This window comes from Cellulomonas sp. 73-92 (genome assembly GCF_001898175.1).
Lineage (GTDB): Bacteria > Actinomycetota > Actinomycetes > Actinomycetales > Cellulomonadaceae > Cellulomonas.
Genome location: NZ_MKTH01000024.1, coordinates 55,319 through 105,492 on the forward strand (window position 1 = coordinate 55,319; position 50,174 = coordinate 105,492).

At 72.1% G+C, this 50,174-nt stretch carries 75 protein-coding genes, 2 tRNA genes and 1 riboswitch; of the genes, 60 read left to right on the top strand and 17 right to left on the bottom strand.

Going from position 1 to position 50,174, the window contains the following annotated elements:
- The first annotated feature begins 209 nt into the window (after positions 1-209).
- Positions 210-404 (top strand): helix-turn-helix domain-containing protein, encoded by a 195-nt coding sequence (locus tag BGO37_RS15535; RefSeq protein WP_291756347.1) that lies wholly within the window; start codon positions 210-212, stop codon positions 402-404.
- A 296-nt stretch (positions 405-700) separates the two neighbouring features.
- Here BGO37_RS15535 and BGO37_RS15540 read toward each other — a convergent pair whose 3' ends face one another.
- Entirely contained in the window at positions 701-1,000 is a 300-nt protein-coding gene (locus tag BGO37_RS15540) for a hypothetical protein (protein ID WP_291756349.1), read from the bottom strand.
- Positions 1,001-1,144: 144 nt separating this feature from the next.
- Between BGO37_RS15540 and BGO37_RS15545 the strand changes: the two genes are divergently transcribed.
- The 40 genes from BGO37_RS15545 (at position 1,145) to BGO37_RS15740 (ending at position 28,083) form a co-directional block, all read left to right on the top strand.
- On the top strand, positions 1,145-1,417 hold the full coding sequence (locus tag BGO37_RS15545) for a hypothetical protein (RefSeq protein WP_291756351.1): 273 nt from the start codon (positions 1,145-1,147) through the stop codon (positions 1,415-1,417).
- Between the two features lie 87 nt (positions 1,418-1,504).
- Positions 1,505-1,708, top strand: coding sequence for a hypothetical protein (locus BGO37_RS15550; RefSeq protein WP_291756353.1), 204 nt, complete (start codon positions 1,505-1,507; stop codon positions 1,706-1,708).
- On the top strand, positions 1,705-2,097 hold the full coding sequence (locus BGO37_RS15555; RefSeq protein ID WP_291756355.1) for a hypothetical protein: 393 nt from the start codon (positions 1,705-1,707) through the stop codon (positions 2,095-2,097). Before BGO37_RS15550 ends, BGO37_RS15555 begins: the two co-directional genes overlap by 4 nt.
- On the top strand, positions 2,094-2,360 hold the full coding sequence (locus BGO37_RS15560) for a hypothetical protein (RefSeq protein ID WP_291756357.1): 267 nt from the start codon (positions 2,094-2,096) through the stop codon (positions 2,358-2,360). Before BGO37_RS15555 ends, BGO37_RS15560 begins: the two co-directional genes overlap by 4 nt.
- 34 nt (positions 2,361-2,394) lie before the next feature.
- Positions 2,395-2,871, top strand: coding sequence for a hypothetical protein (locus BGO37_RS15565; RefSeq protein WP_291756358.1), 477 nt, complete (start codon positions 2,395-2,397; stop codon positions 2,869-2,871).
- Entirely contained in the window at positions 2,871-4,439 is a 1,569-nt protein-coding gene (locus tag BGO37_RS15570) for a ParB/RepB/Spo0J family partition protein (protein WP_291756361.1), read from the top strand. The genes BGO37_RS15565 and BGO37_RS15570 overlap by 1 nt, the downstream gene beginning before the upstream one ends.
- Positions 4,440-4,444: 5 nt before the next feature.
- Positions 4,445-5,602 carry a hypothetical protein gene (locus BGO37_RS15575; protein WP_291756363.1) on the top strand — a complete coding sequence of 386 codons (1,158 nt, stop codon included), beginning with the start codon at positions 4,445-4,447 and terminating at the stop codon, positions 5,600-5,602.
- Positions 5,599-6,021, top strand: coding sequence for a hypothetical protein (locus BGO37_RS15580; RefSeq protein WP_291756366.1), 423 nt, complete (start codon positions 5,599-5,601; stop codon positions 6,019-6,021). The genes BGO37_RS15575 and BGO37_RS15580 overlap by 4 nt, the downstream gene beginning before the upstream one ends.
- The gene (locus BGO37_RS15585) at positions 6,018-6,461 is read left to right on the top strand and encodes a hypothetical protein (protein WP_291756368.1); all 444 of its coding nucleotides are present in this window, start codon (positions 6,018-6,020) and stop codon (positions 6,459-6,461) included. The genes BGO37_RS15580 and BGO37_RS15585 overlap by 4 nt, the downstream gene beginning before the upstream one ends.
- The gene (locus BGO37_RS15590; protein ID WP_291756371.1) at positions 6,458-6,703 is read left to right on the top strand and encodes a hypothetical protein; all 246 of its coding nucleotides are present in this window, start codon (positions 6,458-6,460) and stop codon (positions 6,701-6,703) included. The genes BGO37_RS15585 and BGO37_RS15590 overlap by 4 nt, the downstream gene beginning before the upstream one ends.
- A complete protein-coding gene (locus BGO37_RS15595) occupies positions 6,703-7,167 on the top strand; it encodes a hypothetical protein (RefSeq protein ID WP_291756373.1) in 465 nt (154 codons plus the stop codon). Before BGO37_RS15590 ends, BGO37_RS15595 begins: the two co-directional genes overlap by 1 nt.
- Positions 7,160-7,561, top strand: coding sequence for a hypothetical protein (locus BGO37_RS15600; RefSeq protein WP_291756374.1), 402 nt, complete (start codon positions 7,160-7,162; stop codon positions 7,559-7,561). Before BGO37_RS15595 ends, BGO37_RS15600 begins: the two co-directional genes overlap by 8 nt.
- Complete coding sequence (locus BGO37_RS15605; RefSeq protein ID WP_291756376.1) at positions 7,558-7,785, top strand: hypothetical protein; 228 nt, start codon at positions 7,558-7,560, stop codon at positions 7,783-7,785. The genes BGO37_RS15600 and BGO37_RS15605 overlap by 4 nt, the downstream gene beginning before the upstream one ends.
- On the top strand, positions 7,782-8,213 hold the full coding sequence (locus BGO37_RS15610; RefSeq protein ID WP_291756377.1) for a hypothetical protein: 432 nt from the start codon (positions 7,782-7,784) through the stop codon (positions 8,211-8,213). The genes BGO37_RS15605 and BGO37_RS15610 overlap by 4 nt, the downstream gene beginning before the upstream one ends.
- Positions 8,210-8,530, top strand: coding sequence for a hypothetical protein (locus BGO37_RS15615; protein ID WP_291756380.1), 321 nt, complete (start codon positions 8,210-8,212; stop codon positions 8,528-8,530). Before BGO37_RS15610 ends, BGO37_RS15615 begins: the two co-directional genes overlap by 4 nt.
- A gap of 67 nt (positions 8,531-8,597) precedes the next feature.
- Positions 8,598-9,569 carry a hypothetical protein gene (locus BGO37_RS15620; protein ID WP_291756382.1) on the top strand — a complete coding sequence of 324 codons (972 nt, stop codon included), beginning with the start codon at positions 8,598-8,600 and terminating at the stop codon, positions 9,567-9,569.
- On the top strand, positions 9,566-10,261 hold the full coding sequence (locus BGO37_RS15625; protein WP_291756384.1) for a hypothetical protein: 696 nt from the start codon (positions 9,566-9,568) through the stop codon (positions 10,259-10,261). The genes BGO37_RS15620 and BGO37_RS15625 overlap by 4 nt, the downstream gene beginning before the upstream one ends.
- 731 nt (positions 10,262-10,992) lie before the next feature.
- Complete coding sequence (locus BGO37_RS15630; RefSeq protein WP_291756387.1) at positions 10,993-11,547, top strand: hypothetical protein; 555 nt, start codon at positions 10,993-10,995, stop codon at positions 11,545-11,547.
- 79 nt (positions 11,548-11,626) lie between these two features.
- On the top strand, positions 11,627-13,015 hold the full coding sequence (locus tag BGO37_RS15635; RefSeq protein ID WP_291756389.1) for a hypothetical protein: 1,389 nt from the start codon (positions 11,627-11,629) through the stop codon (positions 13,013-13,015).
- A 9-nt stretch (positions 13,016-13,024) separates the two neighbouring features.
- A complete protein-coding gene (locus BGO37_RS15640; protein WP_291756391.1) occupies positions 13,025-13,210 on the top strand; it encodes a hypothetical protein in 186 nt (61 codons plus the stop codon).
- A complete protein-coding gene (locus BGO37_RS15645) occupies positions 13,207-14,394 on the top strand; it encodes a phage portal protein (protein WP_291756393.1) in 1,188 nt (395 codons plus the stop codon). Before BGO37_RS15640 ends, BGO37_RS15645 begins: the two co-directional genes overlap by 4 nt.
- Entirely contained in the window at positions 14,391-15,071 is a 681-nt protein-coding gene (locus tag BGO37_RS15650) for an HK97 family phage prohead protease (RefSeq protein WP_291756396.1), read from the top strand. Before BGO37_RS15645 ends, BGO37_RS15650 begins: the two co-directional genes overlap by 4 nt.
- Positions 15,068-15,331, top strand: coding sequence for a hypothetical protein (locus BGO37_RS15655; protein ID WP_291756398.1), 264 nt, complete (start codon positions 15,068-15,070; stop codon positions 15,329-15,331). Before BGO37_RS15650 ends, BGO37_RS15655 begins: the two co-directional genes overlap by 4 nt.
- A 151-nt stretch (positions 15,332-15,482) precedes the next feature.
- The gene (locus BGO37_RS15660) at positions 15,483-16,976 is read left to right on the top strand and encodes a phage major capsid protein (protein ID WP_291756401.1); all 1,494 of its coding nucleotides are present in this window, start codon (positions 15,483-15,485) and stop codon (positions 16,974-16,976) included.
- Between the two features lie 87 nt (positions 16,977-17,063).
- Complete coding sequence (locus BGO37_RS15665) at positions 17,064-17,357, top strand: hypothetical protein (RefSeq protein WP_291756403.1); 294 nt, start codon at positions 17,064-17,066, stop codon at positions 17,355-17,357.
- Positions 17,358-17,362: 5 nt separating this feature from the next.
- A complete protein-coding gene (locus BGO37_RS15670; protein ID WP_291756405.1) occupies positions 17,363-17,875 on the top strand; it encodes a hypothetical protein in 513 nt (170 codons plus the stop codon).
- Positions 17,872-18,375 carry a hypothetical protein gene (locus BGO37_RS15675; protein ID WP_291756407.1) on the top strand — a complete coding sequence of 168 codons (504 nt, stop codon included), beginning with the start codon at positions 17,872-17,874 and terminating at the stop codon, positions 18,373-18,375. The genes BGO37_RS15670 and BGO37_RS15675 overlap by 4 nt, the downstream gene beginning before the upstream one ends.
- A gap of 10 nt (positions 18,376-18,385) precedes the next feature.
- On the top strand, positions 18,386-18,583 hold the full coding sequence (locus BGO37_RS15680) for a hypothetical protein (protein WP_291756410.1): 198 nt from the start codon (positions 18,386-18,388) through the stop codon (positions 18,581-18,583).
- 21 nt (positions 18,584-18,604) lie between these two features.
- Positions 18,605-19,639: a phage tail tube protein gene (locus BGO37_RS15685; RefSeq protein WP_291756412.1), complete on the top strand. Its 1,035-nt coding sequence runs from the start codon at positions 18,605-18,607 to the stop codon at positions 19,637-19,639.
- A gap of 2 nt (positions 19,640-19,641) precedes the next feature.
- A complete protein-coding gene (locus BGO37_RS15690) occupies positions 19,642-20,232 on the top strand; it encodes a hypothetical protein (RefSeq protein ID WP_291756413.1) in 591 nt (196 codons plus the stop codon).
- Positions 20,232-20,669: a hypothetical protein gene (locus tag BGO37_RS15695; protein ID WP_291756415.1), complete on the top strand. Its 438-nt coding sequence runs from the start codon at positions 20,232-20,234 to the stop codon at positions 20,667-20,669. The genes BGO37_RS15690 and BGO37_RS15695 overlap by 1 nt, the downstream gene beginning before the upstream one ends.
- 135 nt (positions 20,670-20,804) lie before the next feature.
- On the top strand, positions 20,805-22,331 hold the full coding sequence (locus tag BGO37_RS15700; RefSeq protein ID WP_291756417.1) for a hypothetical protein: 1,527 nt from the start codon (positions 20,805-20,807) through the stop codon (positions 22,329-22,331).
- The gene (locus tag BGO37_RS15705; RefSeq protein WP_291756418.1) at positions 22,328-23,101 is read left to right on the top strand and encodes a hypothetical protein; all 774 of its coding nucleotides are present in this window, start codon (positions 22,328-22,330) and stop codon (positions 23,099-23,101) included. Before BGO37_RS15700 ends, BGO37_RS15705 begins: the two co-directional genes overlap by 4 nt.
- Entirely contained in the window at positions 23,098-24,186 is a 1,089-nt protein-coding gene (locus BGO37_RS15710) for a hypothetical protein (protein ID WP_291756420.1), read from the top strand. Before BGO37_RS15705 ends, BGO37_RS15710 begins: the two co-directional genes overlap by 4 nt.
- Positions 24,183-25,214 (top strand): hypothetical protein, encoded by a 1,032-nt coding sequence (locus tag BGO37_RS15715; protein WP_291756422.1) that lies wholly within the window; start codon positions 24,183-24,185, stop codon positions 25,212-25,214. Before BGO37_RS15710 ends, BGO37_RS15715 begins: the two co-directional genes overlap by 4 nt.
- A gap of 121 nt (positions 25,215-25,335) precedes the next feature.
- Complete coding sequence (locus BGO37_RS15720) at positions 25,336-25,932, top strand: hypothetical protein (RefSeq protein ID WP_291756423.1); 597 nt, start codon at positions 25,336-25,338, stop codon at positions 25,930-25,932.
- A 108-nt stretch (positions 25,933-26,040) separates the two neighbouring features.
- Positions 26,041-26,982: an N-acetylmuramoyl-L-alanine amidase gene (locus BGO37_RS15725; RefSeq protein WP_291756425.1), complete on the top strand. Its 942-nt coding sequence runs from the start codon at positions 26,041-26,043 to the stop codon at positions 26,980-26,982.
- Positions 26,983-26,989: 7 nt separating this feature from the next.
- A complete protein-coding gene (locus BGO37_RS15730; protein ID WP_291756427.1) occupies positions 26,990-27,367 on the top strand; it encodes a hypothetical protein in 378 nt (125 codons plus the stop codon).
- A gap of 4 nt (positions 27,368-27,371) precedes the next feature.
- Entirely contained in the window at positions 27,372-27,656 is a 285-nt protein-coding gene (locus BGO37_RS15735) for a hypothetical protein (RefSeq protein ID WP_291756429.1), read from the top strand.
- 28 nt (positions 27,657-27,684) lie between these two features.
- On the top strand, positions 27,685-28,083 hold the full coding sequence (locus BGO37_RS15740; protein WP_291756432.1) for a hypothetical protein: 399 nt from the start codon (positions 27,685-27,687) through the stop codon (positions 28,081-28,083).
- A 74-nt stretch (positions 28,084-28,157) separates the two neighbouring features.
- On the opposite strand, the gene BGO37_RS15745 is transcribed toward BGO37_RS15740, so the two are convergent.
- The 4 genes from BGO37_RS15745 to BGO37_RS15760 form a co-directional block, all read right to left on the bottom strand.
- Complete coding sequence (locus BGO37_RS15745) at positions 28,158-28,694, bottom strand: hypothetical protein (protein ID WP_291756434.1); 537 nt, start codon at positions 28,692-28,694, stop codon at positions 28,158-28,160.
- Entirely contained in the window at positions 28,691-29,539 is an 849-nt protein-coding gene (locus tag BGO37_RS15750; protein ID WP_291756436.1) for a site-specific integrase, read from the bottom strand. Before BGO37_RS15750 ends, BGO37_RS15745 begins: the two co-directional genes overlap by 4 nt.
- Before the next feature lie 92 nt (positions 29,540-29,631).
- On the bottom strand, positions 29,632-29,904 hold the full coding sequence (locus BGO37_RS15755; protein ID WP_291756438.1) for a hypothetical protein: 273 nt from the start codon (positions 29,902-29,904) through the stop codon (positions 29,632-29,634).
- Positions 29,904-30,110 (bottom strand): hypothetical protein, encoded by a 207-nt coding sequence (locus BGO37_RS15760; protein ID WP_291756440.1) that lies wholly within the window; start codon positions 30,108-30,110, stop codon positions 29,904-29,906. Before BGO37_RS15760 ends, BGO37_RS15755 begins: the two co-directional genes overlap by 1 nt.
- 154 nt (positions 30,111-30,264) lie before the next feature.
- Here BGO37_RS15760 and BGO37_RS15765 point away from each other — a divergent pair, with 154 nt between their 5' ends.
- A complete protein-coding gene (locus BGO37_RS15765; protein ID WP_291756442.1) occupies positions 30,265-30,618 on the top strand; it encodes an antibiotic biosynthesis monooxygenase in 354 nt (117 codons plus the stop codon).
- A gap of 29 nt (positions 30,619-30,647) precedes the next feature.
- Here the strand turns inward: BGO37_RS15765 and BGO37_RS15770 are convergent, their stop codons facing one another.
- From BGO37_RS15770 to BGO37_RS15780, 3 genes are read right to left on the bottom strand one after another with little or no spacing between them, the layout of a single operon-like run.
- On the bottom strand, positions 30,648-31,271 hold the full coding sequence (locus tag BGO37_RS15770) for an FMN-dependent NADH-azoreductase (RefSeq protein ID WP_291756446.1): 624 nt from the start codon (positions 31,269-31,271) through the stop codon (positions 30,648-30,650).
- A 34-nt stretch (positions 31,272-31,305) separates the two neighbouring features.
- The gene (locus BGO37_RS15775; RefSeq protein WP_291756448.1) at positions 31,306-31,776 is read right to left on the bottom strand and encodes a peroxiredoxin; all 471 of its coding nucleotides are present in this window, start codon (positions 31,774-31,776) and stop codon (positions 31,306-31,308) included.
- Positions 31,777-31,798: 22 nt separating this feature from the next.
- Positions 31,799-32,218: a DUF3052 domain-containing protein gene (locus BGO37_RS15780; RefSeq protein ID WP_291756450.1), complete on the bottom strand. Its 420-nt coding sequence runs from the start codon at positions 32,216-32,218 to the stop codon at positions 31,799-31,801.
- 225 nt (positions 32,219-32,443) lie between these two features.
- Between BGO37_RS15780 and aceE the strand changes: the two genes are divergently transcribed.
- Positions 32,444-35,191, top strand: coding sequence for a pyruvate dehydrogenase (acetyl-transferring), homodimeric type (aceE, locus tag BGO37_RS15785; RefSeq protein WP_291756451.1), 2,748 nt, complete (start codon positions 32,444-32,446; stop codon positions 35,189-35,191).
- A gap of 129 nt (positions 35,192-35,320) precedes the next feature.
- Here the strand turns inward: aceE and BGO37_RS15790 are convergent, their stop codons facing one another.
- Positions 35,321-36,007 carry a hypothetical protein gene (locus BGO37_RS15790; protein ID WP_291756453.1) on the bottom strand — a complete coding sequence of 229 codons (687 nt, stop codon included), beginning with the start codon at positions 36,005-36,007 and terminating at the stop codon, positions 35,321-35,323.
- 113 nt (positions 36,008-36,120) lie between these two features.
- Here BGO37_RS15790 and BGO37_RS15795 point away from each other — a divergent pair, with 113 nt between their 5' ends.
- The 5 genes from BGO37_RS15795 (at position 36,121) to BGO37_RS15815 (ending at position 41,066) form a co-directional block, all read left to right on the top strand.
- The gene (locus BGO37_RS15795) at positions 36,121-37,374 is read left to right on the top strand and encodes a CdaR family transcriptional regulator (protein ID WP_291756454.1); all 1,254 of its coding nucleotides are present in this window, start codon (positions 36,121-36,123) and stop codon (positions 37,372-37,374) included.
- 78 nt (positions 37,375-37,452) lie between these two features.
- Positions 37,453-38,397: an ACP S-malonyltransferase gene (locus BGO37_RS15800; RefSeq protein ID WP_291756455.1), complete on the top strand. Its 945-nt coding sequence runs from the start codon at positions 37,453-37,455 to the stop codon at positions 38,395-38,397.
- Entirely contained in the window at positions 38,394-39,401 is a 1,008-nt protein-coding gene (locus tag BGO37_RS15805) for a beta-ketoacyl-ACP synthase III (RefSeq protein WP_291756458.1), read from the top strand. The genes BGO37_RS15800 and BGO37_RS15805 overlap by 4 nt, the downstream gene beginning before the upstream one ends.
- Before the next feature lie 69 nt (positions 39,402-39,470).
- Entirely contained in the window at positions 39,471-39,719 is a 249-nt protein-coding gene (locus BGO37_RS15810) for an acyl carrier protein (RefSeq protein WP_291756461.1), read from the top strand.
- Between the two features lie 102 nt (positions 39,720-39,821).
- Positions 39,822-41,066: a beta-ketoacyl synthase gene (locus BGO37_RS15815; protein ID WP_291756463.1), complete on the top strand. Its 1,245-nt coding sequence runs from the start codon at positions 39,822-39,824 to the stop codon at positions 41,064-41,066.
- Between the two features lie 47 nt (positions 41,067-41,113).
- On the opposite strand, the gene BGO37_RS15820 is transcribed toward BGO37_RS15815, so the two are convergent.
- The 7 genes from BGO37_RS15820 to BGO37_RS15850 all read right to left on the bottom strand — a co-directional run bounded on the left by BGO37_RS15820 (position 41,114) and on the right by BGO37_RS15850 (position 45,789).
- A complete protein-coding gene (locus tag BGO37_RS15820) occupies positions 41,114-41,992 on the bottom strand; it encodes a VOC family protein (protein WP_291756834.1) in 879 nt (292 codons plus the stop codon).
- 53 nt (positions 41,993-42,045) lie between these two features.
- Positions 42,046-42,621 (bottom strand): NADPH-dependent F420 reductase, encoded by a 576-nt coding sequence (locus BGO37_RS15825; protein ID WP_291756464.1) that lies wholly within the window; start codon positions 42,619-42,621, stop codon positions 42,046-42,048.
- A gap of 85 nt (positions 42,622-42,706) precedes the next feature.
- Positions 42,707-43,207: a DUF3145 domain-containing protein gene (locus BGO37_RS15830; protein WP_291756466.1), complete on the bottom strand. Its 501-nt coding sequence runs from the start codon at positions 43,205-43,207 to the stop codon at positions 42,707-42,709.
- Between the two features lie 150 nt (positions 43,208-43,357).
- Positions 43,358-43,849, bottom strand: coding sequence for a peptide deformylase (gene def / locus BGO37_RS15835; protein WP_291756468.1), 492 nt, complete (start codon positions 43,847-43,849; stop codon positions 43,358-43,360).
- Between the two features lie 81 nt (positions 43,850-43,930).
- The gene (locus tag BGO37_RS15840) at positions 43,931-44,146 is read right to left on the bottom strand and encodes a BldC family transcriptional regulator (protein ID WP_291756470.1); all 216 of its coding nucleotides are present in this window, start codon (positions 44,144-44,146) and stop codon (positions 43,931-43,933) included.
- Positions 44,147-44,162: 16 nt separating this feature from the next.
- Positions 44,163-44,237: riboswitch (cyclic di-GMP riboswitch) on the bottom strand.
- 186 nt (positions 44,238-44,423) lie between these two features.
- Positions 44,424-45,602, bottom strand: coding sequence for an IS481 family transposase (locus BGO37_RS15845; RefSeq protein ID WP_291756471.1), 1,179 nt, complete (start codon positions 45,600-45,602; stop codon positions 44,424-44,426).
- 113 nt (positions 45,603-45,715) lie between these two features.
- Positions 45,716-45,789 (bottom strand) — tRNA-Ile (locus BGO37_RS15850).
- A 40-nt stretch (positions 45,790-45,829) separates the two neighbouring features.
- Between BGO37_RS15850 and BGO37_RS15855 the strand changes: the two genes are divergently transcribed.
- Together BGO37_RS15855 and BGO37_RS15860 are read left to right on the top strand one after the other, a co-directional pair.
- A complete protein-coding gene (locus tag BGO37_RS15855; protein ID WP_291756473.1) occupies positions 45,830-46,345 on the top strand; it encodes a hypothetical protein in 516 nt (171 codons plus the stop codon).
- A 69-nt stretch (positions 46,346-46,414) separates the two neighbouring features.
- A tRNA-Asn gene (locus BGO37_RS15860) sits at positions 46,415-46,487 on the top strand.
- Here BGO37_RS15860 and BGO37_RS17875 read toward each other — a convergent pair.
- On the bottom strand, positions 46,449-46,757 hold the full coding sequence (locus BGO37_RS17875; protein ID WP_367188121.1) for a helix-turn-helix domain-containing protein: 309 nt from the start codon (positions 46,755-46,757) through the stop codon (positions 46,449-46,451). The two genes, BGO37_RS15860 and BGO37_RS17875, sit on opposite strands and share 39 nt — an antisense overlap.
- A 104-nt stretch (positions 46,758-46,861) precedes the next feature.
- On the opposite strand from BGO37_RS17875, the gene BGO37_RS15865 reads away from it, so the two are divergent.
- The 10 genes from BGO37_RS15865 to BGO37_RS15910 form a co-directional block, all read left to right on the top strand.
- On the top strand, positions 46,862-47,101 hold the full coding sequence (locus tag BGO37_RS15865) for a helix-turn-helix transcriptional regulator (RefSeq protein ID WP_291756476.1): 240 nt from the start codon (positions 46,862-46,864) through the stop codon (positions 47,099-47,101).
- Positions 47,098-47,304 carry a hypothetical protein gene (locus BGO37_RS15870; RefSeq protein ID WP_291756478.1) on the top strand — a complete coding sequence of 69 codons (207 nt, stop codon included), beginning with the start codon at positions 47,098-47,100 and terminating at the stop codon, positions 47,302-47,304. The genes BGO37_RS15865 and BGO37_RS15870 overlap by 4 nt, the downstream gene beginning before the upstream one ends.
- Complete coding sequence (locus BGO37_RS15875) at positions 47,301-47,564, top strand: hypothetical protein (protein ID WP_291756480.1); 264 nt, start codon at positions 47,301-47,303, stop codon at positions 47,562-47,564. Before BGO37_RS15870 ends, BGO37_RS15875 begins: the two co-directional genes overlap by 4 nt.
- Positions 47,561-47,731: a hypothetical protein gene (locus BGO37_RS15880; protein WP_291756482.1), complete on the top strand. Its 171-nt coding sequence runs from the start codon at positions 47,561-47,563 to the stop codon at positions 47,729-47,731. Before BGO37_RS15875 ends, BGO37_RS15880 begins: the two co-directional genes overlap by 4 nt.
- Positions 47,728-48,177, top strand: coding sequence for an HNH endonuclease (locus tag BGO37_RS15885; protein WP_291756483.1), 450 nt, complete (start codon positions 47,728-47,730; stop codon positions 48,175-48,177). The genes BGO37_RS15880 and BGO37_RS15885 overlap by 4 nt, the downstream gene beginning before the upstream one ends.
- Before the next feature lie 88 nt (positions 48,178-48,265).
- Positions 48,266-48,433, top strand: coding sequence for a hypothetical protein (locus tag BGO37_RS15890; RefSeq protein WP_291756484.1), 168 nt, complete (start codon positions 48,266-48,268; stop codon positions 48,431-48,433).
- A complete protein-coding gene (locus BGO37_RS15895; protein WP_291756485.1) occupies positions 48,430-48,651 on the top strand; it encodes a hypothetical protein in 222 nt (73 codons plus the stop codon). Before BGO37_RS15890 ends, BGO37_RS15895 begins: the two co-directional genes overlap by 4 nt.
- Positions 48,648-48,809 (top strand): hypothetical protein, encoded by a 162-nt coding sequence (locus BGO37_RS15900; protein WP_291756487.1) that lies wholly within the window; start codon positions 48,648-48,650, stop codon positions 48,807-48,809. The genes BGO37_RS15895 and BGO37_RS15900 overlap by 4 nt, the downstream gene beginning before the upstream one ends.
- Positions 48,810-48,961: 152 nt before the next feature.
- A complete protein-coding gene (locus BGO37_RS15905; RefSeq protein ID WP_291756489.1) occupies positions 48,962-49,987 on the top strand; it encodes a hypothetical protein in 1,026 nt (341 codons plus the stop codon).
- A partial coding sequence (locus BGO37_RS15910) for a hypothetical protein (protein WP_291756490.1) occupies positions 49,984-50,174 on the top strand: 191 nt, incomplete at its 3' end. The genes BGO37_RS15905 and BGO37_RS15910, both read left to right, overlap by 4 nt.

Consider the following 50,174-nt stretch of genomic DNA (forward strand, 5'->3'; position numbering starts at 1 on the left):
AACTCCTTCTGGCCCATCTCCACCTGGAGCCGCGCCTTGCGGAAGTGGTCGCCGAGCGACCAGCTGGGAATCACGTAGCCGCTTGCCTGCTGCGTACTCATGGCCACACCATGCCACCCCACGCGAACCCATGCAAGGGATAGCAACACGGCGACACGCCGAATTCGCCCATTGACACCGCTATTCGCAGCATGCTTACCTCTGCACCCATGCGGACCAAGCATGCTGCGGATCACGACGAACTCCTCAGTGTCGGCGAGGCTGCCGAGTTGCTGGCGGTGCACCCTGACACGCTCAAGCGTTGGGAGCGTGCGGGTCGCATCGAGGCGTTACGGACCCCGACGGGTCATCGCCGCTTCCGGCGGCGGGACGTCGAGCACCTGCTCGCACGGAGCGCGTCGTGAGCACGCCGGCGGCTGAATGGGTTGCGGTGGCCGTGACGGGCCTCCTTTGCGCGCTCGCCATGGTGGCGATGCTTCGGGCTTCGGATGCCGCGGACCGTGCCGAGCGTGCGGCTCGCCGCGCTTCCTTGGAGCGGGATCGTGTTCTCGGGCTGCCGAGGAGCTACCGCAGCACCGAGCTGCCGCCGCCGGCTGATCCGGCGGACCCGTACGGGCCGCCGCTTGGTGGGTTCTGCGATCTGCGGTTCGCGGACGCGCGACGCGAGTGGCTGAAGGCGGAGCGGGATCCCGCTCGACGTTCAGGCGGTGGTCTCGCTGTCGTCGGGGAAGGCGTCGATGGTGATGCAGCCGCCGCCGGTGGCCTCGTCTTCCCACCGAGCGACCAGGTCGGCGCCCCGGTGGACGGGCTCGACATTGTTCACGACGAAGGCCAGCGGCACGCCGGGGCTGAACACCAGCCAGATGGTGTCCGCGGGTCGGCGGAGCTCGACGTGGAAGGTGATGTCGCGAGCGAAGGCCTTCCAGACGGCGAACTGGAGCGTGACGAGGTCAGCGTCGGCGATGTCGAGCTCGGTCGGGCCGTAGTGCAGGACGCCCATGGTTCTTCTCCTTCGGTCGGATCGGTCGAGGTCGGTCCCTCGCCGGTCGTCGGTGCCGTCGACGCTCCAACGTCGTCGGCTGATGTCCCGACCGTAGGAGATCCCGCCGACTCTCCCGCGCCTTGTGGCCGCGCGGTTGAGGGCATGTCGGCGGTTGGCCCGGTCGGGGACGGAGAGGCACCGTCCCCGACCGGGGTTCTGGTCGCCACCGGAGACGGAGACCGCTCCCGGCTCGCGGCTGCGACGGGCGAGTTCATCGCCGCGGTCGCGGACTGGTGGGGCGTGGAGCTCGACGACGTCGAGGACGTGCGCGTCCTGCCGGCTCTCGACATGGACGGCGGCGTGCACGTGCTCACGCGGCTCGACGGAGGCCTCGTCGAGCGCTCGGTGTGGGTGTGGCCGCCGCAGACCACCTGATCCGGGGCCGGCCCGTGCGCTACCCCCTGCCGCCGGGCTGGCCCCTTTCCCTCTCCTGCGAGTCCCACTCATCGACTGGAAGGCCCCGTGATGATCTCGCTGAACAAGCTGTCGTACGTCGGTCGGATGCGTGCCGACGCCGAGCAGGCGATCCTCGACGACGCGTCGCGTCGAGTGTTCGCGCTCGACCTGGCGACGCCGCGGGGCCGTCTGCTGGCGGTGCCGGTCCTGGTCGTCGCTCAGCTCGAGCTCGAGCGCATCGGCTCCCGGATCCTGGGCGGTGCCCGGTGACCGACGACGCTGCTCCCGACGTGTTCGCCCTGATCCAGGCGACCACGACCGAGCCCGTCGGTCATCTCGAGGGACACGTGACGGCCCGGGACGAGGCGGACCTCGAGCTGCTGCACGCGGGCACGCCGCAGCATGCGCGCCCGTCGCGTCGCTCGGCTGACGCGCTGGGCCGGATCCTGCTGGCCCTCGCCGTGGTGACGGCCGTCTCGGCGACGGTGATCGTCGCCGGCGAAGTCGTTGCCACGCCGGGGTGGCGCCGCGCCGAGCAGGTCGCCTGCTGCGTCCTCATCGCCCCCGGGCTGGTGGTTCTGGCCGCGGCGGCCGGCTGCGTCGCCCTGGGGCGGCTCGAGGCCTGGTACGAGCGGCGTCGCGGTGGTGGGTCCCCGTGACGCGCGGCATCGATGAGCTCCTCACCCCGGTCACGTGCCGCCACGGCGGCCGCGCCGGCCGCCGCCCCGACGGTGAGCTCTGGTGCCCGATCTGCCGCACCGAGCAGGCCCGTGCGGCCGCGGAGGCCGAGGCCCGTGAGGAGGCCCACCAGCGGCACCTGGCCTACCTGCGGCGCCTCGGCTGGCGAAACGGCCGCCCACCGCGTGACGCCGCGATGCGCCGAGCCAACGACGACTACGACCCCGACTCCGACTCCGACTGAACGAACCCCGACCACCACTCCAGGAGCACCCCTCATGGCAAAGACCCCCGACTCCATCCCCGTGACGCTGAACATCGACGTCACCGCCAAAGGCCGCGCCGTCGTCGCGCTCGCGGACGCGAGCGAAGCGACAGCCGCGGCGCTGCTCGACGTCTTGGCGGCTCGTCAGGCGTCCGGCGACTCCGACGGCGAGGACCTGGGCCGCCTCGTGATGGCCGCCCGTCGCTCGGCTGACAAGGCCGACTGGCTGGCCGACCGCTCGCTCGCTCGAGCGAACCTCGCCCGCGCCGCCGCGCTGTTGATCGCCGCGATCGAGAACGCCGACGCCGAGGACGACGAGGCCGCGGCCCTGCCCGTGGTCGGGCGCATGGCTTGGCACAAGAACCACGACCTCGATCCACGTCGCGTCGTGCGCGTGGAGGCGGAATCGGTGTACCTCGAGCTCCCTGGCGGTGTGGCGGGGCCGTTCCCGGCATCGAACTACACCTACAGCGAAGCCGGGCAGCGCTGATGGCCGCCCGGGGGAAGCGCGCCGAGATCGAGATCCCGACCACCGTCCGCAACCTGCCGTCGCCGGCGTTCGACGAGCTGACGGGTGTCCTGCCGCGGCTCGTCGAGATCTCGCTGACGACGCTGTTCCCGCACCCCAAGAACCCTCGTCGGGACCTCGGGGACCTGACCGAGCTCGCGGACTCGATCCGCTCGAGCGGCATCCGTCAGCCCTTGACCGTCGTGCCGATCCTCGACACCGACGACGAGCCGTCCGGCCACTACCAGACCGTCATCGGCCACCGCCGCGCCGCGGCCGCGAAGCTCGCCGGCCTGAACTCGGTGCCGGCGATCGTCGACGAGACGTTGACGCCGGCGCAGCAGCTCGAGCTGATGCTCGTCGAGAACGTGCAGCGCGCGGACCTCTCGCCCATCGAGGAGGCGGACGGCTACCAGGGCCTCCTCGACCTCGGTCTCGACGTCGACGCGATCGCCCGTGAGACCGGACGCAGCGAGTCCACTGTGCGGCGCCGGCTGCGCCTGGGCAGCCTGCCGGAGAAGGCCCGGGAGAAGCTGCACACGGGGCAGGCGACGCTGGCGCAGGCCGATCGACTGTCCGACTTCGAGGACGACCCGGAGCTCGTCGAGCAGCTGGCGAAGGTGCTGGGTTCGGCGGACTTCGAGAACGAGCTCGCCAAGGCCACCAAGAAGGTCATGATCGCCCGTGCGGTGGCCCGTGTGGTGGATGCCCTGCAGGCGGCCGGCGCGACTCCGATCCCGCTCAGGGAGCACGGTGAGTACCAGGGCTACGCGCCTGATGGCATGGTGCAGGTCGGCTACATCAGCCGGTGGGAGCTCCAGCAGGGCTCGCAGTCGCAGAAGGTGGCCAACTGGCTCGAGCACTACCTGAGCGACGTCGACGCGACGTGCGTCTTCCGCACCTTCCACAACACGTACGACGACAACGTCTACCTGTTCCGGCCCCGGTCGGAGCCCTCGGCCGGCGACCAGCCCGCGACGCCGGCGGTGGACCCGGAGTGGGAGCGCCAGCAGGCCGAGCGTCGCGCCGCCGTCGCGGCGCAGGCCGAGCGGCACGAGCGGTTCACCGGGCTGCGCAGAGCCTTCGTCGACGGGCTGAAGGCCCGGTCGATCACGACACAGCAGGTCGCGATCCTCGCCGGGTTCGTCGCTCGCCGTGACCTGATGTGGGTGTGGACCAGCTTCGACACCTACGGCGTCGACAAGAAGCTGCTGGCGTGGCTCGGCATCGAGCCCTTCGGCAACGCCACCAGCGACGACGAGGATGACGCCGTGGTCGCCGCGGCGATCGCCGCCCTGGACACCGGGCACGCCCTGCTCGCGCTCGCCGTGCTGGGCGAGGAGGACGGACTCTGCTCGGATAACTATCCGACCGCCCGCGTCGGCGCCTACTACGAGCTGCTGCAGCAGCTCGGCTACGCCCCGTGCAGCGAGGAGGTCGATGCCCTCACCGAGCGGCCGGCCGACGAGGCCGACGAGGCCGACGTCGACGACGAGGGCTTCTACGACGCGGCCGACGACGTCGACGACGACGAGGGCGACGAGGACTGAGTCCGGTGCCCAAGACGATCGGTGCGTCGGCGCATGCGGCCGCGTACGCGGGTGAGCAGGACCCGGCGCGGCTGCGCGTCGCCCCGCCCCTGCGAGCCGAGTCGCGTGAGGAGTGGCGCGAGCGGATGGCCCGCAAGGGTGCCGAGCGTCGCCGGATGGAGGCAGGTCTGCCGCGCGGGCAGGTCGTCTCGGAGGCCTCGGCGTACGACCCGGAGCACGACCCGACCGTGGCCGAGCGGCGGGCGACGCGTGACGAGCAGATCGTCGCGGCCTACGAGGCGGACGACCAGCCGAGCATCCAGGAGCTCGGCCACCGGTTCGACCTGAGCCATGAGATGGTGCGCCGGATCCTGCACCAGCAGGGTGTGCAGCTGTCACCCAAGGGCCACCACCGCACCCCGTCCCAGGCGGCGCCAGCATCCGTCCCCGCGCCGCCGGCGTCGGCCCCGGCGGTGGTCGTCCCCAAGCCGGCGCCGCCAGCCTCCCGCCCGGCTGCTCCGAACCCCGACTCGCGCGACCGGCTGGCGGCGGTCACCGCCTACGTCGCCGGCGACTCCATGGCCGAGATCGCAGCCCGCACGCACCGCAGCGCTGGGACGGTGCGCGGCTGGCTCGTCGACGCCGGCGTGCAGCTGCGGGCTCGTGGCGGCTACGTCCTGGTGCCGGGCCGTGACGAGCAGATCGTCGCCGCGTTCACCGGCCCGGAGCACCCCTCGACGAGGGACCTGGCGCAGCGGTTCGGTGTGGGCGAGTCCCGCATCGGACAGATCCTGCGCGACCACGGCGTGTCCGCTGCCCAGCCCGACCGCCCACGCAGCCCCGCACGTCGCGATCCCGCACCCAGCGTGCCGGCACCGCTGTCCACCCCGGCACCCGACGAACCCGACGCCCCCACCCAGGATCCCGCGCCGGTCGAGCCGGCAGCCGTCGAGCCGCTGCCGCCCGCCGACGCCGCCCCGGTGTCGACCACCGCCCCGGCCCCGAGGACCGAGCTGACCGCTCTCCTGCCCGACGACGTGCGCCGCGCGATCCACGACGTCGTGGCAGGCCTCATGGACGCCGCAGCAGGCCTCGCCGGCGCCGCCAAGGGCATGGCCCGCCTCGAGGCCTACGCCGCCCTGTACCTGCCCGCCACCACCGCACCGAAGGAGACCCTGCTGTGACCACCACCACCGACACGACCGACACCACGGCCGTGCAGATCGCCCTCGAGGAGCGCCGCAGGCACCTCGCCGGCGACCTGCCCCGCCTGGTCCGCATCGCCGCCGAGCGGCACTCCGTCGCCGACTCCGCGGACGACGACGTCGCCTGGGTCGAGCGCCAGCTCACCGAGCTCGACGCCGCGCTCGCGGGTCCCACGCCGAGCCTCCCGATCCCGGACGGCCCGAAGATGCTCCGCGAGACGCTGAGTGCCGCGCAGTCCGCGATCGCGGCAAGCCCATACACCGAGCGTCGGCCCGAGCACGTGGCGCGGCTCGGGGTGCTCATCGACGCCCTGGACGTGCTGCGCCCCCTCGGTCCGAACGGCAAGCACGGTGACCTGCACACGTCGTCATGCGGCTGCCAGGCGGTGCAGCCGTGACGAAGCTGTCGGGTGCGCTGCCCAAGGATGCGGCGCTGAACGGGATGCACGCGATCGAGCGCCAGCTGATCAACCAGCCAGAGGACGAGCACCTGGTCCTCATGTGGGTCGGGGTGTCGAAGCTGACGACCGCGATCGAGTCGGGCGAGGTCGAGGCCACGCTGCACGTCGTCTCGATCGAGCCGGTCCTGCCCGGTGACATCACGGTCGCCGACAAGCTGATGCGCGCCGCCCGGTCGGCGCACTCGGGTCAGCACGAGCTGGAGATCGACGGCCTGACCGTCACCAAGGGCACGGGCGAGGTCATCGACGGCCCCTGGAACGCGCAGGAGATCGACGGGTCCGGCGTCGTGCGCGTGCCCGCCGACAAGGGACTGTTCCGTGAGCCCGGCGTCAACGACGAGCCCGACGACGGCGGCGACGGGGATGAGGAGTCGTGATCGCCCCGTTCGGCCTGCAGGCGCTGCCGCACCCACGTGAGGGCATCTACCGGCGCGCCGACCTCGCCCGCACCCACGCCGAAGAGCAGCACCGCCAGGCCCTGGCCGACCGCGACACCGCGATCGACCGCTGCCCCGGCTGCGGCGGCTGGCGCGCCCACCCACAGCCCGGCGAGGGCGGCCGCAACCGCCTGCCTCAGCGGCTTCGCCCAGCCCGACACATCTGCCCCGAGGCCCGCTGATGAAGATCTACGTGGCGTCGAGCTGGCGCAACGCCCGACAACCGCAGGTCGTCGACATGCTGACGCGGGCCGGGCACGAGGCCTACGACTTCCGCAACCCGCCGGGCGCGACGGGCTTTGCCTGGCACGAGGTCGGCTTGGCGACCGACCGGCAGACGCTCGGTGGACACGACACGGTGCCGACGCTGGACTTCCTCGACGCGATGGACCACCCACGCGCGCACGCGGCCTTCGGATCCGACTTCGCGGCGATGCACTGGGCCGACGCCTGCGTCCTGGTCACACCCTGCGGTCGCTCGGCTCACCTCGAGCTCGGTTGGGCGGTCGGCGCCGGCAAGCGCACCGCGGTCCTCCTCGACCACCACGTCACTCCCGAGCTCATGTACGGCATGGTCGACCACCTGACCGTCTCCGAGCCCGAGCTGCTCGCCTGGCTCGCGGACATCGAGGCCTTCGGTGGCTGACGTCGACGTCGCGCCGGCCGGCCACGAGTACGTGCCGCGCGACACCGCGCGCGCCGGCGAGCTGCAGGCGGCATGCGCCTGCGGATGGTGCGAGCCCGGCGCGCGCCATGGCGACCCGGCGTGGGTCGCCGCAGCGACGCTCGACGCCTGGCAGACGCACATCGACGCCCTGGTGCCGGACTTCGCGCACACGCCGAAGGCCGAGGCCTCGCGTCGACGCAAGGCGCGCGCGCTCGTGGACGCGGCGATCGCCCTGGGCCTGGCCGACGAGGACCTGCTGCCGGCCGGTGGCCACCGCGCCGAGGTGGTCAAGGCCGCCGGCGTGAAGACCCCGCACGACGACGACACCTGGTTCGTCGTGCACGAGCTGATGACCGAGAGGACCGCCCGATGACCGCCCTGACCACCAAGACCATCGTCAGCGACTCGTTCCTGATCCCTGGCAACGAGAACGGCAAGCCCATCGCGCTGGCCAAGCTCGGCGACCGGCTCGAGCAGCTCGCCTCCCGGTTCCCGCCCGGGACCACGGACATCGACCTGTCCACCCTGCGCGTCAGCGTCGACAACGGCGAGCTCGTCCGGGTGTCGGTCAGCACGCACGAGCGGCCGGTCCGATGAGCGAGGTCCCGCACCTGGCGATCCCGGGCGATGGCCAGACCCTCGACGAGCGTCGGATGCAGCGTGTGATGGCGGCGCTGCTGGTCCACGACCAGCGCCACGGCGACACGCTGGCTGATGACTTCCAGGCGATCCTCACCGCCCGCGTACCGCTCCCGCCGACGCTGCCGTCCTGGGCCCAGCTCGTCGAGCGGCAGCCGTGCATCAAGGTCGTCTGCTCCGGCTGCGGCGAGGGCTTCCACGACGACGAGTACACGACGCACCACACGACGGTCAACGACGCCCGGGAGGACATCGACTCCTGGCTCGGCCTCGAGGACGACGACAACGACCCGCTGTGGAAGCTCGTCGACGACGACCTGCTCTGCCAGGAGTGCCGACAGGCGCGCGAGCAGAAGGCCGCAGCACCCGCCGGGGAGATCCGATGACGCGCAACGTGCGCCGGGCGGCGATCGACGACGACCTGGACGTCTACGTCGAGGTCCAGCCCAACGCGGATGGGTCGTTCGACATCGTGCCGTTCGTCCGGCTGCTGGCCCCTGGCGGCGGTCGTGAGGGCTCGTCGCACTACCCGAGCGGCTCCCACACCTGGCGGCCGACGCGCCGCGAGCTGAAGGCCCTCAACCGTGCCGGCATCGACCCGTTCGACGAGGCCGAGCGCCGCGCCCGCGTCTACCTCGAGCGGCTGCGCGCCCAGCGCGAGCAGGAGGCCGACCTGCGCCGGCAGATGCGACGGCTGACATGAACCCAGCCCGATCCCCGCCGCGCTCGCGGCTCACCCCGCTCAGAACCGAACGAAGGAGATCTCGCCCGTGCCTTGGGCCCGCGTCGGCGACAACGCCGCGACCTACCCCCCGCTGCTGTCCGTCGCCGGCGTCAAGGGCGCCGACGAGCGCACGGTCAACGAGGTGGCCGGGTTCGTGTTCCGCTGCGCCTGGCAGGTCGCCGCACACACCACGGACTACGTGATCGACATCGGCACGGTGCAGATGATCGGCGGCGCGAGGTGGTCCGAGCTCGTCAAACTCGCCGAGCGGGTCAAGCTCCTCGAGCGCACCCGGGTCAACGGGCTGCTCGCCTGGCGGCTCGTGGAGAAGGACGACTTCATCCACATCCGCACGGTGGCGGAGATGGAGTGGAACAACCGGCAGCGCAACGACACCCGCGACCCGCGCCTGATGGTCCCGATCCGTCAGCGCGACGGCGACCAGTGCCGGTGGTGCCGCATCGTCGTGGTGTGGTCGGGGCCGTCGAACAACCGGTCGGCCACGGTCGACCACCTGGTGCCCGGCGAGGCGGCCACGGTCGACACCGCGGTGATCGCCTGCTGGGAGTGCAACCACGCCCGCAACGACGACCGCTCCGGCAAGTGGGAGGCCGAGCATGCCGTCTTCCCGCCGCCGGTCAAGCCGCTGTACGGGTCGGCGACGGTGAAGTACCTGTTCGAGAACGCGGGCGTCGTCGTCGAGCAGAACATCGGCCGGCCTCGCAAGACGGTCGAGCGAGCCAGCGACCCCGACACCGCACGGACCACGCAGCCGCACGGCGCGTCTCCAGTGCGACCGGGCGGCGCGGCTACCGCTCCCGCCACCGATCCGCTGGCCGGCGCACCGCCAGGTGAGTCGTCGCGTGTCGTTCACGACTCGCCCTCCGACGAGTTCGAACTCGCCGGGTCGGGTCGGGTCGGGTCGGACTCGGGTAGTGACGGGCTGGGTAGTGACGGGCTGGGTAGTGACGGGCTGGGTCGCTCTCGGCGTCGTGGTCGTCGTGGGAGTGGACGATGAGCGCCCCAGCCTTGACGATCGAGGACATCCGCACCCGGCTGGTCGATCGCCTGGACGAGCTGCTCGAGCCTCGCACGGTGCGTACCCGGCGGTGGGTGCATCGGGTGGGGACTGATGCCCTGGTGCCCGAGGATGTCGAGGTGCGGATGCCCGGGCTGCTGGGTCAGCTGGCGCGGGGCAACCCGTCGTCGACGGCTGGCCGCTCGTCGTCGTCGGGCGGGTCTCGTCCGCCGGGTTCACTCGTGGCGGCTGACACGCTGCTGATGATCGACCGGGAGGCGCGGCCGTTGGCGGCGCAGCTGGTGGCCCTGCGGGTGCAGGCGGCGATCGATGGTGTGCAGCTGGTGGCTCACCCGCGCCGGCTCATCGACGCGGTGCGGATCATCCGGGGCTTCGTCCCTGACCTGGACCGGGCGTGGCTGCACAGCGTCGACCGGACGGTGGAGCGCTGGTGGGTGCATGCCCGGGTGACGACGACGTGGGACGACGCGCCGCTGCGGCCGCATGTGCCCTGCCCGGCCTGCGGAAAGGTCGGCGGGCTGCGTGTGGTGCCGGAGCCGCTGACGATGGCGTGCCTGGACTGCGGCGGCGCATGGGAGGGCAGCGAGGCCGACCTCGCCGCCGTGGCCAGCGACACGCGACACGCCGCTTCGGCCGCCGGGTCCAACGAGCAGGAGCCGGTCGCGCGCTAGTGTGCACCTCGGTGGGTTCGTCATGCCCACGAGGCCTCAGCCGGTTCGGCTGGGGCCTTCGTGCTTCCCGGGGTTGGGCATGCCCCGGGGTGCAGGACCGCCTCGGCGTGGCCGGGTGCAGCTGGCGGGCGGCGAGGGGTCGCCGGGTCGAGCCTCTAGCGGTCGGAGGTCCCGCCAGCCTTCGGGGGGTGCGTGGTGCTCAGCGAGTGGGATCCGCGTCGCGGTCGTCAGGGTCGCACGTGGCGGCGCCTAGTCCAGCAGCTCTGCCCGCCGGGCTCGGTCTGCCAGGCGACCCCGTGCCGGTACCTGCGCGAGACGGACGGACTGATCCTCTTCGGCCTGCGGCACAACCACCCGTGGGGTCCGAGCCTGCACCACCTGGTCTCGCCTCTCGACGGCGGCCACCCGACCGACCCGCGGAACCTGGTGCCGGCGCACTTCGGGTGCAACGCGTCGATCGGTCGCCCAGGTGCTGGTCGAGGCCTTGCGGGCCGGCCCCGGTCACGCGACTGGCCGCCCCTCGACCTGTCGTGACGCGCGGATTTTTCAGTTCGCGCCATTGTGGGCGACCGCCCCATCGACCTTTTTTTCTCCCCCCACTTGATTGCCCGGCGTGGGGCCTCACACGCGTGTGACCTGCGGCGATGTCTCACACGCCGGACGCGGGGAATGGTCGCGGCGGCGTCCGTTCGGACGGTCCAAAGCGATTTGCGGGTGAAGAACGGGGGTGCGTGATGGCGCGCGAGATCTCCAACCACGGCGCCTCGGGCTACCGGCAGGGCTGCAAGTGCGGGGTGTGCCGCGGCGCGCACGCGGACTACGTGCGGGACTGGCGGGCGCGTCGCCGCGCCGCCGCGGCGGCCGCGGCGAACGCCGACAGCGAGCCGCTCGTCGTCACGACGCCTCCGACCGAGCCGGTCGTCACGCCCGCGGGCCTGAACATGAGCGCGCCGAACGGAGTGCTCGAGGCGGCGCTGCTGGACGACCTGCGGGAGCCGGACGACAAGGTTGCGTTCCGACACACGTACATCGGGATGGCCCGGCTGAACGCCCGGATCCTCGACCAGGCCGCCACGATCGACCGTCTCGACTTGGTCTCGCCGCTGCAGCTGCGTCAGTTCGAGCTGCTGCAGCGCATCGCCCTGCTCGGGTTCAAGGGGCTGGACGACGCGGGCGCCGGCGCCGGCCACCACGGCGAGGCGGACGGTGTCGCGGCCGAGGCTGAGGCGATACTCGCGGCGATCGAGCAGGAGGGACGCGGCAGTGAGAGCGGGCGGCAGGCCTGAGGCCGTTCCCCTGCACTCCACCGAACGCAACCCAACCCGGGACACGACCGGCGGCCGCATCGCTGCGGTGTCGGCTCGCATGGGTGAGCCGTTCATCCCCTGGCAGCGCGACGCCGCCGACATCATCGGTGAGATCGACCCGCACACGGGCGACCCCTGGTACCAGGAGTACCTGATCGTTGGCGAGCGGCAGATCGGCAAGACGACGCTGGTCCGCGCGAAGCTCACCGACCGCTGCCTGTTCACCCCGCGGGCGACGGTCCGCTACACGGCGCAGAACCGCACGATGGCGCTGATGCGCCTCGAGACGGACATGTGGTTCCCGATCAGTGCCAGCCCGCTCCGCTCGTTCCTGGACTTCAACGTCGGCAAGCGGTCGAAGAAGCCGGGCCTGTCGGGCAAGGGCGGCCAGGAGCACATCGCGTTCGCCAACGGCGCCGGCTGGTGGATCGACTCCGTGAAGGCCACCTCGGGCCACGGTCCGAAGCTGCACGAGGCGGCGATCGACGAGGCCTTCGCCCACTCGGACGCCCGCCTCGAACAATCCGCGCGACCGGCGATGAACAACGTCGCCGCCTCCCAGCTCGGCGTCATGTCGGCCGCCGGCGACGCGTCGTCGACGTACCTGCGGGACAAGCTCGACACCGCGATCGCCCGGCTCGAGCTCGAGCAGTCCAGGCCGATGCACGAGCGCACGTCGCGCACGGCCCTGATTCACTACGCCGCACCACGCGACGCCGACCGTGAGGACCCCAACACCTGGTGGACGTACCACCCGGGCCTGGGATACCTGACGACCGAGGCGAAGTTCCAGGGTGCGCTGGAGGGCTTCGCCGCCAACCCGGAGGAGTTCGACCGCGGCTACCTCGGCTGGTGGCCGGCGGCGAAGGTGCCTGACCCGGTGATCCCTCGGCTGGCGTGGGCCGATGACAAGCTCGACGAGGACGAGATCGACTGGCGGGGCGAGCCGGTCTGGGGCGTGGACGTCTCCCCCGACCGCGACTGGTCGGCCGTCGGCATGGCGGCCCGCCACCCCGGACGCCGCGCGTACCTCGAGGTCCTCGACCACGAGCAGGGTACCCACTGGCCGGTGCGTCGCCTCGTGCAGCTGCGTGCCCAGTTCGGCGGCAACGTCGTCGCCCTCGACGGCAGCGGCGGGGCGGGCGCGTTCGAGCAGGACCTGAAGGACGAGGACTTCGACGTCGTGCGACTCAACACCGGCGAGAAGGCCGACGCGTGCGGCGCGTTCTACGACGACGCGCTGACCAAGCTCCTGGCGCACGGCGGCGACCCCGTACTGAACGCGGCCCTGTTCTCGGCCGTCAAGCACCGCGTGGCCGACCGCTGGGTGTTCAGCCGCGGCCGCTCCCTGCAGGACATCACCGCCCTGTACGCGGTGCTCCTGCCCCGCTACGTGCTGGCCCGCCAGCTCGGCGACGACTACGACCCGGACGGGTCGACCTTGTGAGGAGGCCTCGTGGTTGCCGCGATCACCGACGTGCTCGACCTGCTCGGCCTGCTGCTGCTCGTCGCCGCGCTCGCGGTCTGGGCCTGGGCGTGGCATCCGGCGGCCGGCTTGGCCGTAGCGGGCGCGGGACTGCTGCTGGTCTCGGTGGTGCTGAGCCGCGTCGAGCGTCGCAACACGAGAGGAGGCGGGCGGTGAGCCTTCTCCGTCGCGACCAGGTGGCGTACGGCACCCCGCAGGAGTGGCTGGCTCGCTCGCGTGCTTCGCGCCTGGGGGCTCCGGTCACATCGACGTCGGCGATGCGCAACTCGGCGTACTGGGCGGCGCTACGGCTGCGGTCTGAGCTGATCGGGATGCTGCCAGTCGACACGTACCGCCGCATCGCGGGCGAGAACATCGACGTCGACGTCCCGAGTCCGATGTCGATGGTGCAGCCCTCCTCGTACGGGGCCGGTCAGCCGATGGGCATCGGACAGTGGATCTCCTCCACGCAGATGGACCTCGACCGGTTCGGCAACTGCCTGGGACTGATCGTCGCTCGCGATGCGTTCGGTCTGCCGGCGGTCGTCGACCCGGTGCCGTTCGAGGACGCGGCGATCCACACCAAGGGCAGCAAGGTCGTCGGCTACCGGCTGGGCCGTTCCGACTACACGACGATCGAGGTGTGGCACGAGCGGGCGTACGTGCCCGCCGGCTCGCCGATCGGGCTGTCGCCCTTGGCCGCAGCGGCCTGGTCGCTGCAGGCTTCCTTGTCGGCGCAGGCGTTCGCGATCGCATGGTTCCAGGGGTCAGCGGTGCCGTCGGGCGAGCTGGTGTGGAACAAGGGCGAGCTGGACGCCGTCCAGGCAGAGACCCACAAGCGGCGCTTCATGACCGCGGTGCAGTCCGGTGAGCCGTTCGTTCACGGCAAGGACTGGACCTACAACTCGTTCGGCGCGAAGGCCTCTGAGGCGGCGTTCCTGGACCAGCAGAAGGGCGCGGCGTCCGACGTCTGCCGCTACATCGGCGTGCCCGGCGACATGGTGGACGTCCCGGTCGACGGGTCGTCCGTCACCTACGCGAACGTCACCCAGCGCAACCTGCAGCTGATGGTGATCAACCTCAACGCCCCGATCGTGCGCCGAGAGACCGCGCTGTCGCAGTGGCTGCCCAGGCCGCGGTTCGTGAAGCTCAACTCCGACGCCCTGCTGCGAATGGATCCCCAGCAACGTGAGCAGATCCTGCTCAGCCGGGTGGCCGGCAAGGTGCTGGCTCCCTCCGAGGAGCGGGCGCTGAACAACCTGCCGCCCTTCACCCCTGAGCAGATCGACGAGATGAAGACGCTGCAGATCATCGGCGAACCAGCCAAGCAGCAGCCGAAGACGACGGGAGGCATCCAGTGACCACGATTCGTGAGGCCGCACAGGCCCGTGCCGAGGCGATGAAGCGGGCGGCGGACCGGCCCACCCAGCGCCGGTGCGCTGCCGATCCGCACGCCTCGTCGCGTGTCACGGCACGCATGCTGGGCGTCGAGCTGCGCGACCAGCCGGACACGGGCCTGCTGACCTTCGAGGGGTTCGCGTCGGTCACCGGTGTCGGGTACGAGATGTGGGACTTCTTCGGTCCCTACACCGAGCAGGTCGTGCCCGGCGCGTTCGCCGCGACCCTGGCTCAGCCGGACCTCGACGTTCCCCTGGTTCTGGCTCACGACTCGCTGCGGCGCATCGCTCGCACCACCAACGGATCCCTGAGCCTCGACGAGGTTCTCACCGGGCCGAAGACGGGCCTGCACGTGCTGGCCCCCGAGCTGGACCCCACGGACGCTGACGTGGCGTACATCGTCCCGAAGCTGCGGTCCGGCCTGGTCGACGAGATGTCGTTCCGCTTCGTCATCAACTCGGGCGCCTGGTCGCCGGACTGGATGGAGTTCCACATCGAGTCCGTCGACATCCACCGCGGCGACGTCGCGATCGTCGGCTACGGCGCCAACCCCGCCACCGCTGGCTCCGGCCTGCGCGCTGCGAAGTCCGGCCGCCAGGTTGTCGACCTGGCCGACCTGCAGCCGTACCGGGCCCGATGACGCGCACCCCGGCGGTCCGTCTCGACGACGATGGCCGCCACATCCTGTGGTCGCACGAGTGCAACTTCCTTGACCTCGCCTCGGCCGGCATCGCCGGACGCGAGCCGTCGTTGTGGCACCCGGACGTGCTGCTTCCGCTGAACGACGACCGCGGCTGGCGCGTCGAGTCCACCGATCCTCTGACGGTCTCGCCGTCGATCCTCTGCGGATCGTGCGGCACGCACGGCTTCTGGCGCGACGGGCGCTGGATCAGCGCCTGACAACCCCCGCTCGCCTCCACCGACTGCCGCGCCTGAGGGCGCGGTGCTGCCCCTCGTGCTTCGCGCATCGCCCACCCGCGGCTCTGCCCTGGGCGGCTCTTGCCTCTGGCTGGAGGGCGACCACCTCACCAACCATGAAGGGAGCACGACGATGACGCTGGAGCAGCTCATCGCCCAGCTGCGCGGCCAGGTGGCCGCCAAGCTGGAGAACCGCGCGAACATGACCGACGAGCTCGCAGCGATCCGCGCGAAGGACGCGGTCGACCCCGCCGACGAGGCCAAGGCCGAGCAGCTGCGCACCGCGAAGACGGCGCTCGACGGCGAGATCTCGGCGCTCAACGACCGGGTCGTCAGCCTCGAGACCGAGCTCGCCGCCGACCAGGCGGCACAGCGCTTGCAGTCCGAGCGCACCCCGGGCGCCAAGCCGCCGAAGTACGACCAGGTCGCCCGCGTCGAGACCGAGCCGCGCGTCTACACCGCGCACACGGCCAAGAGCGGTACGTCCTTCTTCTCCGACCTGTACCGCGACCAGACGGGCCGGGGCGACTCGCAGTCCCGTGACCGCCTGGCGCGTCACCAGCGCGAGGTCGAGGTGCACGGCGAGAACCGCATCCAGTCGCGCGGCGGGGAGTATGAGGGCCTGGAGCTCGCCGGCGGCCCCCAGCAGATCCGTGCGATGACGACCTCCTCGGTCGGCTCGCTGGTGCCGCCGCAGTACCTGCTCGAACTGGCGGCCCCGATCGCCCGCGCCGGGCGCCCGACGGCCAACGTCGCGGTCCACCTGCCCCTGCCCGAGCAGGGCATGACCCTCACCGTCCCGCGCGGCACGACCGGTGCGACGGCGGGCGTGCAGGCCAGCCAGAACACCGCGCCGTCGCAGACGGACGGGGCCTGGACGGACCTGACGATCCCGGTGGGAACCGTCGCGGGGTCGGCGAAGCTCTCCCGCCAGACCCTCGAGCGCGGCGGCGTCGACGTCGACACCCTGGTCTTCACCGACATCGCCGGCGCCCACGGCGTCGCAGTCGACGGCCAGGTCCTCTCCGGTACCGGCTCCGCGGGACAGGTGCTCGGCCTGCTCAACACCGCCGGCATCACCCAGATGTCAGCTTTCACGGCCGCTGTCTCCATCCCGACGCTGTACTCGAAGCTGGCCGGCGCGATCGCCGCGGTCGGCGGCGGGCGGTACCTCGCGCCCGACACGGTGATCGCGCACGTGCGTCGGTGGGGCTGGCTCACCTCGCAGATGGACTCGACGAACCGGCCGCTGGTCGTGCCGCGCGCGTGCGGCCCGCTCAACGCGCTCGGGGTCTGGGACGGTCCGCTCGACCCGCCGTCGACGGCCGCGGCCGGCGAGATCCAGGGCCTGCCGTGGATCACCGACGCGTCGGTGCCCACGGCCGTCGGGACCGGCCCCGAGGACCAGGTGATCGTCGGGCGGCGCGCCGACTGGCTCCTCTGGGAGGAGGGCGACGGCATGCCCCGGCAGCTGAAGTTCGAGGCCAACGGCGCCGACACGATGTCGGTCCTCCTGCTCTCGTACTCCTACATCGCGTTCACCGCCGGCCGGTACCCGCTCGCAACCGCGGTCATCGGCGGCAACGCCGGTTCGGCCGGCTTCGGCCTCGTCGCGCCGACGTTCTGACGCACCGACGCGGTGGCCCCAGGCACACGCCTGGGGCCACCGCACCCCAGCACGACCAGACCCCCTTGACGGCAAAGGAGCACGACCATGGCGTTCGACGACATCCCGGACGACATCAAGAAGAACTACGAGCAGCTCATCAAGGACCGCGGCTGGGACCACGAGACCGCGGCCGCGAACTACGAGCAGGCGGACCCCCGCCTGGCGGCGTACCTCCGCTCGCTCGGCACCGACGACCCGAAGACCGAGCCGAAGGGCCGCAAGGGCTCCGCTCGCTCCAAGGTCGCCGAGGCCACCACCCCGCCCACACCGCCCGCGGCTCCCACCCCGCCGGCCACGGCCGACGGCAGCACCCCGCCGGCGACGCCTGAGCGGGCCTGAGCCTCGTGGCGTGGCCGATCACCGCGGCTGACATCCGCGAGGCGCTCAAGGGCGTCACCGCCGCGGTGGTCTCCGACGCCGAGGCCGACCGCTGGGCGGAGGTGGCGATGACCCGCATCGAGGACGAGGTCGGCCTGTGCCGCGGCCAGACGGGCCAGTTCTGGTACTCCCGGTCGTGGCGTGAGCGCCTCGAGGTGGTGCTGCCGCAGAACGTGGCCTCGATCCAGTCGGTCACCGTCGACGGCCTGGCCGTCGGGTACACGTTCGACCCGCCGGCGAGCATCGTCGGCCCGATCCCGCCCGGTCTGCTGGCGGTGTCGTGGACCGCTCCCCCGACGGCGGCCGCGAACATCGAGGAGGCGGCGATCACGTTGGCCGCGTTCCTGGCTCGTCAGCGCAAGATCAGCGATCGGCGCACCGGGGCGACGACCTCGGACGTCCCGCAGGGCTTCGCGCTGCCGAACGCGGTCGTCGAGCTCATCGGCCGGCGTGCCGCCGACAGGGGCGGGTTCGCATGAGCCCAGCCCCTGCCGGCGGCCCCGGCACCTACCCGACCGTCGCTGACGCGGCCTCCACCGTGGTGGCCGCGCTCCTCACCGCCTGCCAGGCGGCGCTGGCGAACGTCGTCGACGCGGACCTGGTGAAGGTCGTGCCCGGCTACTACTTCCCGCAGATGGCGCCCGACCAGGTGACGGTCGAGTTCGTCGCGTCCGCGACCGTCGAGGGCCCGGCGACGTCGACTCTGCGTACCCACCACGAGCTGACGTTGCAGGCGACGTTCGACGTCGAGCGCATCACGGACGACCAGTCGGTGACGCGCGGGCGCGCGTTGGCGTTGATGGCCGCGGTCGAGACCTACGTGAACGTGACGAGCCCGACGCTGGACGGCGCGGTGGTCTGGTGCCGCATGGCTGAGTCGCGCACGGCCACCTCGACCGACGAGACCAGTTCGGGTGATGGCATGGTCACCGAGATCCAGGCGACGTTCACCGCCCGGGTGATCGTCCGCAACGCGTGAGGAGGATGCCGTGAAGTTCCGCAACATCTCCGGCGTCGACCTCGAGGTCCCGGCCGCTGGCGTGATCGTGCCGGCCGGCCAGGTGCTCGACGTCGACGGACCGCTGGCCGATGGCATGGCCGGCCAGGACAGCGTGTGGGCGCCCGTGGTGGCCCGCACGAAGACGAAGAGCAAGGCGCCGGCCGACCCGCCGACGCCCACGGTCTGATCGAGCTGAAGGAGCATCGTCATGACGCTGCAGTCCGACTTCCAGGTGGGTCTGGGGCTCGAGTCGTCGTACGGCACCGCCGTGACGACCTCCCGCTTCTACGAGGCCGACTCGTCCCTGGGCCAGAAGATCTCCCGCACTCAGGGCCGCGGCTACCGTCCGGGTCGCCGGGTCGCCCGCGCGGACCGCGCTGTCCCGACGAAGTACGAGGTGACCGGTGACATCGAGGTCGACGCCTCGAGCCGCAACCTGGGCATGCTGCTCAACGCGTTCTTCGGTGCGGTGACGGTCAACCAGGACGGCGCCACGACGGTCTACCAGCAGGTCCACACCCTCAAGCAGGCCGACTTCCTGAACTCGTACACGATTCAGCAGGGCGTGCCCCGGCTCGGGTCGACGGTGGACGCGTTCACGTTCCCGGGGTGTGTGTGCACCGACCTGGAGGTCACGGCCAAGTCGGGCGACATCGCGAACATCAAGACCAGCTGGGTCGGCCGTGGCGACGTGAGCACGGCCACCGCGCTGGCCACCGCGTCGTTCCCGGCCAGCCAGGAGCTGCTCACGTTCGTCGGCGCGAACCTGTCGGTGGGCGGCACCCTGACCGCGGCGACCACCACGACCAAGGCGTCGATGACCACGCCGATCGCGGCGTCGATCCAGTCTCTGACGCTGAAGCTGAAGAACGACGTCGACTCCGACGGGTACAACCTCGGCGGTGCCGGCAAGCGGTCCCGCCCGCCGGCGGCCAAGGGCGCGTCGGACGGTGTGATCAGCGGATCTTTCGTCCTGGAGTACACGCTGCGTGACCTCGTCGACGCCTACATGGCGCAGGGCTCGCTCGCGCTGCTCGTCGAGTTCGCCGGCCTGGCGGACATGGTGACCGGGCAGAAGCCGCTCCTGCAGTTCGCGATCCCGGCGATCAAGCTCGACGGCGACCTGCCCAAGGGCAACAAGGGCGACGTCATCACGGTGTCGCACTCGTTCACCGGTCTGGACCCGGTCGGCGGCGCCGAGCCGATCCAGGCGGTGTACCGCTCGCTCGACACGGTGGTCTGAGGGTGGCCACGAGCTCGTCGCCCCAGGCGCTGGTGCTCGGCTTCGACATCAAGGAGGACCTGCGCGGCTTCTTCGCCGACCTCAAGCAGGTCAATCCGAGGATGGCCACCGCGGTGCGGCGCAAGATGCGCCGCTCCGGGGACGTGGCGATCGCCGCGATGACGGAGATCCTCGACGAGTACAAGGGCGGCGTGACGGTCGGCAAGACGTACCACGCCGGCACCGACGCGGCCGGCCGCAAGCGTCATCACCTGGTCCTGGACACCGTCAACCGGGAGGCGGCGCGCTCGCGGCTGGACGGGCGGGCCCGCCGCGACATCGAGTCGGGGCTGAAGTTCCGGGTGCAGGCCAACCAGTACCGCACCACGGTGCGGCTGACCTCCTCCAAGGGTGAGCTGCGCAAGGCGCTCAACCGCAAGCACTCGTGGCGCCACCCGGTGTTCGGTGATCGCGAGGTGTGGATCGAGCAGCCGGCGGACAACTACTTCAGCCGCGGCGCGTGGGGTACGGCCAGCCAGCTGCGCAAGGACCTGATGGACGCGATCGCCGAGGGCCTGGCCCTCATCGAAGCCAAGAGGTACGAGGGAGCCTGATGTCTCGACTGCTGTTCAAGGGCCCGCAGGGCCGCCCGTGGGTCGGTAAGACGCTGCGGATGATCACGCCGGACGACGCCCGCAACCGGGATCTGTGGGAGCTGCAGACGCAGTCGGGGTTGACGATGCCGGCGATCAACGAGTTCTTCGCCGGCGAGAAGACGGTGCTGGGGCCTGCCACCGCGGTGATCCAGTTCCTGACGCTGCGCAACGCGGGCTTCATGGTCGACTGGGACGAGGTCCTCGACATGGGGCCGGCCGACTTCGAGGAGATCGTCGAGCCCGAGCTCGAGGAGGCGCCGGACCCTACGGCGCCGGCGGGAACCGTTCCCGCCGGCGAGCCGAGCGACGCGCCGCCGCCGGCGCCCAAGGCGTCGGGGTCCCGGCGGTCGCCCTCGAGCCGTGGCTCGCGACCTCGGTCCGCCGCCGGCTCCTGATCCTCGCCGAGCTGTGGAACCTGACCCCGGACGACGTGTGGGCTCTGCGGTTCGGCGACTGGGTGATGTTCGCCACCGCCGCCGACAACACCAGGGCCGAGCTCGACAGCCGCAAGAACTCCAGGAGGTGACCTCGTGTCGGCACAGCTGATCTTCGACCTCATCGCCAACGACAAGTCCGGCAAGACGGTCGACTCCTTCGCGGGCAAGGTCACCGGCACGATCGGCGGGGCGTTCAACAAGCTGAGCTCGACGGTCGGCGGGGAGTTCGGCGACGTCCTGGGCAAGGTCGGCTCGATGATCGAGGGCATCGGCGGCAAGACGAAGACGACCGCGGACAAGCTCGGCCTGGTCGGCGGCGGCGTCGTCGGTCTGGGTGCGGCGATGTCGATGTTCTCCTCGTCCAACGTGCAGGCCGACAAGCAGCTGGAGGCCGCCTTCACCGGCGCCGGCGAGTCGATCGACGACTACCGGGCCCGCATCGACGAGACGGTCAAGGCCAACCAGAAGTTCGGCAAGTCGGACGACGACACCAAGAACGCGTTGGCCACCCTCACCGAGGTCCTCGGCGACCCGACGAAGGCCCTGAACGACATGGGCCTGGTGGCCGACTACGCGGCCGCCAAGCACTCGTCGCTGCAGGACGCCGCCGACACCCTCGGCAAGGCTCTGGGCGGCGGGTCGACGAAGGCGTTCACCGCGTACGGGGTGCAGATCAAGACCGCCGCGGACGGCACGAAGGACATCGACGGCGCCGTGGCGGAGCTGTCGGGCAAGCTGCAGGGGCAGGCCGCGGCCAGCGTCGACACGTTCGCCGGCAAGGTCGGCGTGCTCAAGACGCAGGCCGAGGACACGGCGGCGGACTTCGCGGCCAAGCTCGGCCCGGCGGTCACGATCGCCGGCGGCGCGCTGACCGGGTTCTCCGCGGTGATGCAGATCGCCTCTGCGGTGAAGACCGCCCACGCGGTGGCTGCCGCGGCCGCGACGGCGGCGACCCAGGCCGAGTCGGTGGCCACCGGCGAGGCAACGGTCGCCCAGACCGGTTTCAACGTGGCGATGCTGTCCAACCCGGTCACGTGGATCGTGCTCGGTGTGGTGGCCCTGATCGCCGCGATCGTGCTGCTGGCCACCCACTGGGACAAGGTCAAGGAGGCCGGCGCCGCGGCGTGGGATTGGATCAAGGGCGCCTGGTCGTCCGCCGGTGAGTGGTTCTCCGGCATCGGCGACCACATCGCCGGCATCTTCACCAGCCTGCCCGACAAGCTCAAGACGGTCGGGACCACCGTCGCGAACGTGCTGACGTGGCCGATCCGCACCGAGTTCAACGGCCTGGCGGACATCTACAACGATTCGATCGGCAAGATCCACGTCACGCTGCCGAGCTGGCTGGGCGGCGCGTCGTTCTCCATGCCGCAGATGCCCCACATCCCGGCGTTCGCGTCGGGCGTCACGGGTTTCGGTGGCGGCCTGGCCTGGACCGGTGAGGACGGCCCCGAGCTCGCCTATCACCCGGCCGGGACGAACGTCTACCCGGCAGGCAACGCGGCCCCGGTGCAGCTGCGCCGTGAGGACCTGGACTACCTGGCCGACCGGCTCGCTGCCCTCATGGGTGTCGCCTCCCGCGACGCGGCGGTCCGCACCCTGAAGGCGGCCCTGCGGTGAGCGTCGCCCTGGCCGCCACCCTGGTCGGGTCGAGCGACCCACAGAAGGTCATCCTGTCGATCACTGGCATGACGACCGGTGCCAGCTGGTCGATCGCGGCCTCCACGGCGGGGGCGTCGTGGACCGTTCCCGGTGCTCAGGGCGTCTCGAACGGCTCGACCGTCACCCTCGTGGACGACCGCTGCCCCACGAATCAGACTGTCAACTGGGCCTTGACAGTCAATGGGGCGATCGCCGCGACCGCGACCCTCACGGTCCCGTGCGGCTCACCCATGGTCCTCACGTCCCTGGACGGTGCCACCGTCGCGGCAATCGACCTGGCCTCCGGTGAGCTGCCCCGCACCGGCTCCCCTCGGGTGGCGGTCGTACGTCCGGCAGGCCGGGGCTCGGGAATCCCGTTCTCCGACATCGCCGGCGGCGACAGCTGGAAGTGGGACCTGGAGGTCGACGGTCCGAACAGTGCCCTGCTGGACGCGATGCTCGGTACCGGCAAGCCGCTGGTGATGCGCTCCTCCCCCGGCTACGGCGACCTGTCCGGGACGGTGATCCTGCAGCCGACGGCCTGGGACAGCTCGCTGCTGTCGCCCCTGTCGAGGTGGCGCACGTGGCACCTGTCCGCCGAGGAGATCGACGAGCCGGAGCCGAGCACCGCCCAGGTCGCCTTCAGCTGGGACTACATCGACGCCCTCGGCTTGACGTGGGACCAGTTCGACGCCCTGGCCCTCACGTGGGACCAGCTCGACGCGTTCGATTGGAGCACGCTGGCATGATCGCGCTCGCGGGCCTGACCAGCGAAGTCCTTGCTGGTGCGCCACGGTGGGGCTGCAAGATCTCCTCGTGGCTGGGCAGCACGTTCCTGCGGGACGTGCCGATCGTGTCCGGCAAGCTGACGAGCAAGACCACCACGGACGTCCTGCACACCCTGTCGATCACGGTCCGCCGCTTCGACCACGGCTTCGACTGGCGTCCCGGGTCGGACCCGCTGCACCCGCTGGCCCGCTACGGCCAGGAGCTGGACGTGTCGGTGCTTGTCGGGTCGGCGGTCAGCGACCAGGTCTGGACGGTCCGCAAGGCCCGCGTCCTGATCACCGACTGGGACGACGACGACAACGGCAACGTGGTCGTCACCGGCGAGTCGCGGCTGCGGCGCATCAAGGACGACAGGCCGGCGGTGCCGCTCGTGCCGGCGACGGGCGGCACCCTGGCCTCTGAGGCGCTGCGGATCCTGCCCCCGGGCATGGGTCTGGCGGTCGATGCGACGCTGGCGGACCGGGCGGTGCCGTCGACGATGGTGTGGGGCACGGACCGGCTGGCGGCCCTGCAGGACATCGCCACCGCGTGGCCGGCACTGCTACGGGTCGACACCTGGGGGCAGATCGTCATGGCGGCGCCCCTGCCACAGGTCCCCACGCCGGTGTTGACGCTCACCGACGGCAAGGGCGGCACCGTGGTGGCGGTCCCCCGTTCGGACACCCGGTCCGGCTCGGCGAACCGCATCGTGGCCCGCTCGAGCGCTTCAGGGGCAGAGGACGTGCAGGCGGTCGCGGAGCAGGCCACAGGACCGATGGCTGTCACCGGCCCGTACGGGGCCGTGACGACCGAGTGGAGCAGCCCGCTGCTGGGGAACGTCGCGCAGGCGCAGGCGGCCGCGGCGACCATGCTCGCTCGCTCGCTAGTGTCCGCCGCGATCTTGCCGGTCGTGCACGCCCCGGATCCGCGCCTCGAGCTGGACGACCCGGTGGCCGTCGTGCGTCGTGGTGAGCCGCTGTGGGGTTGGGTGACGGGCACCGAGCTGCCGTTGACGGTGTCCGACATCGGCTCCGGGCAGCGCACCGATGTGGGGGTGGGGACGTGAGCAGCGGTCTCGACGTGCTCGGTGCGCTGTCCGCGTCGATGCCGCAGGCTCCCGGCCCGGGCGAGGATCCGGGCCTTGTCGTGGTGGGCACCGTCTACGCCATCGACGTGCCCAACGTTCGGGTCCAGGTGATGATCCGGGGTGCGCTCATGTGGTTGCCAGCCGAGCCTGGCCGCTACCGGGTTGCTGCGACCACGCTGAGCGTCTCGCAGGGCAAGGCACGCGTCCTGGTCTCCTCCACGACGGGTCGCCCGGTCCTGGTCCTTGGACCGGTGGACTCGGATGCCGCTGTCCAGGCCGGCACGGTCACGGCGACGGCGAGCTCGCCGCCCACGGTGACGCTGACGCTGCGCGGCGTGTCCCGCACCCTGCCGGCGATCCCCTCGACGTACACCGTCAGCTCGCAGGCCTGGGTCCTGACCGACGACTGGGGCACCCCGGTTCTCGTGCTCGGGCCGACCACCGCCGCCGCCGACGGAACCCCGACAGCCCCGACTCCGCCACCAGGCGCGACCACGGTCGCGTTCACGACGACGATCTCGCCCACCTGGTCGTCCACCTGGGAGGTCAAGGTGGGGCACTGGACCGACGAGGGTTCGTACTGGAACACCGGCCGCTACGGCGGATCGAGCACCCTGTACGAGGGCGACAAGTACGGCTCGGGCTCGCTGCGGGGTCTGGCCACCTACGGCGACCAGATCGTCAACCTGGGCGCGCTGTCGATCCAGTCGATCGGGGTCGCCGTCCGCGGCGTCGGCCTCTCCCCGGCAGACGCCGGTTCGGCGGTCACCCTGCAGGGAGCCCCCTACGGCTCCAAGCCGGCCGGGATGCCCGCCGCCAGCGGGGACACCGTCACCGTCGTGCCGGGTCCCGGGCCCCTCCAGGCGCTGACCTCCCCGATGTGCGAGGCGCTGCGCACCGGCGCCGCCAAGAGCCTGGCGCTCGTCGGCGCTACCTACGCCGCCTGTGCCGGCGCCGGCAACGGCGACGGCATGGTCCTGACCGTCACCGGAACGAGGGCCGCCTGATGTGGGGTATCTGCCAGATCTGCGGGGTCGTCGTCGCCGACGAGCAGCTGCACACCGACTGGCATGCCGCCCACGGCGACGTCGCCCCCGATCCCGTCCCGACCACCTAGGAGGTGCACCGATGGGCACTGACGCCGCCAAGCACGTCATCCCCGCCGGTTCCGACGGCGCTCGCCGTCAGACCCTGCTCGACCTGATCGCGTCGGCCCACGACGTGATCCCCGTCGCGAACGCCACCGAGCGGGCCACCGTCCTGGCGGGCCTGGTCGCTGCCGGCCGCAACCCGGCCATCGCTCCCGTCTACGTCGACCAGCTGGACGTCGGCCTGGTGCTTCGCAACGTCACCACGAGCGACGCGAACTGGGCGACGATCGCCAACGACTCCACCGCGTGGACGACGCCGACCCTGGTGAACGGATGGCTCGTCTACAGCAACCCGCCCTACGAGTCCCCCGCCTACCGCAAGCTCAACGGCGTCGTGTACCTGGCCGGCTTCATCAAGTCGGGCTCCACCGGAACGATCTTCACCCTGCCTGCCGGGTTCCGGCCCACCAAGGTCGCCACGTTCGTCGTCGCGTCCGGTACAGGTTCGGCTGTCGTAGCGGTGAACAGCACGACGCTGCCCGCCGACGGTCAGGTGCAGGTGGCCGCCTACGGATCCGGTGGCTCGAACGCCAACGTGTCCCTGCGCGGCATCAGCTTCCCCGCCGAGGTCTAGAAGGGGCGGCCCGACTGCGGTCGGACATCCCCTGAGCTCGTTGATCGTTCCCAACCTCCCAGCCCCGCCGCGTCCGCGACGGGGCTTCGTCATGCAAGGAGGCTCCTGATGCTCACGATCTTGTCGCCGAACCGGTACCCGGGCCGGATCTCCCCGGTGCGGTACGTGGTGATCCACACGATGGAGGTCGACGAGAACGACCCGAACGTGGCCGAGGCGGTCGCCCGGGTCTTCGCGACCCCGGCGCGGCAGGCCTCGGCGCACGTGTGCGTCGACACCGACTCGGCGGTGCGGTGCGTGGCCGACGAGGACACCGCGTGGGCTGCCCCCGGAGCGAACGCTGCCGGGCTGCAGATCGAGCTCGCGGGGCGGGCCGGGCAGACCACGGCCGACTGGCAGGACGCCGCCTCGCAGGCGGTCCTGGCGCGCGCTGCTGGGGTGTGCGCCGACTGGGTCGCCAAGTTCGGGATCCCACTGCGGCACCTGAGCGTCGCCGAGCTGGCGGCCGGCACCACCAAGGGCTTCATCGGTCACGTCGACGCCAGCCAGGCCTTCCACGCCTCCGACCACTGGGACCCGGGCACCGGCTTCCCGTGGGACCAGTTCCTGGCGATGGTCGCCGCGGCCGCCGGCACCACGCCCGCCCAGCCGCCGGTGCCCGTGCCGGCCGTCGAGCCGCACATCGACGAAGACGGGATCCGCGGCCCGGTCACGATCGGCCGCTGGCAGCAGGTCATGGGCACCCCGGTCGACAAGACCATCTCGACGCCCCGCTCCACGCTCATCGAGCACGACCAGGCCTACCTGAACAGCGTCGTGGCCTCCAGCCACATCCAGGACCTCACGGGCAAGCCGGCGCTCGAGGTCGACGGGGACGAGGGGCCGCTGACGATCGTCGTGCGGCAGTTCTGGCTCTACAACACCCAGGCGCAGGCCGTGCTCGGCCGCGGGCCGCGCACCAGCGACTTCGACCGCGACGCCGGCCCCGAGACCACTCGGCTGCACCAGCACGCTCTCAACCTGGCCCACACCGCGTCGGGCCGGTACTGAGGTGACGATGCCGTACATCACCGAGCCGCCGTGGGCGCGATGGTCGCAACTGGTCGCGCTCGCTGGACGGTACGCGCTCCTGCTGCTGCTGGGACTTCTCACCTGGGACGTCGACGGCTACGCCAAGCTGCTGCAGGCCGCCGGAGCCGTCGTGGCGGGGTCTGCCGCGGTCGCCCTCGTCGGCATCGTGATGCGGTCGTACCGCCTGGAGTGGGTGATGCTGCCGCCGCTGATCACCGCACTGCTGTGGGTGGCGCTCCTCATTCAGCACGGCGCCGACTTCGTCGTCACGCTCCTGGTCGTAGGACTGGCCGTGGCCCAGGCCGACCGGCTGGTGTACCTGACCCGCGTCGCGAGCAAGCTCCGCGCCCTGCCGAAGGGATGACCACGTGAGCGACACCGCCGTCCTGGCGATCGTCACAGCCGTGGGTGGGGCGTCGTGGATCGCTACCATCGTCCGCGCCTGGCTGGACCACCGTGACCGGACCACCGCCCGTGAGGCCGACGCCGACAACCGGTTCACCGGCCGGCTCGAGCGCCGCCTGGAGGCCACCGAACGCCGCCTGTCCACGGTGGAGAACGACCTCGAGGACGAGCGGACGTTCACCTCGCTGCTCGTCGTCGCCCTCGCCCGCGCCGGCATCCCTATCCCCGACCGTCCCACGCGCCGCTGATCAACCCAACATGACCTGAGGAGGTCACATGCTCACCCAGTACGCCAAGGCGATCGCCGCCATCATCGCGGCCGCGCTCGCGGTGATCGGCGCCGCCATCACGGACGGCACGATCACCCCCGTGGAGGCGGTCACGATCGCCATCGCGATCCTGACTGCAGTCGTCGTCTACCTCGTCCCCAACTTCGACGCCGGCGCGCAGGCCTACGCCAAGGGGGTCGCCGCGTTCCTCGGCGCCGGCCTTGCAGCCCTGGCCACCGTTCTCGCGAGTACCACCGGCTGGGCCACCGTGACGCTGTCCGACTGGATCACCGTGGCGCTGGCCGCGCTCGGCGGTATCGGCGTCGTCGTCGTGCCCAACCTGAAGCCGACGAGCGCGCCGAGCATCACGAGCTCCAGCACGACGAGTGACGTCTCCCGGACCTGAGCCTCACCGCACGAACGAAGCGGGCCCCCGTCTCACCCCTTCACCGGGTGGGGCGGGGGCCCGCTTTCGTGCGTTCAGCCGGCCAGGGCGGCCTTGAAGGCGGCTTCCTGGGTGCCGTCGTTGGCGACCCCGACGACATTGCCTGCTCGCACGATGTGCGCCTCGGTGATGCCGTAGGAGCCCACGGCCGTCACGAAGGTCTTGTAGTTCGCGTCGGAGGTGATCAGGTACAGCTGGGCCTTCGTGCCGTTGAACGTGCAGGTGCCCCACTCGTCGACGCCGGGGGCCATGTCCGAGCCGACGGCCCAGCCGGTGCAGCCGATCCTGACGGCTGCCGCGGCGAGCGGATCGCTGGGTGCCGCCGGTGTGGTGGGTGCCGCGCTCGTCGGGATCTGGGTAGGGCCGCTGCTGGCGCGCTGCGGGGAACTGGCGGCGGAGCTGGTCGGATCGGCCGCGGCGCCGCTGGAGGGCGCTGAGGCGGGCGTCTGGCTGCCGGAGCATCCCGCCAGCGCGGCAGCCAGGACGACGGCGAGGGTGAGGGTTCGTGTGCGCACGACGGCGATGATGCTCCGCTCGAGGTGCGTGCGGGGGCGGTTCTGCGGGTGGTTCATGCTGCCTTCCTGACCTCGGTGGTGTGCGGCTGCTCGGCGAGCGGTCGCAGGCGCGCCAGCCCGGCGCGCTGCTGGTCGGCGTGGACCTTGGTGTACAGCGCGGTGGTGTTCAGCGAGGCGTGCCGCATGAGCTCCTGCACGATGCGCACGTCGACGCCGGAGCCGAGCAGGCTGGTGCCGAACCAGTGCCGCAGCTGGTGGCCGGTGGCGTTGACGCCGGCCCGGCGGATCGCCCGGGCGACCACACCACCCACGGAGTGGGCTTGCACGTGGCTGGTGGGGTCGCGGTAGGCGGGGAACCACCAGCCGCGTCGCGGCATGCTGGCCGCGTCGGCGGCGATGACCTCGTGCAGCGGGTTGACCGCGACCACGCCGCCCTTGCCGACCACGGTGACGGTGCCGGCGATCAGGTCGATGTCCTCGCCGCGGAACTTGGCGACCTCGTGCCGGCGCAGCCCCTGGTAGGCCATGAGGTGCAGCATGACGCGAGTGCGGTGGTGCATCCGCGAGCCGAGCACGAGCTCCAGGCCCTCGTCGGCGACCGGCCGCGGCTGCCGACGCGGCACGCGTGGGCTGCGCAGGTTCTCGGTCGGGTCGTCGGGTCGCACGCCGGCGCGCTGCAGGTGGCTCGACCAGGTGTGCACCGCGCCGTAGTACTTCTGCCGGGTGCCCGGCGAGAAGCTCGGGGTCGTCAGCCAGGCGACGACGTCCTCCTCGAGCAGCCCGGTCGCCGGCTTGCCGGTCGCCTTCGCGCACTCGGTGACGATGCGGGCGCGCTCGCTGATGGTGCGCTCCGCCAGGCCCTCGGCGCGCATCTTGGCGGCCCAGATGTCGATCTCGGACATGGACGGTCGTCCTTCCAGGTAGGGGGTTGGACAGACCCATCGGCCGCAGCAGCGGCCACGTGCACCGGACGGCGCGGACTTCGCCCCGGCGACTAGGCCGATCGGGCGGAGACGGCGTCGACCTTCACGCCGTAGCGCTGCTGCACGGCCTGCCGGCTGGTGCCGGTGGCGGCGGCGATCTCGGACCAGGACCGGCCGGCGTCCCGCAACCCCGCCACGGCCCGGGTGATGGCCTCATCGACGGCGTCGCGCACCGCGAGCAGCTCGGCGAGGTCCTCGACGTCGGCGTGCGCCACTCGCCGGCTGTAGGCGCGCAGGATCCGCACCACGAAGGCCCGGAACTCGCTGTGGTCGCCGCCGCCCATCAGGCGTGCGCCTCCGCCAGCACCGTCACCGACGCCGCGGCGTACAGCAGGCCGCGCTCGCGGGTGCTGCCCAGCACGTTCAGGTCGGCGGCGAACTGCTCGGCCTCGGTCCGGCTGCGCGGCCGCGACGCGTGCGGCTGCCACGCGCCGGCGCCGTCGCGCTGCATGACGACCCACCAGGACTCGACCAGCGGCTCCGCGTCCATCAGGCCGCCGCCCCGACCTCGTAGCCCTCGCTCAGCGGCAGAGCGTGCAGCAGCCGCACCGCGGACAGGCCGCGAAGTGTGGACCTTCCACCGCGGAGGTCGTCGGTTCGAGACCGGCCGGGCCCACCCGAGCAGCGGTCGTTACGCTCGCGGCGTGGACGACGGGATCGCCAGCACGCCGGAGCCGCCCTACACCGCCGTGATCTTCACCAGCCTGCGCACCGAGGGCGACCGCGACTACGCGGCGACCGCCGCGGCGATGGAGCGGCTGGCCGCGCGGGAGCCCGGGTTCCTCGGGCTCGAGAGCGCCCGAGAGGGCCTCGGCATCACGGTGTCCTACTGGCGGGACGAGGCCGCGGCCACGGCCTGGAAGGGCGTCGTCGAGCACCTCGCCGCGCAGGACCGCGGCCGCCGCGAGTGGTACCGGGACTACGCCGTCCGCATCGCCACCGTGCACCGGGCCTACACGCTGTCGACGTCCACGTTCGGCGACGCCGGCCCCCGCTGACGCGCGCTGCGTCAGCCGGCCGCGCCCGCTCAGAACGCCGCCGCGACCTCGCGCACCCGCTCCAGCGCCGCGGCGACGATCTCGCCGGCGTGCTCCGGGTCGTGGTCCATGCCCTCGGCGAAGACCTGCTGGAAGTCCTCCACCCCGAGGAACGTGAAGATGGTCTTGACGTACATCGAGGCGGGGTCGTAGCCCTCGAACACGCCACCGGACGTCTGGATGTGCAGGGCCTTCTTGCCGTGCACCAGGCCCACCGCGACCCCGTCCTCGTTGTAGCGGAAGGTCTGCCCGGCCACCGCGATCGTGTCGATCCACGCCTTGAGCCGGGTCGGCACGTTGAGGTTCCACAGCGGGTTGGCCACGACGACCTTGTCGACGTTGAGGAACTGGCTGGTGTACCCGTCGAACAGGGTCACCTTGATCTGCTCGCCCTCGTCGAGGTGGGCGAAGGGGGTGCCGGCGCCGAGCTTCTTCCACGCCGACAGCAGGTCGAGGTCGATCTCGGGGACGGCGCGCCCGTAGAGGTTCAGCTCGAGGACGTCGTCGGCGGCGTGGGTCCGCCGGTAGACCCGGACGAACTCGTCCGTCAGCTGCATCGAGCGGGAGAGCTCGCTCGTCAGGGGGTGGGCGCGGACGACGAGCAGCTTCGCCATGGTGGTGTCACGAACCTTCGGTGTCGAGGGCGACTCAGAGAGCTGACAGCGCCTCGCGGTACGCGGCCAGCGGGCGCGCCTGCGACCGCGGGTGGACGACGCTCCACCGAAGGATGCCATCGGCGTCGACGAGGAACGAACCGCGGATCGCCAGGCCGCCGTCCTCGTCGAACACGCCGTAGCGGCGCGACACCTCACCGTGCGGCCAGAAGTCGCTCAGCAGGTCGAACGGATAGCCCTCGGCCTGCCGGAACGCTGCCTGGGCGTGCGGCGGGTCGCACGAGACGCCGAGCAGCCGGACGCCGGCGTGCTGGAAGTCCGCCATGTTGTCCCGCAGCTCGCACAGCTCGCCGGTGCAGGTGCCGGAGAAGGCGAACGGGAAGAAGACGAGCGCCACCGGAGCGCCCCGCAGCCCGGCGAGCGAGACACGGGTGCCGCTCGTCGACGGAAGCGTGAAGTCGGGCGCCGCGGCGCCGATCACCAGGTCGGTCACCACGTCGCCCATCCCGTCAGGGTAGGCCGCCGCGTCAGCGACCACGGCCCCGCGTCGCCAGGCGGGTCGCGGACCACTCGGGTGCCGCCGCGAACGTCGACATCGGGTGCAGGCCCGCGGTCGTCGCGGCCTCCTCGATGTCGGAGTGGGACACGTGGCCCGGCCGTCCGGCCTTCGGCGTCAGCAGCACGATGGGCCCGCTGTCGTCGAGGACCGTCAGGGCGTCGACGAGCGCGTCCGCGAGGTCGCCGTCGTCGTCCCGGAACCAGATGAGGGCGCCGTCGGTGACGTCGTCGTAGTCCTCGTCGACCAGCGCGGAGCCGGTGACCGTCTCCAGCCCCGACCGGAGGTCCTCGTCGACGTCGTCGTCGTACCCGAACTCCTGGATCACCTGACCGGAGGTGAACCCCAGGCGCGCCGCCGCCAGCGCGGCGTCGTCCGCGGTCTCAGACACCGGACCTCTCCCTCCCCATACGGAACGCGGCGCCCGATCGTCCGGACGCCTCGATGTGTGCAGACGCTAGCCCACCTGCGGCCCTCTGGCGCCGCCAAGGGGCCCATCCCCGCCCGTCGAGTGTCGCGCAGATCACGGCCGCCGGCTGCCGCCGCGTGTGACTTTCGACCCAGGAAGGTCGGAGAATGGGTGCACTTCACACACGAGAACCCGAAGGAGCTTCTGGTGGCTTCGATCGACGAGACCGGCCCACTCATCGGTGGCCTGCTGAGCCAGGTACCCGACATCGACCCCGCGGAGACGGGCGAGTGGATCGAGTCGCTCGACGGGCTGATCGACTCCGAGGGCGGGCCGCGGGCCCGCTACGTCCTGATGAGCCTGCTGCGACACGCCCGGCAGCGCAACGTCGCGATCCCGGTGTCGCTCAACACCCCGTACGTCAACACCATCGCGGTGCACAACGAGCCCTACTTCCCCGGTGACGAGGGCATCGAGCGCCGCTTCCGCCGCATGATCCGCTGGAACGCCGCCGTCATGGTGCAGCGCGCCCAGCGGCCGCACATCGCGGTGGGCGGCCACCTCTCGTCGTACGCGTCGGTGGCGACGCTCTACGAGGTGGGCCTCAACCACTTCTTCCGCGGCAAGGACCACCCGGGCGGCGGCGACCAGGTCTACTTCCAGGGCCACGCCTCCCCCGGCGTCTACGCCCGGGCCTTCCTCGAGGGCCGGCTCACCGAGCAGCAGATGGACGGCTTCCGCCAGGAGCAGTCCAACCCGGGCGGCGGCCTGCCCTCGTACCCGCACCCGCGGCTGCTGCCCGACTTCTGGGAGTTCCCGACCGTCTCGATGGGTCTCGGCCCCTCGTCGGCCATCTACCAGGCCTGGACCAACAAGTACCTGCACAACCGCGGCATCAAGGACACCAGCCAGCAGGACGTCTGGGCGTTCCTCGGCGACGGCGAGATGGACGAGCCGGAGAGCCGCGGCATGCTGCAGCAGGCGGCGCAGCAGAACCTCGACAACCTGACGTTCGTCGTCAACTGCAACCTGCAGCGCCTCGACGGGCCGGTGCGCGGCAACGGCAAGATCATCCAGGAGCTCGAGGCCTTCTTCCGCGGCGCCGGGTGGAACGTCATCAAGGTCATCTGGGGCCGCGAGTGGGACGTGCTGCTCAACGCGGACAAGGACCGCGCGCTCGTCAACCTCATGAACACCACGCCCGACGGCGACTTCCAGACCTTCAAGGCCAACGACGGCGCCTACGTCCGCGAGCACTTCTTCGGGCGGGACCCCCGCACCGCGCGGCTCGTCGAGCACATGACCGACGACGAGATCTGGGCGCTCAAGCGCGGCGGCCACGATTACCGCAAGGTGTACGCGGCCTACAAGGCGGCCCGGGAGCACACCGGCCAGCCGACCGTCATCCTCGCCCACACCATCAAGGGCTACGCGCTGGGCTCGCACTTCGCCGGCCGCAACGCGACGCACCAGATGAAGAAGATGAAGGTCGACGACCTCAAGCAGCTGCGCGACACGCTCCAGCTGCCGTTCACGGACGCGCAGCTCGAGGAGAACCCGTACCTGCCGCCGTACTACAACCCGGGGCCCGACGACGAGGCGGTGGCCTACGCCCTCGACCGACGGCGCAAGCTCGGCGGCTACCTGCCCGAGCGACGCTCGACGTTCAAGCCGCTGACGCTGCCCGAGGACAAGGTCTACGCGGGCCTGGCCAAGGGCTCCGGCACGCAGCCGGTGGCGACGACCATGGCCCTGGTGCGGCTCTTCAAGGACCTGGTCAAGGACCCCGAGATCGGCAAGCGGATCGTGCCGATCGTGCCCGACGAGGCCCGCACCTTCGGCCTGGACGCGATCTTCCCCAGCGCGAAGATCTTCAACACCCTCGGCCAGCACTACACGCCGGTCGACGCCGACCTCATGCTCTCCTACCGGGAGTCCGAGTCCGGCCAGATCATGCACATGGGGATCAACGAGGCCGGGTCGGCCTCGGTGTTCCAGTCGGTCGGGACGTCCTACGCCACGCACGGCGAGCCGCTCATCCCGTTCTACTTCTACTACTCGATGTTCGGGTTCCAGCGGACGGGTGACCAGTTCTGGGCGGCCGGCGACCAGATGGCGCGCGGCTTCCTCATCGGGGCCACCGCGGGCCGCACCACGCTGACCGGCGAGGGACTGCAGCACGCCGACGGCCACTCGCCGCTGGCCGCGGCCGCCATGCCGCACGTCGTCCACTTCGACCCGGCGTACGGGTACGAGATCCGTCACATCGTCAAGGACGGGCTCGAGCGGATGTACGGCGACGGCTCCGACGGGCGCGACCCGAACGTCATCTACTACCTCACGGTCTACAACGAGCCGATGCCGCAGCCCGCGGAGCCGGAGAACGTCGACGTCGAGGGCATCCGGAAGGGCATCTACCTGCTGTCCCCCGCCGAGGGCGACGGGCCGCGGGCCCAGATCCTCGCGTCGGGCGTGGCGGTGCCCTGGGCGCTCGAGGCGCAGGAGCTGCTCGCCGCCGACTGGGGCGTGCGCGCGGCGGTGTGGTCGGTCACCAGCTGGTCCCTGCTGCGTCGCGACGGGCTCGCGGCCGACGAGGCGGCCTTCCTCCGTCCGGGTGAGGAGACGCCGACGGCGTACCTCACGGCGAAGCTCGCCGGGGCCGAGGGTCCCTTCGTCGCGACGACGGACTACAACCACCTCGTCGCCGACCAGGTCCGCAAGTGGGTGCCCGGTCGCTTCGACACGCTGGGCGCCGACGACTTCGGCTTCTCCGACACGCGCGCCGCGGCCCGCCGGTACTTCCACATCGACGGCGCGTCGGTCGTCGTGCGGGTGCTGGAGCAGCTCGTCGCGGAGGGTCGCCTCGACCCGTCGGTGCCGGGCCAGGCCATCGAGAAGTACCGCCTGTACGACGTCAACGCCGGCACCTCCGGCGTCGCGGGCGGCGACTCCTGACCCCACGCCCACGTTGAGGGGCTCGGTGGAGCGAGATGACGGCCGCCTTCGGCGTGTCGATGTCATCTCGCTCCACCGAGCGCTGAGCAGTGCCGGCGGAGCGGGCGCCGGCGGACCGACGCCCGGGGCTCAGGCGCCGGGGACGGGGTGCTCGGCGTCGGCGATCGTCTTGGCGAGCTCCGCCCGCAGCGGCATGAGCTGCGCGGCGTCGTCGCGCTCGCCGAGGGCCGTCAGGTACTGCTTGGCCTCCAGCGGCCGGCCCGCCTCGAGGGCGGCGTTGACCAGGTGGCGGGCGACCTCGGGGTCGTGCTCCCGCGCCCGCCAGTGCCCGACCCCCAGGCCGAGCGCCTCGACCGGCATGTCCGCCTCGCGCAGCAGCTCCAGGCCGGCGGCCAGGGCACGCCCGGACGGATCGCGCTCGGCGGCGGTCACCAGCCGCCGCAGCGCGGCGTCGTGGTCGTCGTGCACCGAGAGGCGGGCCAGCTCGACCAGCGGGTACCAGCCCCTCGGGTTGCCCGCGAACTCCTCCGCCAGCGCCCACACGGCCAGGTTCTCGGCCTGCTCGCGCTCCTTCTCGTCCGCCGGCGCAGCCAGCGGGTCGTGCTCGTCGAACTGGTCGCCCGCGCGGCGCCGGACGATCTCGGCCAGCGCGCGGAACGCCCGCTCGTTGTTGGGGTCGTCCGCCAGCATCGAGCGCAGGGCGTCCTCGTGGAGGGTGTCGCCGCGCGGCTTCGCGGACGTCGGCCGGCGCGCACCGACCTTGGACGCGGAGGTCGGGCGCCGGATCAGTTGACGCAGTCGTGGCAGAAGTGCCATGTCACGACCATAGCCGAGTCATCCCGGTCCCAACCCGCCGGAGCGCGCCCGGTGCTCCGCGGCACCCGCGGCGTTTTGTCGAGTCTCCACAACGGGGTGCGTATGCTCCCCCCATGGCGACCACCGAGCCGCGGGCCGCACGCGAGCACAGCCGCCCGGAGCGCCACCCGGCGCCGGGCCCGCACGTGGCACCGTCCCCCGAGACGAGCGCCGAGACGCAGAAGCGCGTGAAGGGCGCGGCGGGCGACCTCGCCGCCGCGACGATGCGCCGCCTGGAGACCGACCTCGAGTGGTACCGCGGCCTGCCGGCCGAGGACCGGTCGTGGGTGGGACTCGTCGCGCAGGCCGGCATCACCGCGTTCGTCGACTGGTTCACGGACCCGACGCGCGCGCCCGCCGGGGCGGGCGAGATCTTCTCCGGCGCACCCCCCGAGCTGACGCGCTCCATCTCCCTGCAGCACACGCTGCAGCTGGTCCGCATCGGCGTCGACGTGGTCGAGACGCACAGCGAGCAGCTGGCGGCCCCCGGCGAGGAGCGTGCGCTGCGCGAGGCGGTGCTCCGCTACAGCCGCGAGGTGGCGTTCTCCGCCGCCGAGGTCTACGCCCGTGCCGCCGAGGTGCGCGGCGCGTGGGACGCCCGGCTCGAGGCGCTCGTCGTCGACGCGCTCGTGAGGGGCGACGTCGACGACTCCCTGCGCTCGCGCGTGGCGGCGCTGGGCTGGTCGCACGGCGACACCATGCTCGTCGTCGCGGGGACCACGGACGGCGGCCTCGACCCCCGGCGCTCGAGCGACCTGCGGCGTGCCACCCGCCGCGAGGCGGACGTCCTCATCGGCATCCAGGGCGACCGGCTGCTCGTCTTCCTGCGCGGCACCGGGGACCTGGCCCCCGCGGTCACGGCCATCGTGCCGCGGTTCGGTCCCGGCCCCGTGGTCGTCGGCCCGCCCGCCCGCGACCTCGTCGAGTGCGCCCGCTCCGCGCGGGCGGCGCTGGCCGGCCTGCTCGCCGCGCCGGCATGGGCGCACGCGCCGCGCCCCGTCCCCGCGGACGAGCTGCTCCCCGAGCGGGTCCTCGTCGGCGACCCGGCCGCCCGGACCCAGCTCGTCGCACGCGCGTACGCGCCGCTGGCCGCCAGCACCGGGGCGCTGCTCGAGACGCTCGAGGCGTACCTCGGCACGGGCCGCTCGCTCGAGGCCGCCGCGCGCGCCCTGTACGTGCACCCCAACACGGTGCGCTACCGGCTGCGCCGCGTCAGCGACGTCACCGGATGGGACCCCCTCGACGCGCGCGACTGCTACGTGCTGCAGACCGCGCTCGCCCTCGGCAGGCTCGACGGCGCGGCCGCTGCCGGGCCAGGGCCTTTGTAGGACTGCGACAAGGTCCCTCGGACAACCTCGTCGGTGGCGCCACCCGGGCGCCGGGCACGCGAAAGGCAGAGTGGTCGGGTGCTTGCGGTCGTCTGCCCGGGTCAGGGCGCCCAGACTCCCGGGATGCTCGCGCCATGGCTCGAGGTCCCCGGCGTCGCCCACACCCTCGGCGAGCTCTCCGAGGTCAGCGGTCTCGACCTCGCCCGCCTGGGCACCACCGCCGATGCCGACGAGATCCGCGACACCGCCGTGGCCCAGCCGCTGCTCGTCGCGAGCGCGCTCGCCTCGGCGCGCGCGCTGGGTGCTGCACCCGACGTGGTCGCGGGCCACTCCGTCGGCGAGCTCGGCGCGCTGGCCCTGGCCGAGGTGCTCGACGACCGCACGGCCCTGCGTCTCGTCGCGCTGCGCGGTCGCGCGATGGCCGAGGCCGCTGCGCGCGTGCCCACCGGGATGAGCGCGGTGCTCGGTGGGGATCCCGACGAGGTCCTCGCCCGCCTGGCAGAGCTCGGGCTCACGCCCGCCAACGTCAACGGCGGCGGCCAGGTGGTCGCGGCGGGCACGCTGGACGCGCTCGCCGAGCTCGCGGCGGCGCCACCCACCCGGGCCAAGGTGATCCCGCTGCAGGTCGCGGGCGCGTTCCACACGGACGTCATGGCTCCCGCGGTCGACGTCCTGCGCGACGCGGCGGCCGGCGTGACGCCCGCCGACCCACGCGTGACGCTGCTGACCAACGCGGACGGCACCCCGGTCGCGACGGGGGCGCAGGCCATCGACCTCGTCGTGCAGCAGGTCGCCCGGCCGGTGCGCTGGGACCTCGTCCAGGAGACGATGGCCTCGCTCGGCGTCACCGGGCTGCTCGAGCTGGCTCCCGGTGGCGTCCTGGCAGGGTTGGCGCGACGCGTGCTGCCCGACGTCGAGCGCGTCGCCCTCAAGAGCCCGGCCGACCTCGATGCCGCACGCGACCTCGCCGCCCGGCATTCCGGCACGTCCGTGCCCACGACGAACCAGGAGGACCAGCCGTGACCCGTCCCACCCTGCGGCAGGCGACCGGCCCCGCCCACACCCGGATCCTCGGGCTCGGCGGCGTGCGGGGCGAGATCGTGGTGACCAACGACGACATCGCCGGCCCCATCGACTCCTCCGACGAGTGGATCCGGCAGCGCACCGGGATCGTCACCCGTCGGCGCGCCGGTGCGGACACGGACCTGCTCGCGCTGGCCACCGGGGCCGCGGAGGCCGCGATCAAGGACGCGGGCCTGACCGGCGCGGACATCGACGCCGTCATCATCTCGACCGTCACCTATCCGCACCAGACGCCGTCCGCCGCCGCCATCGTGGCCGACCGGATCGGCGCCACCCCCGCCGCGGCGTGGGACATCTCGGCCGCGTGCGCCGGGTACTGCTACGGCATCGGCCAGGCCGACGCGCTCGTCCGCTCCGGGAGCGCTCGCCACGTGCTGGTCGTCGGCGCCGAGAAGATGAGCGACTACGTCGACCCGACCGACCGGTCGATCTCGTTCCTGCTCGGCGACGGCGCCGGCGCGGTCGTCATCGGCCCCTCGGACACTCCCGGCATCGGCCCCACCGTGTGGGGCTCCGACGGCGCCCAGGCGCAGGCGATCCGCCAGACGCACTCGTGGCTGCAGTGGCGCGACGACCCGTCCCTCGGGTGGCCGACCCTGCGCCAGGAGGGCCCGACGGTCTTCAAGTGGGCCGTGTGGCAGATGGCACCGGTGGCGCAGCGCGCGCTCGACGCCGCCGGGGTGACCGCCGACCAGATCGACGCGTTCATCCCGCACCAGGCGAACATGCGGATCATCGACCAGATGATCAAGCAGCTGAAGCTGCCCGAGACGGTGGTCGTCGGCCGCGACATCGCGGACACCGGCAACACGTCCGCCGCCTCGATCCCCCTGGCCACCGAGCGGTTGCGCCGCGAGGGCCTCGTCGAGCCTGGCGCGCTGGCGCTGCAGATCGGGTTCGGCGCCGGCCTCGTCTACGCGGCCCAGGTGGTCGCCCTCCCGTAGCAGCCGCCCGACGACCGGACGGTAGCGTTCCGACCGACCCGCCCCACCGATCCCCAAGGAGACACCCGAATGGCGTACAGCGAGCAGGAGATCCTGGCCGGCCTGGCCGAGATCGTCAGCGAGGAGACCGGCCTGCCCGCCGAGACCGTGCTGCCGGAGAAGTCCTTCACCGACGACCTCGACATCGACTCCCTGTCGATGATGACGATCGTGACCTTGGCCGAGGACAAGTTCTCCGTCACGATCCCGGACGACGAGGTGAAGAACCTCACCACGGTCGCCGACGCGGTGAGCTTCATCGCGGGCGCCCAGTCCTGACACCGGCGGCCGGCGGCGCGTCCTGCGCCGCCGGCGCCCCGGTCCACCCGACCCACCCGGCCCAGGTCAGCGCGCCCACCCCATCAGCCCTCGAGGAGCACCATGACCGGAACCACCGACGTCGTCGTCACCGGGCTCGGGGCCACCTCACCGCTCGGCGGTGACGTGCGCTCCACCTGGACCGCGGCCCTGGCCGGCGCCTCCGGCGCCCGGCCCTTCGACCCGGAGTGGGTCGAGCGCTACGGCCTGCCGGTCACCTTCGCCGCGACGCTCGCGGTGCCGGCCGCCGAGGTGCTGACCGTCCCCGAGGTCAAGCGGATGGACCCGTCCGCGCAGTATGCGATCGTCGCGGCCCGCGAGGCGTGGGCCGACGCCGGCGCCCCCGAGGTCGACCCCGAGCGCCTCGGCGCCGTCGTCTCGTCGGGCATCGGCGGCATCCAGACGACGCTGGACGGCTGGGACACGCTGCGCGAGAAGGGCGCCCGGCGCATGCTGCCGATGACGGTGCCCATGCTCATGCCCAACTCCCCCGTCGCCTACGTGTCGCTCGAGCTGCACGCCCGTGCGGGCGCGCATGCCCTGGTCTCCGCCTGCGCCTCCGGCTCCGAGGCGATCGGCTACGCGGTCGACATGATCCGCGCCGGGCGCGCGGACGTCGTCGTCGCCGGCGGCACCGAGGCCTGCATCCACCCGATGCCCATCGGCGCGTTCGCGGCGTCGCGCACGCTGTCGCTGCGCAACGACGACCCGGCGGGCGCCTCCCGGCCGTACGACGTCGACCGCGACGGCTTCGTCCTCGGCGAGGGCGCGGGGATCGTCGTGCTCGAGAGCGCCGCCCACGCCGCTGCCCGCGGGGCGCGCGTCTACGCCCGGATCGCCGGCGTCGGCCTGTCCGCGGACGGCTACCACATCACGTCCCCCGAGCCGAGCGGCGACGGGCAGATCCGCGCGATGCGCGCGGCGCTGGCCGACTCCGGCGTCGCCGCCCGCGACGTGGTCCACCTCAACGCGCACGCGACGTCGACCGTGGTGGGCGACCTCATCGAGGCGCGCTCCGTGCGGGCCGTGCTGGGCGACGACGCCGACCGCGTCGCCCTGTCGGCGACGAAGTCGATGACCGGCCACCTGCTCGGCGGCGCCGGCGCGTTGGAGACGATCCTCACGGTCCTGGCCGTGCAGGAGCGCATGGCGCCACCGACGATCAACGTCGCGAACCCCGACCCCGAGCTCGTCCTCGACCTCGTGCGGGACACCCCGCGGCAGCTGCCGGCCGGCGACGTCGCGGCGATCAACAACTCGTTCGGGTTCGGCGGGCACAACGTCGCGCTGGTCGTGACGAGCGCCTGAGACCACGCCCTCGCCCGGGGATCGGCGCGAGGCGAGGGTGTGGTCGGTCAGCGTGCCGGCGCCTCGAGCAGGTCGTCCACCGTCGCGCCGTCGAGCGCGACCGTCACCAGCGTGTCCCAGGGGTCGCGCGCCGTGACCGACCGCGCGTCGTCGGCGTAGGGGACGCCGGCGGCCCGCAGGCGCCCGGTGACCGCGTCGAGGTCCTCGCGGCCGGGCACGGTGACCGCGACCTGCGCCAGCCCGAGGCTCGCCGCCCGCGGCCCCGCGCCGCGGCTGTTCCAGACGTTCATCGCGAGGTGGTGGTGGTACCCGCCCGCCGACACGAAGAGAGCCCCGGGGAAGTCGCTGAGGGTCGCCTCGAAGCCGATCGCGTCGACGTAGAACGCCCTCGCCGCCGCGAGGTCGCCCACCTGCAGGTGGACGTGCCCGACCGTGCCGGGGAGCCCGGCGCCGGCCGCGAGCGCGTCCTGGCTCACGTGGCTGCGGAGGTACGCGTTCGGGTCGAGCCCGATGGTGTCCATCCGGACCGAGCCCTCCTCCCACACCCACTGCTCGCGCGGGCGGTCGCGGTAGAGCTCCACGCCGTTGCCCTCGGGGTCGGTGAAGTAGAACGCCTCGCTGACCAGGTGGTCCGCGGAACCGGCGAACCGGCTCCGCGGGTCCTGTGCGGCACGCAGCACGGTCGCGGACAGGCTCGCCTCGTCGTCGAAGAGGAAGGCGTTGTGGAACAGGCCCGCCTGGTGGGGCCCGGCGACCGGGAGGTCCGGGGTGTGCACCAGCCGCAGCAGCGGCGTGGCTCCCCGGCCCAGGACCCGGTGCACCAGGCCGTCGACGACGCGCTCCTCGAGGGGCTCGAAGACCAGGGCCTCCTCGTAGTACGAGGACATCAGCTCGAGGTCACCGACGCGCAGGGTCGGCGCGCCCATCCCCGCCGCCGCGCTGATGACGCGCTCGTCCACCGTCCCACCCCCGTTCCGGCTCAGCGCACCAGCCCGAAGCCGCCGGTCCACGCGATGGCGCCGCCCGCGGCGAGGCCGATCTGCAGGAAGCCGATCGACTCCAGCTCGTGCGCGCGCGCCAGCGAGCCGGCGTCCAGCGCACGGACGCCGCCGGCCTCCACCGCCGCCGCCAGCGTGGCCTTGGCAGTCGCGTCGTCGCCGGCGATGAGCACCGTCGTGGCCAGGTCGCCGACCTTCTTCGTGGTCAGCGTGGCGGCGAAGGTCGTGTTGAAGGCCTTGAGCACCGAGCTGTTCGGGAGCTTGGCCTGGATCTGCGCGGCCGCGGAGCTGCCGGCGGGCACCACGAGCGAGTCGAAGGTCTCGAAGTTGACGGGGTTGGTGATGTCGACGACGACCTTGCCGTCGAACGCGTCGCCGTACGCGGCGAGGACGCCCTCGACCGCGCCGTACGGCAGCGCGAGGACGACCACGTCGCCCAGCTCCTTGGCGCCCACCTCGGCGCGCGGGACGTACGTCACGTCGTTGCCGCCGTCGGCCAGCAGGCCGCCGATCGCGTTCGCCATGCTGCCCGTGCCGATGATGCTGAACCGTGCCATCGTGACCACCCTCGTCGTCTCGCCTTTGGTTGTACCTACAACCGCGGACTCTACGACGAGTTAGTTGAAGATGCAACCAGTGGCGCTACCCGACCCGGTGCAGCCAGCGCACGGGCGCGCCCGCGCCGGCGTAGCGGAAGGGCTCGAGCTCGTTGTCCCATGCCTGGCCCAGCGCCAGGTCGAGCTCCTCGCGCAGGCGCAGCGGGTCGTCGGCGAACTGCAGCGCGGCACGGATGCGGTCCTCGGGCACGACGACGTTGCCGTGCACGTCCGTGGCGGCGTGGAAGATGCCGAGCTCCGGCGTGTGGCTCCAGCGCGAGCCGTCCGCGCCGTGGCTGGCCTCCTCCGTCACCTCGTAGCGCAGGTGCGCCCAGCCGCGCAGCGCCGAGGCCAGCTTGGCACCGGTCCCCTGCGCGCCCTGCCACGAGAGCTCGGCGCGGTAGAAGCCGGCCCCGGCAGGCTGCACGGTCCAGTCCATCGCGACGCGCACGCCGAGCACGTTGCCGGCCGCCCATTCGACGTGCGGGCACAGCGCACGGGGCGCTGAGTGCACGAAAAGAACACCGCGGGTGATGGCACCGGCCATGTCGTCCTCCGTAGTGGTCCGAGGTTCGTCTTCCCCAACGACCTCTGCCCAGCCAGGAGCACGTGGCGCACGCGGCGTGCGGTACTCAGGATGCCCGACGAGCGGCCGACGCGCCAGCACGCGGGCGGGCGCGTCTCACGTCGGCGGCGATCAGCCGAGCTGCTCGCGGATGGCCTTCATCGCCTTCTTGCGCACGGAGCGCTCCAGGCGGTCGAGGTACAGGTGGCCGTCGAGGTGGTCGACCTCGTGCTGCAAGGCCCGCGCCATGAGCCCGGTGCCCTCGACGACGACCTCCTTGCCCTCGAGGTCCTCGCCGACGACGCGGGCGTACCACGAGCGGCGGGTCGGGAACCACAGGCCCGGGACGGACAGGCAGCCCTCGTCGTCGTCCTGGTACTCCTCGTCGGACAGCTCGACGATGACGGGGTTGAGCACGTACCCGATCTCGTCGTCGATGTTCCAGGAGAACGCCCGCAGGCTGACGCCGATCTGGTTGGCGGCCAGGCCCGCGCGGCCGTCGGCGTCGACGGTCTCGAGCAGGTCGTCGACGAGCGAGCGCACCCGGTCGTCGATCGTGGTGACGGGGTCGCACGGCGTGCGCAGCACGGGGTCGCCGACGACACGGATCTCACGCATGGCCATGGGCCGATCCTCCCATGGAGAAGGGTCCGGACACGGGGACGCCGGCGGGACCAGCCCGCCGGCGTCGACTCGTTGCGAAGCTCAGTCGCTCATCCGCTGCTGCGGGACGTCACCCAGCAGCTGGCGCACCTCGTCCTCGTGGAACCGGCGGTGGCCGCCGAGGGTCCGCACGGTCGAGAGCTTGCCGGCCTGCGCCCAGCGCGTGACCGTCTTGGGGTCGACCCGGAACAGGACCGCAACCTCGCCGGGCGTGAGCAGAGGACCCTGCGAGAGCGCGGTGTGGGGGGTCGGTGCCATTTCAGAACTCCTGTCGTTCGGTAGCTCGGCTGACCCAAGGGGTCCCGTGGCTTTGCGTCCCCGCCTCGCGGCGGGTTTGCCGTTGTCGCTGACGTTGGCACTATGCCCCGTTTGGGTGCCATGGGACAAGAAGTGCCCGGGAATGTCTGTTTCGCGAGCGGGTGAAATCGCCGGTTTCCGGCGGATCGACGGCCGTTGGGACCATCCAGGTGGGGCTGTCGGGTTCCGGTTGATGGCTGACGCCTGAGTTCCGGTTGATCTTTGACGCTCTTGGTGGTCAGTGTGCCTGTCGGGTCTTGACCGGTGCACCTCCTTCCGGTCGCTTCTTGCGGACCGGTCCGCTGCTGGTGCGCCGGGCGGTGCGTAGCAGCTCGTTGCCGATCCAGAACTGCAGGGTGTCGGGGCCGACGAGCGCGTCGCAGCGTTCCCCGGCATGGTGCGTGCCGACCGAGACCTGCTGCCAGGACACGCAGACCACCCCGACAGCCGAGACCTTGCGGGCGACCCATTCCGGCCCGGTGCGGTCCGGGGTGCTGGCCGGCGGGCGGGGCCCGCCGGTAAGGAACCGGGAGGCGGGTGTGGCCATCTCCAGCCACTGGTGCGGGCGGTCGGTGTTGTAGAACGCGACCCACTCGTCCAGGGCGGCTTGCGCACGCTCCAGCGTCGCGAACTGCCGGCCTGTGCCGAACTCGGCGCGCAGGCTGCGGTGGAACCGCTCGATCTTGCCGGTCGTGGTCGGCGACCGTGGTGTGGTCAGCAGGTGCTCGACCCCGTTGCGGCGGCAGATCGCGTCGAACAGCACCTCCACCGGCGGGTGCCCGAACCGGCCGGTGAAGACCTTGCCGTTGTCGGTCAAGATCTGCTCAGGCACCCCGTACCGGTCCAGGGCCGCGACCAGCGCGTCGCAGACGAACCGGGTGCGCTCGGCCGGCATGAACGCCGCGCACACGCAGAACCTCGAGTGGTCGTCGACCCCGGTCAGGCACTTGATGCTCGCCCCGCCGACCAGCACGATCCCGCCGACCACGTCCATCTGCCACAGCTCCATCGCCCGGCCCCGCTCCCACCGGCGCCAGTGCTCCTGGCGACGCCGATGCGCAGACGGGTCGATCAGCCCAGCCCGACGCAACGCCCGATAGACCCCCGACCGGGACACCACCACGCCCCGGCGGCCCAGCTCGTAGACGATCCGCGTCGGCCCCCACCCTCGATGGGCCCGCCGCATCTCCCAGACCGCCACCTCGGCATCCGGATCGATCTGATGCGGACAGCTCGCCGGCCGATGCGAACGATCGGCCAGCCCCTCCAACCCGCCGTCCTCATAGCGGGCCAACCACCCATGCAACGTCTGACGCGAGACCCCCCACGACGCCGCCACCTCGGTGATCATGCGACCATCCGCAACGACCGCCAGCACCGCCTTGTACCGCTGCTCAGCCACGCTCAGCTCCCTCATCCAGGGAGCGTCAACGATCAACCGGAACCGGTGTCAACCATCAACCGGAACCCCGTCAACCCTCAGCCGAACCTCAAACGTCCAACATCAGGCGGAACCACACACCATCCAGGTGGGGCAGGCGGGGCTTGAACCCGCGACCGACGGATTATGAGTCCGCTGCTCTGACCGGCTGAGCTACTGCCCCGGCGCCGCCAGGGTATCGGCAGCGAGTACGGTGGACGGCCGTGCCGCGCTTCAGCCACCGCCTCCCCGCCGACGTGACGACCCGCCTCGACCTCCCCCACGGCGACAGCGTCCTGGCCGGGGTGCACCTGGACGGCGGCGGCTGGGCGGTGGCCACGCTCCGCGCGTTCCACCTCCTCGCGGAGGACGCCGCCACGCCGGAGGCCGCCACGCCCTGGTGCGACGTCGACCGCGGCTCGCTGGACCCCACGAGCCGCACCCTGACCGTGTGGTGGGTGTCCGGAACGCGTCGGGCCGTGACGCTGCCCGACGACGCCGACGCCCGACGCTTCGCCCGGACCTTCCGCGACCGCGTCCAGCAGTCGGTGGTGCACGCCGTGACGGTGGCGCTCCCCGGCGGCGGCCAGGCACAGGTGGCACTGCGCCGGGGGCCGGACGGCCTGCTGTTCACCCAGACCCTCGGCACGGCGGCGGTCGATCCGAGGGATCCGGAGGTCGCCGCGGCGCTCGCGAAGGCGGAGGCCGCGGTCCGCGATGCGGCCGGTCTGCCGGCCTGACGGGCGTCCGGAGGCCCTCGATCGGCTGCTACAGTTTCCCGTCGGAACGCCCCTGAGGGCTGACCGCGATCCCCCGTAGCTCAATTGGCAGAGCATCCGACTGTTAATCGGAGGGTTGCTGGTTCGAGTCCAGCCGGGGGAGCTCACGCTCCCCCTCTCCGCGGCCCCTCGCGGGCGTCCCGGTGAGCAAGACCGAGGTCGTGGTCCGCAGATAACGGGCCACGACCTCGATCTCACTCAGGGACCATTCGCGCCGGGCTCGCCACCGCAGCGAAACGATTGACTGGCTGACGCCCAGCGCCCTCGCGAGTTCCGTCTGAGTGACACGCCGGCGGCCGGCCTCAGCGCGGATGTTCGCGGCGACCCGCTCGGCGAGCGAGTCCATCGCTGGCGACGGAAGTGCTGTGCTCATGGCGCGAGGTTATCGGCTGAGCCGATATTTCCGCTACGGCTGAGATGACGACACGCCGGGTGACATCTTGACGGCAATCGCGTCACGCGATAAATCTCTCCCTCGTGCACAACTCCCCCGCCGGCGCAGCCGTCATCATCCGTGCACTCATGAGACAGCGCGATGTGTCGCAGACCGACCTCGCGCGAGAGCTGGGCCTGACGCAGAGCGCGGTATCGGATCGCCTTCGCGGCCGCACCCCGCTGCGCGAGCCTGAGCTTCGCGCGATCGCCGACTTCCTCGCCGTGCCGGTGGAGCAGCTGCTCGAGGCGCCGGCGCCGACTCTCGCCGAGGTCGCCTCGTGAGCGCGGGCCCGCAGATCGCTGACCCGAGCATCACGGTCACGCCGATGCCCGGCATGGGCCGCCTCGTCGCGGCGGTGTGCCGGGAGTGCTCCTGGCACACGGCGCCGAACGTGCGCGAGCTCGTCGACCTCGAGCGGGCGCACCACGTCGACGCGCACCGCCGCGGCGCGGTGCCGGCCCCGTTCCACGGGCTGCTGCCATGAACGCCGCGTCCACCATCCCCCGGTCCGTCACGAGCGTGCTGATCGCTCGCAAGGTCATGCGCTGCGACGGACGCGGCTGCCGCATCGCGCGCGGGGATCGCTACCTCGCGCACGTCATGCCTCCCAGCCGGCGGCTGGGCAACACCACCGACATCACGACGGTCGAGTGCATGCGCTGCGCGGGCCAGCTGGGGCGCCAGCCGGAGCAGCAGCCGGAGGCCTACGCGGTGCCGCTGTTCGACCCGGAGGGGATCGCGTGAACGAGAAGCTGCGCAAGATCCGCAAGACCATCATCGAACGGCTGTTCATCGAGATGCTCGTCGACGCCGACGCGCACACGAAGGACAGCCGCTGGGGCATGCCCCTGATCCGCGAGAAGGCGGCCGTCGTGACCATCGACGGCACCCCGCAGCTGGTGTGGGCATGAGCGCCGCGATCGAGCAGTGGCGGCCCGTCGTCGGGCACCCGACCTACGAAGTCTCCGACGCCGGCCACGTCCGCAACGCGCGCACGGGGCACATCCTGGCGCAGACCCCAGCCGGCAAGTCCGGCCGGTACCGCAAGGCGCACCTCGGGCGCAGCGGCCGAAACCGCCTCGTGCACCGCCTCGTCGCCGCCGCCTTCCTGGGGCCGGCGCCGTCGTTCGAGCCGCACGACGTCGACCACATCGACGGCGACCCGACGAACAACCACGTCAGCAACCTGCGGTGGCTGTCCAAGTCCCTCAACTCCGGCCGTCACCCCGTCTTCGCCGCGCGCTGCGGAAGCCGCGTGCTCTGGTCCATCCCTGGCGACGAACCCGCACCCGACGACTACGTGCCCCTGACCGACGAGGAGCTCGACGAAGCGCTGGCCGGGTGGGCCGTCGCATGACCCGCCGCATCCTCGACAACCTCCTCACCTGGGCGCTGGCCCTGGCGCTGCCGGGCTCGATCCTGCTGGCCGACTGGTGGGTGGCCCGGTGAACGTCGAGCGGCTCGTGCACGAGTACGTCGAGCACACCGAGCAGCAGCGCGACGGCGTGAGCCGACTGCTGTCCCGCCGGATCAAGCGCCGACCCGCGCTGGCCACCTGGCTCGTCGCCTGCTTCCTGACGGGCCTGCTGCTCGGCTGGCTGGCGACCCGATGAAGGCCGCCGAGGCGCTCGAGCAGGTGCAGCTGTGCGCGAACGTCATCGCCGCGCTCAACGAGCTCCTGACGGAGCGCTGCCGGGCATACGAGGAGCTCGAGCGCAAGGGCAAGATCCCGCAGGGCTCGCCGTACCTGATCGACGCCCGTGAGGTGCTCCAGGTGCTCAACGCCGGAGCTGACATGGGCATCGCGATCCACGCCACGCACGCGCTGTGAGCGGTCGGCACGCCGCGCCGCGGCCGCCACGCCGCGAGCTCGTGCTCGAGCTGCTGACGGCCATGCTGGACGGTGCGCTGCTCTACGGCGCGCTGGCCCTGGCGCCGGCCGTTGTCCGTGTCGTCGAGTGGCGCGCTGCGGCGCGTAGGGCTCGGTGACGCCGCGCGACGTCGCCGCACTCTCAGACATCCTTGAGCCGCTCTCGGGCGGCTCTTCGGCGTGCCCGCGTCGCCTGCCGTGGCGGGAGCGGAAGGCCGGCCAGGCGTTCCGGCAGCGCCTCGGCCGGGCAGGTGAGCGCAAGCCGTGGCGGGTGATCGACGCCCTGCCGCCGGGCACGGTGCGCTCGAGCTCGCAGAAGGCGTGGCTCGACGCGGTCGCCGCCGCCCCCGCCCTGGCGGCCCTACGCGCGGATGCCCTCGCGAACGTGCGCCAGGTGGCCCAGCAGCTCGCGTGGCGGGCCGACTGGACGACGATGACCACCCGGCCCACCTGGCCCGTCCTGACGTCACAGACGGGCCTGTCGCGGGCCACGATCGGCCGGGTGCTGCTGCGGCTACGCCGCGCCGGCCTGCTCGGCGTGGTGGCCTCGGGCCGGTCGGCCGGGTGCCAGACCGTCGAGTCGCTACACGGCCAGGGCGACGCCGCGGTCTACGTGCTGGCGGTCCCCTCCCCGCTGCAGGCCGTCGCGCCTGTGGACGAAAGTGAGACCCCATCGGCACCCCTGCCGGTTGTAGACGAACCCATGCGTGCGCGCGAGACCGCGAACGACTCTTCGGAGCCGCTGCGCGGCCCTCACCCATGGCCGGCTGACGCCGGCGCGGTCCAGCTCGAGCTGGCCGACCGGACGGTTGTCCGGCTGCCGGGGCGGTCCACGCGAGCACTGCGCCTCGAGAGGCGCAAGGCGCAAGCCGGGCAGGTCGCCTCCCGCGTGCCGATCCTGGCCACGCTGAGCACGAGCTACGTGGCGGCGATCCTGCGGGACTTCGCGTTGGCCGGATGGACGACCAGCGACCTGGTCGAAGCGATCGACTGGCGGCCGGACGGCACCCGCTGGCCGCACACCGCCGCGACCGGCATCGACCCCGACCCGCGCCGCGGCGCGGCCGCGCACTGGCTCGAGCACCGGCTCGCCGCGTGGCGCGACGAGGCCGGCGACCCGATGACCGCGCCGGCGGCTCGTCGGCTGGCCGCGGCCCGGGCCCGGATCGCCGCGCAGCTGCAGGCGCGGGCCGACGACGACGCCGCGGCCGAGCGCCGGCCGCCGGTGCAGGACAGCGCGGGATTCGCCGCGTTCAAGGCCGCCCGGGCGGCCCTCACGAGAAGGGCACCACGATGAACAGTTCGACGATGTCGGTGCGAGACGCCACGGGGCGCCGGCTGTCCGTCCTGCAGGTGTTGGACGACCGCGGAGAGCTTGCCGCGTTCGAGCTCGAGGTGAACGGGAGCATCACGCTCGACCTGCACGACGCGGCGAGCCTGGCCGGGTTCCTCTCCCCGGCAGGGATCACGCTGGCTCGGCGGCC

Excerpts from the sequence above, each read along its gene's own strand:
- BGO37_RS15625 (WP_291756384.1), top strand. The coding sequence starts at position 9,566 with ATGAGCGCCCCAGCCTTGACGATCGAGGACATCCGCACCCGGCTGGTC.
- BGO37_RS15565 (WP_291756358.1), top strand. The coding sequence starts at position 2,395 with ATGGCAAAGACCCCCGACTCCATCCCCGTGACGCTGAACATCGACGTC.
- BGO37_RS15755 (WP_291756438.1), bottom strand. The coding sequence starts at position 29,904 with ATGGGCGGCGGCGACCACAGCGAGTTCCGGGCCTTCGTGGTGCGGATC.
- BGO37_RS15825 (WP_291756464.1), bottom strand. The coding sequence starts at position 42,621 with ATGGCACGGTTCAGCATCATCGGCACGGGCAGCATGGCGAACGCGATC.
- BGO37_RS15875 (WP_291756480.1), top strand. The coding sequence starts at position 47,301 with ATGAACGCCGCGTCCACCATCCCCCGGTCCGTCACGAGCGTGCTGATC.
- BGO37_RS15760 (WP_291756440.1), bottom strand. The coding sequence starts at position 30,110 with ATGGACGCGGAGCCGCTGGTCGAGTCCTGGTGGGTCGTCATGCAGCGC.
- BGO37_RS15610 (WP_291756377.1), top strand. The coding sequence starts at position 7,782 with ATGAGCGAGGTCCCGCACCTGGCGATCCCGGGCGATGGCCAGACCCTC.
- BGO37_RS15615 (WP_291756380.1), top strand. The coding sequence starts at position 8,210 with ATGACGCGCAACGTGCGCCGGGCGGCGATCGACGACGACCTGGACGTC.
- BGO37_RS15740 (WP_291756432.1), top strand. The coding sequence starts at position 27,685 with ATGCTCACCCAGTACGCCAAGGCGATCGCCGCCATCATCGCGGCCGCG.
- BGO37_RS15775 (WP_291756448.1), bottom strand. The coding sequence starts at position 31,776 with ATGGGCGACGTGGTGACCGACCTGGTGATCGGCGCCGCGGCGCCCGAC.
- BGO37_RS15770 (WP_291756446.1), bottom strand. The coding sequence starts at position 31,271 with ATGGCGAAGCTGCTCGTCGTCCGCGCCCACCCCCTGACGAGCGAGCTC.
- BGO37_RS15720 (WP_291756423.1), top strand. The coding sequence starts at position 25,336 with ATGGGCACTGACGCCGCCAAGCACGTCATCCCCGCCGGTTCCGACGGC.
- BGO37_RS15595 (WP_291756373.1), top strand. The coding sequence starts at position 6,703 with ATGAAGATCTACGTGGCGTCGAGCTGGCGCAACGCCCGACAACCGCAG.
- BGO37_RS15660 (WP_291756401.1), top strand. The coding sequence starts at position 15,483 with ATGACGCTGGAGCAGCTCATCGCCCAGCTGCGCGGCCAGGTGGCCGCC.
- BGO37_RS15840 (WP_291756470.1), bottom strand. The coding sequence starts at position 44,146 with ATGGCACCGACCCCCCACACCGCGCTCTCGCAGGGTCCTCTGCTCACG.
- BGO37_RS15745 (WP_291756434.1), bottom strand. The coding sequence starts at position 28,694 with ATGAACCACCCGCAGAACCGCCCCCGCACGCACCTCGAGCGGAGCATC.
- BGO37_RS15710 (WP_291756420.1), top strand. The coding sequence starts at position 23,098 with ATGATCGCGCTCGCGGGCCTGACCAGCGAAGTCCTTGCTGGTGCGCCA.
- BGO37_RS15790 (WP_291756453.1), bottom strand. The coding sequence starts at position 36,007 with ATGGCACTTCTGCCACGACTGCGTCAACTGATCCGGCGCCCGACCTCC.
- BGO37_RS15830 (WP_291756466.1), bottom strand. The coding sequence starts at position 43,207 with ATGGCCGGTGCCATCACCCGCGGTGTTCTTTTCGTGCACTCAGCGCCC.
- BGO37_RS15535 (WP_291756347.1), top strand. The coding sequence starts at position 210 with ATGCGGACCAAGCATGCTGCGGATCACGACGAACTCCTCAGTGTCGGC.
- BGO37_RS15895 (WP_291756485.1), top strand. The coding sequence starts at position 48,430 with ATGAAGGCCGCCGAGGCGCTCGAGCAGGTGCAGCTGTGCGCGAACGTC.
- BGO37_RS15795 (WP_291756454.1), top strand. The coding sequence starts at position 36,121 with ATGGCGACCACCGAGCCGCGGGCCGCACGCGAGCACAGCCGCCCGGAG.
- BGO37_RS15655 (WP_291756398.1), top strand. The coding sequence starts at position 15,068 with ATGACGCGCACCCCGGCGGTCCGTCTCGACGACGATGGCCGCCACATC.
- BGO37_RS15685 (WP_291756412.1), top strand. The coding sequence starts at position 18,605 with ATGACGCTGCAGTCCGACTTCCAGGTGGGTCTGGGGCTCGAGTCGTCG.
- BGO37_RS15545 (WP_291756351.1), top strand. The coding sequence starts at position 1,145 with ATGTCGGCGGTTGGCCCGGTCGGGGACGGAGAGGCACCGTCCCCGACC.
- BGO37_RS15810 (WP_291756461.1), top strand. The coding sequence starts at position 39,471 with ATGGCGTACAGCGAGCAGGAGATCCTGGCCGGCCTGGCCGAGATCGTC.
- BGO37_RS15750 (WP_291756436.1), bottom strand. The coding sequence starts at position 29,539 with ATGTCCGAGATCGACATCTGGGCCGCCAAGATGCGCGCCGAGGGCCTG.
- BGO37_RS15665 (WP_291756403.1), top strand. The coding sequence starts at position 17,064 with ATGGCGTTCGACGACATCCCGGACGACATCAAGAAGAACTACGAGCAG.
- BGO37_RS15885 (WP_291756483.1), top strand. The coding sequence starts at position 47,728 with ATGAGCGCCGCGATCGAGCAGTGGCGGCCCGTCGTCGGGCACCCGACC.
- BGO37_RS15725 (WP_291756425.1), top strand. The coding sequence starts at position 26,041 with ATGCTCACGATCTTGTCGCCGAACCGGTACCCGGGCCGGATCTCCCCG.
- BGO37_RS15635 (WP_291756389.1), top strand. The coding sequence starts at position 11,627 with ATGGGTGAGCCGTTCATCCCCTGGCAGCGCGACGCCGCCGACATCATC.
- BGO37_RS15675 (WP_291756407.1), top strand. The coding sequence starts at position 17,872 with ATGAGCCCAGCCCCTGCCGGCGGCCCCGGCACCTACCCGACCGTCGCT.
- BGO37_RS15695 (WP_291756415.1), top strand. The coding sequence starts at position 20,232 with ATGTCTCGACTGCTGTTCAAGGGCCCGCAGGGCCGCCCGTGGGTCGGT.
- BGO37_RS15540 (WP_291756349.1), bottom strand. The coding sequence starts at position 1,000 with ATGGGCGTCCTGCACTACGGCCCGACCGAGCTCGACATCGCCGACGCT.
- BGO37_RS15815 (WP_291756463.1), top strand. The coding sequence starts at position 39,822 with ATGACCGGAACCACCGACGTCGTCGTCACCGGGCTCGGGGCCACCTCA.
- def (WP_291756468.1), bottom strand. The coding sequence starts at position 43,849 with ATGGCCATGCGTGAGATCCGTGTCGTCGGCGACCCCGTGCTGCGCACG.
- BGO37_RS15845 (WP_291756471.1), bottom strand. The coding sequence starts at position 45,602 with ATGAGGGAGCTGAGCGTGGCTGAGCAGCGGTACAAGGCGGTGCTGGCG.
- BGO37_RS15570 (WP_291756361.1), top strand. The coding sequence starts at position 2,871 with ATGGCCGCCCGGGGGAAGCGCGCCGAGATCGAGATCCCGACCACCGTC.
- BGO37_RS17875 (WP_367188121.1), bottom strand. The coding sequence starts at position 46,757 with ATGAGCACAGCACTTCCGTCGCCAGCGATGGACTCGCTCGCCGAGCGG.
- BGO37_RS15730 (WP_291756427.1), top strand. The coding sequence starts at position 26,990 with ATGCCGTACATCACCGAGCCGCCGTGGGCGCGATGGTCGCAACTGGTC.
- BGO37_RS15820 (WP_291756834.1), bottom strand. The coding sequence starts at position 41,992 with ATGGGCGCGCCGACCCTGCGCGTCGGTGACCTCGAGCTGATGTCCTCG.
- BGO37_RS15605 (WP_291756376.1), top strand. The coding sequence starts at position 7,558 with ATGACCGCCCTGACCACCAAGACCATCGTCAGCGACTCGTTCCTGATC.